Here is a 55,768-nt window from a genome sequence, read left to right as displayed (position 1 = left end):
CCTGTCGAGCACGGCCTGTTCCAGCGATGCGGTGCTGGCGTAGGACAGCCGGGCGAGCAGGCTGGTGTCGAGGCCGAGCGCGATGATTGCGACGCCCGCCAGCACGGCAGCGCCGAGCCCCTGACGAATCCTGTCGCCAACGCCGAGCGAACGCTTCATGGCGGTGAATATCCGGCCGCCGACAAGCAGGGCGACGGCAAGCGAACTTGCAGCACCAGCGGCATAAGCGATCAGCAGGAAGGTCGTCTGCAGATTGGCGCCCTGTAGTGCGGCTCCGGTCAGCACAAGGCCGAGAATCGGACCGGCGCAAGGCGCCCAGAGCAGTCCGGTGGCAACGCCGAGAAGAAGCGCGCTCTTGACTGTCGTGGTGCCGCGCCCGCCGCCGGTGGCGTTCACAAGATTGTTGCCAAGGTCGACGACTGGCCGGGCAAGCGTGCTTGCGAAACGCGGCGAAAGCAGACTGGCACCAAAGAGCGCAAGCAGGACAATGGCGGCAAGGCGGCCATATTCGTTGGCGCGAATGGCCCAGCTACCGCCGACTGCGGCCAGTGTGGCGACCAGTGCAAAGGTGGCGGCCATGCCCGCCAGCATGGGCAGCGTGCTTCTGACGAAGGGCTGTCCGGCGCGGGCGAAGACAAAGGGGAGGATGGGCAGGATACACGGGCTGAGGATCGTCAGCGCGCCTCCGAGATAGGCAATGATCAGAAGTGTCATCATCGTTTCCTTTGAAACCGATTGATCGGGCTCTGGACGGCGATGGAGCCTGAACCAGCAACGGCGGGGATATGGCCGGGCGGACGTATCCCCGATGTGTCGGGTTTGGCGGGGAAATGTACCGAACTATTGCGATGAGGCGCTGACGATACAAAGCGATACAAACTACCGTCCCGGCGTGGGCCGCGGCGAAATGTCTGCTGCCGGTGCGATGCTTTGCTCGGTCGCCGCGATTGTATCAGAATGTATCCTCACGGCCGGAAGCTACATCCGTATTCAAAAACCGGAGACTTGCGACATATGGTCGATACAAGCGCCGCGTCATATCCGCACTGTGATCCATTCGACAGGAGAGACCAATGTCAGAGCAAATCAACCATCACCGCCGCCGTTTCTTCGGCATGACGGCAGTCGCCCTTGCGGCCGTCGAGTTCGGCGTGGCCGGCATGGCCGCCGCCCAGTCGCCCACGACGGCCGCATCGGTGCCAGCTATAAAGCCTGGGACCAACACGTCCTTTGAAGCGCTGAAACAGGTCAAGGCAGGCGTGCTCGATATCGGTTATGCCGAGGCGGGAAAGGCGGATGCCCCGGTCGTATTGCTGCTGCATGGCTGGCCCTATGACATCTATAGTTTCGTCGATGTCGCGCCGCTGCTTGCTTCGGCAGGTTACAGGGTGATCGTGCCTTATCTGCGCGGTTACGGGACGACCCGCTTCCTGGACGATCAGACGCCGCGCAATGGCCAGCCGTCAGCGCTCGCCGCTGATATGATCGCGCTGCTCGATGCGCTCGATATCGAGAAGGCCGTCATTGCCGGCTACGACTGGGGCGGGCGGACCGCCAATATCATGGCGGCGCTCTGGCCCGAGCGCTGCAAGGCGATGGTATCGGTGAGCGGCTACCTGATCGGCAGCCAGGAGGCCAACAAGAAACCGCTTCCGCCCAAAGCCGAACTTGCCTGGTGGTACCAGTTCTATTTTGCCACCGAACGCGGCCGTCTGGGATACGAGACCAACACCCATGATTTCGCAAAGCTCATCTGGCAGACGGCTTCGCCGAAGTGGAACTTCGACGATGCGACATTCGACAGATCGGCCGCCGCCTTCGCCAATCCTGACCACGCCGCGATCGTCATTCACAATTACCGCTGGCGCCTGGGGCTTGCCGAAGGCGAGGCCAAGTATGATGCCTACGAGACGACGCTTGCCACAACGCCCATCATTTCGGTGCCGACCATCACTATGGAGGGCGATGCAAACGGTGCGCCGCATCCGCAGCCTTCCGCTTATGCCGGAAAATTCTCCGGCAAATACGAGCATCGGACGATCGGCGGCGGCATTGGCCACAACCTGCCTCAGGAAGCGCCGCAGGCTTTTGCGCAGGCGGTCATAGACGTCGATCGTTTCTAGGTCGACGATGCCGGTTGCAGCGCCTCGTTGCTCCGGCCAGCGGAATATGCGTAGGTCGCGTCTGTCGCTTCGGTCAGGAACGAAGCGACCGGCGCGGCCGCTTCTATCGATAAGGAACAGGGAAATATGGATCATGTCGATCACATCCTGATCGTCGATGACGATCGCGAAATCCGCGAGCTGGTCTCGGGCTATCTGCAGAAGAACGGCCTGCGCACGAGCGTTGCCGCCGACGGACGGCAGATGCGCAGTTTTGTCGAAGCCAATGCGGTCGACCTGATCGTGCTCGACGTGATGATGCCCGGAGACGACGGGCTGGTGCTCTGCCGCGAACTGCGCGCCGGCCGGCACAAGACGATCCCGATCCTGATGCTGACGGCCCGCACCGACGAGATGGACAGGATCCTCGGGCTGGAAATGGGCGCTGATGATTATCTTCCGAAGCCCTTTGCTGCGCGCGAGCTGCTCGCCCGCATCAAGGCGGTGTTGCGGCGGACGCGGATGCTGCCGCCCAACCTGCAGATCAGCGAGGCCGGACAGTTGCTGACTTTCGGCGACTGGCGGCTTGATACGGTCGCCCGGCACCTTCTCGACAGGGAAGGGACCGCGATTGCGCTGAGCGGCGCCGAATACCGTCTGCTCCGCGTGTTCATCGATCACCCGCAGCGTGTGCTCAATCGCGACCAACTTTTGAGCCTGACACAGGGCCGCGACGCCGATCTCTTCGATCGCTCTATCGATCTCCTGGTCAGCCGCCTGCGTCAGCGGCTGGGCGACGATGCGCGCGAACCGACCTACATCAAGACGGTGCGCAGCGAAGGCTATGTGTTTTCGGTTCCGGTCGAAATATCGGAGCAGCGCCGATGAAGTCGCCGATCCCCTCGCGTTCGGGCCTGATGTGGCCGAGCACGTTGCGGTCGCGGATCTTCCTGATCCTGCTGATCGGACTGGCCTTCGCCTACGGTCTGTCCTTCAGTGTGCTCTATATGGAGCGGTACATGTCGGCCAAGGCGGTGATGCTCGGCACGCTGGAAAATGACGTGGCAACATCGATTGCGGTTCTTGATCGGCTTCCGCCAGGCGAACGCGGCGACCTGCTCGACCGGCTGAGCCGCGGCAATTACCGTTTCGTGCTCGGGCCCGGTCTTCCCGGCGTGCCTGACACGTCAAGCAAGGGGGTAGAAATCTCAGGAAAGATCGAGGAGGCTATCGGGCATCGCTTTCCAATCCGTATCGAACGGATTCCTGGCGATGTGAACCGATTGCAGGCGCATCTGACGCTGAGCGACGGAAGCCCCTTGACGATCGACGTCACGCCGAAGGGCGTCATGCCGATCGCCGCGTGGCTGCCTTATGTCTTCGTCGTCCAGATGGTGCTGCTCATCCTCTGTACCTGGTTTGCGGTTCGCCAGGCGATCCGGCCGCTCGGCGAGCTTGCCGCCGCCGCCGATGCTCTCGATCCGAACAAGGACGGTCCGGCTTTGAGCGAGGCGGGGCCGAGCGAGGTCGCGCATGCGGCAAGGGCGTTCAACGCGATGCGGGACAGGATCGCCCATTATCTCGAAGAGCGCGTCCAGATATTGGCGGCAATCTCGCATGACCTGCAGACGCCGATCACCCGCATGCGGCTGCGTGCAGACATGGCGGAGGAGTCGCCGGAGAAAGACAAGCTGGTGCACGATCTCGGTGAGATCCAGCGCCTCGTTCAGGACGGCATTGCCTATGCACGCAGCGCGCACGGCAATGGCGAGAAGAGCGCCCGCATCGATCTCGCCTCGTTCATCGACAGCATAGCCTACGACTACCAGGATACTGGAAAGGCCGTCACCGTCGTCGGCCTGGTTCAGGGTGCTGCCTTCACCAAGCCGCATGCTCTTCGCCGTATCCTATCGAACTTCATCGACAATGCGCTGAAGTTTGCCGGCGCCGCCGAGATCGGCGTCGAGCGAAGCGTAGAAAACGATATCGTCATCACGATTATGGACCGTGGGCCTGGAATCCCCGACGATATGCTCGAGGCCGCCATGCAGCCATTCTTCCGGCTGGAGCAATCCCGAAACCGGGAGACCGGCGGCACCGGTCTCGGTCTTGCGATCGCCCAGCAGCTGACGGCCAAGATCGGCGGGTCGCTCCGGCTCTATAATCGCGCCGGCGGCGGCCTGGCCGCGGAAGTCACCATCCATTGACGTCGGGGGTCGCCGCAAAATCTCGCCAGGTTTTGTATGCGAAGATGTCCTGGATACCGGATGCTACTTTTTGTGACATTTGGGGCGTTTTCGGAAACATGGCCGATATATCCGTCGGTCAAACCACACTCCGTCAACCCGGCCGCGCCGCGGCCAGTCGCATGCAGCGACGCAACACAAGGAGTGTTCCATGACGAAGATCGACAAGGTTCTCTATACCGGCAGGACCCACACGACGGGCGGGCGCGACGGCGCATCGCACAGCGACGACGGGCATCTGGATATCAAGCTTTCGCCTCCGGGCAGCAACCGCGCCGGGACCAATCCCGAACAGCTTTTCGCCGCCGGCTGGTCTGCCTGCTTCGTCGGCGCGATCGGCATTGCTGCCGGCAAGCTGAAGGTCAAGCTTCCTGCAGATGCCGCCGTCAACGCCGAGGTCGATCTTGGGGCGACCGGCGGCGACTATTTCCTGCAGGCTCGCCTCAAGGTCAGCCTGCCGGGCATCGAAGCGGATCTGGCAAGGGCGCTTGTGGATGAAGCGCACCGGACCTGCCCCTATTCGAAAGCAACCCGCGGCAATATCAATGTCGAATTGAGCATTGCCTGACGGATGGGATCGATCGCCAAAAGAAACATGGCGAGGCCGGTCGGGCCTCGTCGATGGAGGATCCAATGAGACTGATGATCATCTGCTTTCTGGGTGCGGCGATTTTTGCAGCGCGCTGCATCTACGATGTAAGCTCACAGGAGCCGTCGCCGCTTGCCGGCCTCGTGACGGCGGCATCCGCAGCTTTATCCTTACGGGAGCAACCGCCGCTCCAGCTGCTCTTTTAGACTCACCAGGGAGAAAGATAGTGAAACTCTATCAGAACGAAATTTCCTCGGCGACATCTCGAGTCCGCATCGCACTCGCCCTGAAAGGACTGACGGCCGAAGCGCTGCCGGTGACCATCCTCGGCGAAAATGCTGAGAGCCGGCAAGCCGGATATCGCAGCGTCAATCCGCAGGGGCTCGTGCCCGCCTTGCTGACGGATAGCGGCGTCCTCCTCACCCAATCGCTGGCGATCGTCGAATATCTCGATGAGATAAAGCCTGAACCGCCGCTATTGCCTGACACCGCGGAAGGCCGGGCGCAGGCGCGGTCGATCGCGCTTGCGATCGCAGCCGAGATCCACGCGCTGCTGCCGCCGCGGATCGGTCTGCATCTTCGCGCCACGTTCCAGGCTGATGCCGATGCCATCACCGCCTGGGATCGTCATTGGGTCGGCGAGGGAATGGCCGCGGTCGAGACGATGATCGCCGGCCGCAGGCGGGGGACCTTCGCCATCGGGGATCAGCCGAGCATTGCCGACATCTTCCTCTTCCCGCAGGCGATCAGCGCGAGGCGCCTCGGCTTCGATCTCGCCCGATGGCCCAATATCGCCGAGATTGTCGCCAGGCTGGAGGCGATACCGGCTTTCCGGGATAATGCGCCGACACCGAGACGATGATGCAATCGATGAAGAAGCGGCCGCAGGTGGTTGTGACCGCTTCGCTTCTCGTGTTCGGATGAGAGATCGCCCTGACGGTCTTTCGGCCGCTTTTAGCGATCGACCCTTGCCTGCAGATGTGGGGGATAACGATCGCCTGCCACCTTGATCGTGGCGAGCGCGCTTTCGATGCTACGGAGATCTTCAGCCGTCAGTTCGACCTCGGCGGACTGGATGTTTTCCTCGAGGCGGTGCAGCTTGGTGGTACCGGGGATCGGCACGATCCAGGGCTTCTGCGCCAGCAGCCATGCGAGAGCCACTTGCGCGGAGGTTGCCTTCTTGCGGGCGGCGATTTCTCCGAGACGATCGACGAGCACCTGGTCGGCCTTTCGCGCCTCCTGAGAAAAGCGCGGCACGACGTTCCGGAAATCCTTGCTGTCGAAGGTGGTCGTTTCGCTGATCGCGCCAGTGAGGAAGCCCTTGCCGAGCGGGCTGAAGGGCACAAATCCGATGCCGAGTTCTTCAAGCGTCGGCAGGATTTCCTGCTCTGGTTCGCGCCACCACAGCGAATATTCGCTCTGCAACGCCGCCACCGGCTGGACGGCATGGGCGCGGCGGATCGTCTGGGCGCCCGCCTCCGAGAGGCCGAAGTGCCTGACTTTGCCTTCCGCGATCAGCGCCTTGACCGTGCCGGCGACATCCTCGATCGGAACATCGGGGTCGACACGATGCTGGTAGAAGAGATCGATGACATCGGTCTTCAAACGCTTCAGCGCCTGGTCGGCCACCGCGCGGATCTGCGGCCGCTCTGGCCGCCATTGGCATCGAAATTGAAGCCGGATTTCGTGGCGATCACCACCTCCTTGCGGAACGGGGCGAGGGCCTCTCCCAGAAGCTCTTCGTTCTTATAGGGGCCGTAGGCCTCGGCCGTGTCGAAGAAGGTCACGCCGCGTTCAAATGCCCGCCGGATCAGTGCGGTCGCTTCCTGAATATCTGTCGCCGGGCCATAACCGTAACTCAGCCCCATGCAGCCGAGACCGATGGCCGAGACTTGAAGTCCGCTCTTTCCAAGTTCACGCTTCTGCATAGACGTTTCCTTTTCTAACCTTGGTATTGCGTGTCGGTGACATGCTCCATCCAGTCGACGACCTTGCCGTCGAGCTGTTCCTGGATGGCGATATGGGTCATCGCCGTCGTCGGCGATGCACCGTGCCAATGGCGTTCAGCCGGTGCGAACGAGACGACGTCGCCGGCGCGGATCTCCTCGACGGGACCGCCTTCGCGCTGCACGCGACCGAAGCCCGATGTGACGATCAGCGTCTGGCCGAGCGGATGAGTGTGCCAGGCGGTGCGGGCGCCGGGCTCGAAGGTGACGCTGGCGCCCGCCGCTCGTGCGGGGCTGGTCACGGCAAACAGCGGGTCGACACGCACGCTGCCGGTAAACCAATCGGCCGGTCCTTTGGCCGAGGGCTGCGAACCGCTTCGTTTGATCTCCATCTTTGCCTTCCTTTCGATGTCGGGGTGGACATGTCCACTCGAGTAGCAAGGTATTAGCGCGTGTGTTTGCTCGCGATTAGATGGTATAAACGACAAGAACCCATGAGGAAATTTCATCAATGCCGCGCCCTGTCGTCAATGACCTCATCGCCTTCCTAGCCGTCGCGCGCGCTCAAAGCTTCACCAAGGCGGCGGGCAAGCTGGGTGTGTCGCAATCGGCGCTCAGCCACACCATCCGCGGGCTCGAGGAGCGGCTTGGACTGCGATTGCTGACACGCACGACCCGCAGCGTCGCGCCGACAGAGGCCGGCGAACGCCTGCTCGTCTCCATCGGACCGCGGCTCGACGAGATCGAGAGCGAGCTGGCTGCCTTGAGCGCGTTGCGGGAGAAGCCGGCAGGCACCATTCGCATCAATGCCGGCGAGCATGCGGCCGATGCCGTCCTTTGGCCCGCCTTGGAAAAGCTTCTGCCCGATTATCCCGATATCAATGTCGAGATCATCGTCGACTACGGTCTGACTGACATCGTCGCCGAGCGTTACGATGCGGGGGTGCGGCTTGGAGAACAGGTGGCGAAGGACATGATCGCAGTGCGCATCGGCCCCGACATGCGCATGGCCGTGGTCGGCGCTCCCGCCTATTTCGACACCAGGCCGAAGCCGCTGACGCCGCAGGACCTTACGGATCACAATTGCATCAATCTGCGCCTGCCGACCTATGGCAGCGTTTATGCATGGGAGTTCGAGAAGGGCGGGCGCGAGCTCAGGGTTCGGGTCGAAGGACAGTTGGTCTTCAACAATATAGCCCTGCGGCTGAACGCAGTGCTGGCTGGTCTTGGGCTGGCCTATATGCCGGAGGACTTGGTCGAGGCACATCTTGCCGACGGGCGGCTGGTGCGAGTCCTCGAAGATTGGTGCCCACCATTTTCCGGCTACCATCTCTACTATCCGAGCCGCCGGCATACGTCGCCGGCATTCGCCCTCGTCGTCGATGCGCTTCGCTATCGGAGTTAGATCGCCGACCCCAGCCTCGGATCAGCACGTCGGGATCATACGCGCTTGACCATTTGACATTCCTTCGACCGCCACTAATTCACAGTATAAACTGAAGGAAACAATGAATGAATACTGCTGTGCCTGCCATGAAAGCGCGGACCGGAGTGTCCGGTTTGGACACAATTCTGGCAGGGGGCCTTTCGCCGGGGCACGTGTTTCTCCTGGAGGGAAATCCGGGGGCGGGCAAAACAACGATTGCGCTGCAGTTCCTGATCGAGGGTGCGCGGCTCGGCGAGCAGGGGCTCTACATCACCCTTTCGGAAACCGAGAGTGAACTCCGTGCCGGTGCCGCATCGCACGGCATGGTGATCGACGGTAATATCGAGGTGTTCGAGGTCGTACCTCCGGAAAGCCTGCTGGATGCCGACCAGCAGCAGAGCCTGCTTTATTCATCAGATCTGGAACTCGGAGAGACGACAAAGGAGATCTTTGCCGCTTTCGAGCGGATTAAGCCAAGTCGCGTGGTACTCGACAGCCTGTCGGAGATAAGGCTTCTAGCTCAAAGCTCGCTGCGCTACCGCCGCCAGATTCTTGCGCTCAAACATTACTTTGCCCGGCAGGGGGCGACAGTCCTCTTGCTCGATGATCTGACGTCCGACGTGCTTGATAAAACGGTGCATAGCGTCGTGCACGGGGTTATCCATCTTGAGGAGATGGCGCCGAGCTACGGCGCTGAGCGCCGGCGGCTCAGGATCACGAAATACCGTGGGCAAGCCTTCCGCGGCGGTTTCCACGATTTCACCATTCAAACCGGCGGTGTCGTTGTTTTTCCACGTCTCGTCGCCGCCGAACATCGGTCGAGTTATGTCCGCGACGAGTTATCCTCAAATATTCCGGAACTGGACCTCCTATTAGGCGGAGGGTTGGAGAGAGGTTCCAGTACGCTTATCCTCGGTCCATCCGGTACCGGTAAGAGTACTTTCTCATTTCAATTCCTGGTCGCGGCGGTTGCGCGTGGCGAGAGAGCGGCGGCCTTCATCTTCGACGAAGAGCTTGGCCTGCTCTTTACGCGGCTCAAGGCGCTCGGAATAGATCTCGAGACGCTAAGGAGCAGTGGTCTAATTCACATCGAACAGCTCGACGCCGCTGAACTGTCACCAGGTGAATTCGCGCATCGCGTGCGCCAGTGCGTGGACAAGTCGAACGCCAAGACCGTCATCATCGATAGCATCAATGGCTATCAAGCATCCATGCCGGATGAAAATTCGCTGATCCTTCACATGCATGAGTTGCTTCAATATTTGAACAGGCAAGGCGCCAATACCTTCCTTACCGTTGCACAACATGGGCTTGTCGGCGACATGAAGGCGCCTGTCGACGTGACCTATCTTGCGGACACAGTCATACTGCTGCGTTACTTCGAGGCTGCGGGGAGGGTGCGGCGAGCGGTCTCCGTGATCAAGAAAAGAACTGGGCTGCATGAGGATACAATCCGAGAGTACCGTATCGACAGTTCGGGGCTGACGTTCGGGGATCCTCTGGTCGGGTTCCAAGGTGTGCTTCGCGGCGTTCCCGAATTTGTCACTAGCGCAGAGCCGCTCCTGTCGACTGATGGCGGGGATCGCGGCAATTCCTAACTCCGTAAAGCCGAAAGCATTGATCTATACTCCCGCCGGACGCGATGCCCAGGTGGCGGTATCGCTAATCGACGAAGCCGGCCTATCATCGATTGCGGCTGCCGACCTGAATGTCTTTGCCTCTTTACTGAACGATGAGATCGCGCTTGGCGTGCTGACCGAAGAGGCCGTTCGCTGGAGCGATTTGAAGCCGATTGCTGCCTGGGTCTCCGCCCAGCCAAGCTGGTCCGATCTACCGTTCATCGTGCTCACCACGCGCGGCGGCGGGCCTGAACGAAATCCGGCCGCTGCCAGGCTTTCCGAGGTTCTGGGCAACGTCACTTTCCTGGAAAGGCCGTTCCATGCGACCTCCTTCATCAGTATTGCGCGGACCGCGTTAAAAGGGCGCCTGCGCCAATATGAGGCTCAAGCTCAGCTCGAGGCTTTGGGCGAGGGCGAGCGACGGTTGCAGACGGCGCTTGCAGCCGGTCGTCTTGGGGCGTGGGAGCTGGAGCTATCCTCGATGGCCCTGTCTGCCTCGGCCACCTGCAAGGCAGTCTTCGGCCGAAAGCCGGACGATGATGTCACACGCGACGATCTGATCGCAAGCATCCATCCCGACGACCGGGATCTTGTGCTGGCACGCCTGCGCGAGACGATCGATACCGGACGCGACTATTCGATCGAGCACAGGACAATCTGGCCGGATGGTTCACTCCATTGGACGGAGGTCCATGCGCAGCTTTATTCCGACAGATATGGTTCCGCCAGGAAACTCGTCGGGGTCTGTTCCGATACCACCGCCCGCAAGACCATCGAGGAAAATCTGAGACGCCTCAATGAAAACCTCGAAGAGCGTGTGCGGGAACGGACGAGGGAGGTCAACGCCGCTCACCAGACGCTGCTCGAAGAAGTCGCCCAGCGTGAAAAAGCCGAGGAGCAGCTACGTCAATCGCAGAAGATGGAGGCAATCGGTCAGTTGACCGGCGGCGTCGCCCACGATTTCAACAACTTGCTGATGGTCGTTCTTGGAAATCTGGAATTGCTCGGCAAGCACGTTGCCGGAGATGCCAAGGCGACGCGTCTGGTTGAGGGGGCAGTTCAGGGTGCGAGGCGCGGAGCGGCTCTGACGCAACGTCTGCTGGCTTTTGCCAGGCAGCAGGATCTGCAGGTCAAGCCCGTCGATCTGGCCGAGCTGGTCTCCGGCATGAACGACCTGCTGCGGCGCTCGGTCGGATCCTCGATCAGCATCGAAACCAATCTGCCGACAAGCCTGCCGCCGGCCCTGGTTGATGCGAACCAGCTCGAATTGGCGCTGCTCAACCTTGCAGTCAATGCCCGCGATGCTATGCCGGACGGAGGGGCGCTGTCCATCTCGCTACGCGAGGAAAATGTTGCCGGCGATAAGGGTGGTCTCGGCGAAGGGCCTTATCTTGTCTTGGCGGTGGCCGACTGCGGCACCGGCATGGACGCGGAGACCCTGAAGAAGGCAGTCGATCCGTTTTTCTCGACCAAGGAACTCGGAAAGGGCACGGGCCTAGGCTTGTCGATGATCCATGGACTTGCCGTTCAGCTCAATGGCGCACTTCGTCTGACAAGCGAGCTTGGGGTGGGGACGACCGCGGAATTGTGGCTTCCGGCGACGGCCTGGCGAACCGAGGTGCCGGCCGAGTCGGAGGTGGTTGTTGAGCAAGCCGCATCCAAACTGAAGATCCTCCTGGTCGATGACGACGCCTTGATCGCCATGAGTTCGGTCGACATGCTTGAAGATCTCGGCCACGAGGTCGTCGAAGCAAACTCCGGCTCGCAGGCGCTGGAACTGATCAGTAGCGGTCAGCATTTCGACCTTGTCATCACCGACTATTCAATGCCCGGTATGACTGGCGCACAGCTTGCCCAGGCCGCGCGGGATATTTATCCGGCATTGCCGATCGTGCTGGCGACAGGTTACGCCGATCTTCCTGCCGGGACCGATATCGATCTTCCGAGATTGGCAAAACCCTATGATCAGGCTCAACTCGCCAAGGAAATCGCCAAAGCAATGGCAAGCGAAACGGCTCCGCTTCTTAGATCCGGCGGCGACGCAGGTGGTTCAAAGCCTCGGCTATTCAAGGCCGACGATGTCAGCGATGAAATCGGCGATGGCGCCTGTGTCGTCTAGATCGAAGACCGGCAGGGCCGTATCCGTGACGGCATGATCGGCGGCGATAGCGCAGATATGGGGATCGCTCGGCGCCAATGGTTCACGATTTGCAGCTTCCAGGCGGCGGGCCTCGATCTTCGGGATCGGCTCGCGCTTGTAACCTTCGATCAGCACGAGGTCGCAGGGGGCGAGGCGGGCGAGGATCTCCTCGAACTCAGGTTCCGGCGCACCGCGCAGCTCGTGCATGATGGCGTAGCGGGTGCCAGAGACGATGGTAACCTCGTGGGCGCCGGCCTGGCGGTGGCGGTAGCTGTCGGCCCCGACCTTGTCGATGTCGAAATCATGATGGGCATGCTTGATCGTCGAGATCCTATAGCCGCGGCGGGTGAACTCCGTCACCAGTCGGACGGCGAGCCCCGTCTTGCCTGAGTTCTTCCAGCCGGCGATGCCGAAGATTTTCGGTGCGGTCATGCGCGGAGGGCCTCCAGCCAGCGTTCCGCCTCGACGAGATCATCAGGCGTGTTGATGTTGAAGAAGGGATCGAGCAGGCTGGCGCGGGTCGGATGCAGCGGGAACGCCACTTCCGTAACGTCATGCCTTGACAGGAAGTCGCGTACGCGGCGCTTCTCGTCGGCGGCGATCCAGGCTTCGAGATCGGCGGCCAGCGTCACTGGCCAGAGCCCGAAGACCGGATGGCTGCGGCCCTCGGAGGTGGCAATGGCGATCTGCGACGAGTGCTCGATCGCCGCCGCCAGCCGGGCGACGAGATCGGCCGGGAAGAACGGGCAATCCACCGAGACCGTGACGACGTGGGTGATTGAGGGAAGGCCGGCGGCATAAACCATAGCCGCATGGATGCCGGCCATTGGTCCGGCCTTGCCGGGAAAACGGTCGGGAACGACAGGCACTTCCTCGGGGGCGGTTTCGGCATTGACGGCAACGAGCAAGGCCTGTTGCGAGAGGCGGGTCAGCACATGGTGGAGCAGGTTCTCGGCCCCGAGCATTACGCCCGCCTTGTCGCGGCCCATGCGCTGCGAACGTCCGCCGGCCAGCACGACGCCCGCTATATGAGATTTATCCAACGAGAATTCAGCCATTATCCTTCCTCAGCCATCATCTTGCTTCAGACGGGCGCGCGCGGCGCAGATTTCTGCGCGATCGGCGACACACGGCGCTTGGCCTCACGATAGAACGTATAGAGGCCGGAGGCGATGACGATCGCAGCCCCGACGAGCGTCCAGCTGTCAGGCACTTCGGCGAAGAAGAGGAAGCCGAGCAGAGAGGAGAAGATCAGGCTGGTATAGCGGAACGGCGCGACGAAAGAAATTTCGCCGGTGCGCATGGCGAGGATGACCGACTGGTAGCCGACGAGCACCAGTACCGAAGCGAGCGCGAGATGCCCAAGCGCTGCGGCGCTGACCGGTTGCCAGCCGCCGAGCACCGGAATAAGCAGCGCGCCGAAGAAGGAGGCTGATATGGCGGTGATGACGGTTATCATCAGCGAGGGAATCTCGGGACTGATGCTCCGGGTGGCGAGATCGCGGCCAGCCGTCGTCAGCACCGCGGCAACGCAGAGGAGGGCGGCGGCGGTGAATCCCTCAGGGCCGGGGCGGATGATGATCATCACGCCGACGAGGCCGACGAGGATCGCCGACCAGCGCCGCCAACCAACCGGCTCGCCAAAGAAGAGCGCCGCACCGAAGGTGACGACCAACGGCAGCGACTGCAGGATCGCCGAGGCATTGGCGATCGGCATCATGCCGAGCGCGGTGATATAGGTGACGGCGGCGAGCGCCTCGCAGATGATCCTGAAGATGATCATCGGCTCCAGCACGATGCGCCAGGAACGCAGCGCGCCCATTCTCCAGGCAATCAGATAGACGAGCAGGCTGGTGAAGAGGCCGCGCAAGAACATGATTTCGCCGGCGTTCATATAGGCGATCACCGATTTGGACAGGGCGTCGCTTGCGGAAAAGCCGGCCATCGCCAAGCTCATATAGATGGCGCCCTCAGTATTGCGTGACCGCGGCATGAAGAGATTCCCGTTACCTGTGCGCTCCTTTTAGTCGCGAAGATGCATCAAGGGAATCGGATGAATGTCACACAAAGCATAAATCGATGATGCGATGCACAGTAACGCTGACATCAACGCAGGCGTGTGAGTGGAGATCGCCGCAAATCACCGTTTTATAACGTGAATCCCAATACTTCCGACGCCGCAATCAAGGCGCCGATGGGGACGCGCCGTCGCGCTGCCGGTTCGTCCATAGGCGTTTTTCTCTTCCTGCGCGGGAAACGGGTGGCTGCACCGCCTGATGTTTGAGCATCTCAGATCTCGCAACAACGAAGGAGAAACCGATATGACACTTCTGAACGACAAGATCGCCATCATCACCGGCGCAAGCTCCGGCATCGGCCGCGCGGCGGCGAAACTCTTTGCGCGGCAAGGCGCCAAGCTCGTGGTCACCGGCCGGCGACAGGACGCGCTCGATGCCGTCATCGCAGAAATCGAGGCGGAGGGCGGACAGGCCGTCGCCATATCAGGCGATGTCAGCATGGCGGCCTATGCGGCGAGCAAGGCGGGGTTGATCGGTTTCGTGCAGGTGCTCGCCGCTGAACTCGGAGCTCAGAAGATCCGCGTCAACGCACTGCTTCCCGGCGGCACCGACACACCCGCCAGCATTACCAACGCGCCTGATGCCACGCCGGAGGTGCTCGCCTTCGTCGAGGGATTGCATGCGCTGAAACGCATGGCGCAACCCGAAGAGATCGCCAATGCGGCGCTTTTCCTCGCCTCCGACATGTCGAGCTTCGTGACCGGCGCGGCGATGCTGGCTGACGGCGGCGTTTCGATCAGCCGGACTTAAGGCGGACAAGCGAAGGTGCCGTCAGGGTCATCACTGCGGGATGTTCTTTGTTGCGGCGGGCTATGCCGCCGCAACAAAGGCATCGATCAGGCGACCTCGCGTACGTCTTTTGCCGCCTGGCGTTCGAGATAGGCGACCAGATCCTCGATGGTGACGAGGAGGAGGTTGTGGCGTTTGGCAAAAAGGGTGAGTTCGGGCAGGCGCGACATGGTTCCGTCGTCATTGGCGAATTCGCAGATGACGCCGGCCGGGGTCCTTCCGGCGAGGCGGGCGAGATCGACGGCGGCTTCGGTGTGGCCGGGGCGACCGAGCACGCCGCGGGGGTTGGCGCGCAGCGGAAAGATGTGGCCGGGGCGGGCGAATTCGTCAGGCTTTGTGCGATCGTCGACGAGGGCGCTGATGGTCGCGGCGCGGTCCGCCGCAGAGATGCCCGTCGTCGTGCCCTTGAGATAATCGACCGAGACCGTGAAGGCGGTTTTGTGCGATTCCGTATTGTTGGGCACCATCAGCGGAATATCGAGCGCATCGAGGCGCTCGCCTTCCATGGCGATGCAGACGAGGCCACGGGCGTGGGTCATCATGAAGGCGATTGTTTCCGGGGTGACGGCATCGGCCGCGACCACGATATCGCCTTCGTTTTCCCGGTTCTGGTCATCGACGACGACGACCATCTTGCCGCTGGCAATGGCTGATATGGCATCTTCAATTGTTGCGATAGTCATGCTGTCTGGCCTTTCAAGGGTTATGTCAGCGGACTGACATGGTCTGCTCGGCTCAATCCGTGAGCGAGCCTTCTGCCCTTGGGCGAACAAACGTCGGCCGACTCCGGGAGGGAGTGCGACTGCCCGTGTTGTCCTCTTCCATCCGGACTATACCGTCGGCTCCGGCATCTCACCGGATCTGCTGACCTTCCGACAGGAGGTGCCGGAAGCGCTCGCGGGCTCCAGGATTGCTCCTGATACCGCCGGTGGGGAATTACACCCCGCCCTGAGAACATTTCAAAGATAGGATCAAAAACAGGCGGATGGCAAGGTCACACGACCGGGCAAAAATGCAAAGCTGCCCTAACGCCGATGGACACACTGTTCACACGGAGGCGACGACCGTGTCGCCTTCCGCGCTTCGTTGGTGGTTTGATGTTTGTTTCAGGTCGTTGTCTCAAAGCCGCTGCACACTTTTGGGCGAAATGTATCAGGACATGATCAGGCCGCCGTCGACATTGATCGTCTGGCCGGTGATATAGGCGGCATCCTCGCTGGCGAGGAAGGTCACCAGGCCGGCGACGTCTTCGCCGGAGCCGGCCCGTTTCATCGGGATGCCCTCGACCCATTCCTTCATCAACTCGCCGGGGGCGTAGTTGCCGAGCAGCTTGCCCCAGGCCTGGTCGTTATAGGCCCACATGTCGGTCTCGATGATGCCGGGGCAGAAGGCGTTGACGGTGATCTTCTCAGTCGCGACTTCCTTGGCCAGGCTCTGGGTGATGCCGACGACGCCCATTTTCGAGGCGGCATAATGCGGCGTGTAGATAAAGCCGTCACGGGCCTGGCCGGAAGCGGTGTTGATGATGCGGCCGCCGCGCTTGTGCTTGCGCATTCTTGATATCGCCTCCTGGGCGCAGAGGAAGACGCCCTTGGTGTTGACGGCCATGACCTTGTCCCACTCGTTTTCGGTCAGGTCCTCGACGCGGGCAATGGTGATGACGCCGGCGTTCTGGATCGAGACGTCGACCGAGCCGAATTCCTTCTCGGCGGCATCATAGAGGGCGGTGACGCTCGCCTTGTCGGTGACGTCGCCGATGAAGGAGATCGCCTTGCCGCCTTCGGCCCGGATCTGTTCGGCAACGCCGTGAACCAGCTCCTCGTTGGCCGAGACGACGAGATTGGCGCCTTCTTTCGCAAAGCGTTTGGCGATCGCCGCTCCGATGCCGCGGCTACCCCCGGTAATGACGACGGTCTTCTGCTCAAAGCGTTTCATGCTCTTTCCTTGTCCATCGATAAACAGCAAATCTGGATGCGAACTACCATGCGATCATCATTGGGAGCTCAACTGGTTGTCGTGAATTCAGGCAGTCCTAAGCGCTGATGACGACGCCTGAGCTCTCCGTCCGTTCAATCAGCGCGAAGGGCGGGCAGACGACGATATCGCACGCCGTCGTGCCCGTTATTCCCTTCAGCGCCTCGATCTCAGCCAGGGAGGAAGCGAGATCGGTCACTTTCCCGCGGCGGCAATGAGCTTTCCCATCACCAGCAGCAGAAACCGCCGTCAACGAGAAGATCGACGCCGGTCACGAAACTCGCTGCATTCGACAGCAGGAACACCGCCGGACCTACCATCTCGTCCACCGCTGCCATGCGCTGCATCGGCGTCTGCTCTTCGAAGAGCTTGGTCTGGTGGACCATCTCCGGACGGGTGTTCATGGGCGTTGCCGTGTATCCGGGGGAGATGGTGTTGACGCGAATGCCGCGGTCGACCCATTCCATCGCCATAGACTTCGACATATGGATCACGCCCGCCTTGGAGGCGTTATAGTGCGCTTGGCTCAGCCCCCGGTTCACGATCACGCCGGACATGGAGGCGATATTGACGATGGAGCCGCGCCCATTTTTCAGCATGGCGCGAGCCTCTGCCTGGCAGGAAAGAAAGACGCCTTTGAGGTTGATATCCATCAACGTCTGATATTGGTCCTCCTCCATTTCTTCCGCTGCGTTCGCGTTCGCGATGCCCGCCGCGTTGACTGCAAGTGTCAATGGGCCGAGGTCTGCCTCAGTACGTGCTATTGCCTCTCCAAGGGAAGACTTGCTCGTGACATCCGCCGCGATCTGGATCGAGCGGCGGCCGGCGGCGCGAATATGTTCAGCCGTCTTGGCCAGTCCGTCGTCGGTTCGGCGGTCGAGCAGCGCCACGTCGGCGCCGCATTGCGTAAGGCCGATGGCAATGCGCTGACCAATACCGCTGCCGGCTCCGGTAACGATGGCAACCTGGCCGCTGAGATCGAAAAGCTTCGGGGCGTTCAGAGTGATGTCGGACACCGCTCTTCCTTTCTCTGTCTGTTTAGATGGTAGCTAGCTCCATGACCGAAACGTCATTTGCCTGGTCACGATTGAGAATCCCCGCCTGCTTGCCTTGCGCAAGCACGAGAATGCGATTGGAGACTCCGAGAACTTCTTCGAGGTCCGAGCTTACGACGATGACCGCGACGCCCTGTTTGGCAAGATTGACGATGATGTCGTAGATGCCCGCTCTGGCGCCGACGTCGATGCCTCTCGTAGGCTCGTCGAGCACGACGACCTTGGGATCGCGCATGAGCCACTTCGCGATCACGACCTTCTGCTGGTTGCCGCCGGATAGGTCCGAGGCGTGCTGTTCAGCACGGCCCTTTACCCCGAACTTGGCAACTGCTTTTTCTGCAAAGGAGCGCTTGACGCGCGGCGTGATCCAACCGCCGCCGAGTTTGTCAAGATTGGCATAGATAATGTTCTCGCTGATCCGGTGCCCGACGATCAGGCCTTGCTCCTTGCGGTCTTCCGGAACCATCACGATACCCTTGGCGATTGCGTCCGCCGGATCGCGCAGCCTGAGTTCCTCGCCTTCCAGCTTGATCGAACCAGCACTGATTGGGTCTGCTCCCGAAATCGCACGCACCAGTTCGGTGCGGCCGGCGCCGACCAATCCGGCGATCCCCAGAATTTCCCCGGCCCGGACCTCGAAGGTAACGTCACGGAACGAGTTGTCCGGCGAGCTCAGCCCGGACACCTGGAGTACGGGACGATCTGTCGGAACCGGCAGGGTAGGGAACAAGCGGTCAAGCGGGCGCCCGACCATGCTCTCGACAATCGTTCGCACCGGGGTCGCGCTGTCTGAGAATTCCTGCACGCGCTCGCCATCGCGAAGAACGACGATCCGGTCGGTTATTCGCTTGATCTCTTCCATGCGGTGGGAAATGTAGACGATGCCGACACCTTGTGAGCGAAGCTTCCGAACCTGTTCGAAAAGAGCTTCCGTCTCCGCACCGCCAAGGGCGGCTGTCGGCTCATCGAGAATCAGGAGCTTTGCGTTGAGAGCCAGCGCCTTGGCGATCTCGATAAGTTGCTGATTTGCCGTGGAAAGGCCGGCGACCGTCCGCGTTGCGGGGATGTGAAGGTTCAAGCGAGCGAGCTGGTCCTGGGCCCGGCGAACCATCTGAGCGCGGTCGACGACGCCGTTCTTCATCGGCCAACGTCCGATGAAGACGTTTTCCGCGATCGACAGCTGCGGCAGAAGCTGCAGCTCTTGGTGGATCAGGACAACGCCCTTGTCGATCGCTTCCCTTGGTGTGGCCGGGGCATAAGGCTGCCCCAGCCACGTCATTGATCCTTCGGATGGTGTGCGGGACCCGGCGATGATGCCCGATAGCGTTGACTTGCCTGCTCCGTTTTCACCGAGAAGTGCAACTACCTCGCCCGGATAGACGTCCAAGCTGACATTCTTCAGAACCTGGAGCGGCCCATACCATTTGGATATGCCCCTCAGGGAAAGAACTGGATCAGTCACGGCACACCTCCTCTAGACTCGACTTCATTACGGATGGTTGGCGATGAAGCCTGCGACGTTTTCCTTGGTTGTCAGCGTGGCATCCATAAGCTGCACCGGGGGTACCTTTTCTCCGGCGACAAGCTTGGCGGCATTTTCGACCGCATCGCGGCCCATCTTCTGCGTCTGCTGGGTCGCAGTTACGTTGAAGACGCCCTTGCTGAGTGCCTCGAGAGCTGCGGTGTCGCCATCGAAGCCGCCAACCACGATCTTCTGGGAAGGATTGGCGACCTTGATCGCCTGGGCGGCGCCAAGTGCGAGGCCGTCGGCCTGTGCGAACACGATGGAAACGTCAGGATTTGCCTGCAGCATATTCTGCATGATCTGGAAGCCTTCGTCCTGGCTCCAGATGTTCGAGAACTGTTCGGCGACAACCTTGACGTCCGGATATGCCTTGAGAGATTCAGCGCAGCCCTTCGAGCGGTCGACTTCCGGCGTCGTGCCCTTCTGGCCGTGGATGATGACCATCTTCCCTTTGCCGCCGGCTTCCTTCAGAATGTAGTCGCACACGGCCTTGGCAGACGCGACGGAATCCGTTGCAAGGAAGGTATCGCCGGGTGCTCCCTCGGCGTTGCGGTCAACGTTCACGACCGGAATACCAGCGCTCTTGGCGAGTTTGACCGGAACGGTCGCAGCGGCCGCGCCGGCCGGAATGTAGATCAGCGCGTCGATTTTCTGGGTCAGGAGGTCCTGGATCTGGTTGACCTGCGTCGGCCCGTCGCCCTTAGCGTCGACGGTGATGACTTCGATGCCGCGCTTCTTGGCTTCGGCTTCGACCGATTGCTTGATCTGGTTGAAGAAGTTTGCCTGAAGGTTGGCAACGGCCAGGCCGAGCTTCTTCAGTTCCGCCGCGTGTACGGGGCCGAGTGTGAGGCCGAGCAGTGCAGCAGACGCGAGCATGGTGCGCGCTATTTTCATTGTATTTTCCTCCGTTGTTAGATGAAACCCTCGGGTATGTCCTCCCCCTCGGGGTATTGATCCGACCCAAATTCTTGGGGCGGAATTTCTGGTCCGCTGACGCGGCGGACCCCGCTCGTCAGGCGCGACGCCGACGAATGGTCTCGGCGCCGACCGCAAGCACGATGACGATGCCGATGATCACCTGCTGCAGGAACGGCGAGACGTTGAGAAGGTTGAGACCGTTGCGAAGCACACCGATGATAAGAACGCCGATCAGCGTTCCACCGATGCCGCCCGCGCCGCCGGAGAGCGACGTCCCGCCGATGACGACCGCAGCGATGGTGTCCAGTTCATAACCCAGACCACTGGACGGCTGGACGGAATCCAGCCGCGCGGCGAGCACGATTCCTGCGAGCCCCGCAAGGACGGCACTCACGACATAGACGGCTATCGTCACGAGCGGGACGTTGATACCGGCCAGGCGTGCGACTTCCGGATTTCCTCCCACCGCGTAGAGCATGCGACCTTCGGACCGGAAGTGCAGGAAGAGCCACGCGGCAAGAACAACCGCAAGCATGAGAAACACAGTGGCTGTCAACACGCCGAAATGGCGATCGATCGCTAGCATCATGAACCAGTCGGGGAATCCGACGATCTGTTGGCCGTCGGTGATCATATTTGCGACGCCGCGAGCCGCGGACATCATCGCAAGAGTGGCAATAAAGGCTGGAACCCTGAACTGCGTCACCAGAAGTCCGACGATCAGGCCCGAAACGCCCGATGCGACCAGAGCAAAAGCGATCCCGACCGGCAACGGTAGACCGGCGACGTTGGCGGTCCAGCCCATGACCATCATCGCCAGAGCAAGTGCCGAGCCGACGGAAAGATCGATGCCGCCGATCAGGATGACGAACGTCATTCCGACGGCCATGATGCCGAGAACAGTGATCTGATCGAGGATGTTGAGGCCGTTTCGAACCGAAAGAAACGTGTCTGTGCTGAGGCTCAGAAAGACGCACAGTGCGAGCAGTCCCACGAGTGGGCCGGTAGCTCCCTTGAGCTTGCTCAGCCAGGCTCCGGACGACAGCCTGTGTTCATTGATATCGAGCGCCACCATTGCTCCTCCCTATGCGTAGGCTTGTATCCGATATTTGTGCACGGTAGAATAATTATTCATGCCTGCTGGAAAATTCATTAACAACTTGCTATCCGGCTGTCAATAAGCTTTCTCGTGGCGTGTGCTCTCGCGGGCCGCTTAAGGGGCTTGACTAATCGGCCTGTTATGCAAAAATATTGATGACTGAATATTTATGCACGGAGGAATCCATGGACCCTATAGAACTTGAGCGCATCGCCCGCCAGATCCGATTGCGCGATCTCCAGGCGGTCTTTGAAGCGGGCGCCGGCCATATTGGCGGCGAGATGTCGGTCATCGACATTTTGACGGCTCTGTATTTTCGTGTGCTGAATGTCTGGCCGGATCAACCCAGACATCCCGACCGCGACAGGTTCGTTCTTTCAAAGGGGCATACGGCATGCGCGCTGTATGTAACGCTCGCAAAACGCGGCTTTATCCCGGAGGATGAGATTTCCACCTTCTTGCAGCCGCATTCGAGGCTGAACGGCCATCCAAATTGCAACAAGGTTCCTGGCGTCGAAACGAATACCGGGCCGCTTGGCCACGGTCTCCCGGTCGCGGTAGGAATGGCGATAGCGGCCAAGCTCTCGAGCGCCAAATATCACACCTACGTCGTGACCGGCGACGGTGAGATGCAGGAGGGCTCAAACTGGGAAGCGATCATGGCGGCCGCTCAGTTCAAGCTCGATAACTTGACCTTGGTCATCGATCACAACAGGTTCCAGCAGGGCGCCGCTCTGGCCGAAACCAACGATCTCGCCCCGCTTCGTCCGAAGCTTGAAGCGTTCGATTGGGAAGTCAGCGAAATCAACGGCAACAACATGAGCGAAATCGTTCCTGCTCTCGAACACCGGGGGTCAAGACCTCATTGCATCGTTGCGCATACCAACAAGGGCCATGGAATATCGTTCATGCAGGACCGGGTCGACTGGCACCATAAGGTGCCAAGTAAGGAACAATACGAAATCGCATTGGCAGAATTGTCGGAGGCACTGTCATGAACGCGCCAATAAACGCACCCAAGCTCTACGATTGCCGCGACGCATTCGCCACTACGCTTGAGCGGCTGGCAGCCGAAAACGAAACGATCGTTGCCGTCTGCAACGACTCTGTGGGTTCCTCCAAACTCGGCGGCTTCAAGACGAAGTTTGCAGAGCGCCTCGTCAATGTCGGCATCGCTGAGCAGAACATGGTGGGGGTTGCAGCAGGCCTCGCCAATGGCGGACGCATTCCGTTCGTGTGCGCCGCTGCCCCGTTTCTCACGGGACGGTCGCTGGAGCAGATCAAGGCCGATATTTCGTATTCGAATGCCAACGTCAAGCTGGTCGGCATTTCTTCGGGAATGGCGTATGGCGAACTCGGCCCGACCCATCACTCGATCGAGGATTTTGCCTGGACGCGGGTTCTGCCCAATCTTCCGGTCATCGCGCCTTGTGACCGCATCGAAACAGCTGCTGCGGTTGAGTGGGCCGCGGCCTACAACGGGCCTTGTTTTCTGCGTCTGTCTCGCGTTGGTGTCCCGGATCTGCTTCCGGAGGGTCACAAGTTCGAACTCGGCAAGGCAAATCTCCTTCGCCAGGGTTTCGACGTCACCCTTATCGCCAATGGCACTTTGACTCATCGCATCTTGAAGGCTGCCGAAATCCTCGCAGACCGCGGCATCAATGCCAGGGTGCTCAACCTCGCAACGGTTCGTCCGATCGACGAGGAGGCTATCATCGCCGCGGCGAAGGAAACCGGAGCGATCGTCACAGCCGAAGAGCATTCGATCTTTGGCGGGCTCGGTTCCGCGGTAGCCGAAGTGGTGGTCGACAATGCTCCAGTCCCGATGAAACGTCTCGGAGTTCCTGGCGTCTACGCTCCGACCGGTTCGGCAGAGTTCCTGCTCGACGAATTCGGGATGGCGCCGTCCGCAATCGCCGACGCCGCGCAGTCGCTGATCAGGCGCAAGTAACTGGGATCACGTGATCAGCCCCGACGCTTTTTGTCGTCCCGGCTGCCGTCTGATCTGGGGAGGATAGAATGCGGGCAATTCTGGCAATTGACCAGGGCACGACCAATTCAAAGGCAGTTCTCGTTTCCGAAAAGGGAGAAATTGTTGGCAGGGGTTCGGCTCCAGTCGGCATCGCCTATCCGAAACTAGGCTGGGTCGAACAAGACCCACGCCGGCTCTACGCATCCGTCTGCGAGGCGATCGACGCCTGCCTGAAGGCCACCCCCGACGTGGCTGTCGAGGCGGTGGCCATTTCCAATCAGCGCGAGTCAGTCACTGCCTGGGACGCCGAAACGGGAGAAGCACTTGGGCCGGTGGTAAGCTGGCAGTGCCGTCGAACGGCACAGGATTGTGAACGTCTCATTGTCGAAGGCCACCTTGACCGTGTGCAGGCGCTCACAGGCCTGCCATTGGATCCGATGTTCCCGGGTTCGAAATTCCGATGGCTGCTCGACCGCATTCCGGCCGGGCGATCGGTGCGGCTGGGAACGGTCGACAGTTGGCTCGTCCACTGCCTGACCGGCGGGCGCCGGCATGTTTGCGACGCGTCGAATGCCGCCCGGAGCCAGTTGTTCGATCTCCGGGAGCAGAGATGGAGCGAGGAGCTTGGCGAGATTTTCAGCGTGGATATCGCGCTTCTGCCCGAGGTGCTCGACAGCTCTGCCGATTTCGGCCGAACGCAAGGATTGCCTGGGGTGCCGGATGGCACTCCGATAATGGCTGCGATCGGAGACAGCCACGCAGCCCTGTTCGGTCATGGAGCATTCAAGCCGGGTGACGGGAAGGTGACCTTCGGAACCGGCTCTTCGGTAATGACGACGCTGCCGCAATTCATTCCCCCACGCAACGGCGTCACAACCACCGTCGCATGGCGTATCGAGGGAAAGCCGACTTTCGCTTTCGAAGGCAATATTCTCGTTTGCGCCGCCAGTCTCCCCTGGATGGCAGGCATTCTCGGCCTTTCGGACGTGGCGGCCCTTGTCGAACTTGCGGCAGGCGCGGAACCGGGCGGACCGGGCTTCGTGCCAGCATTCGTGGGACTGGGCGCACCCTATTGGAATTCCGACGCCCGTGCCCTGTTCTCCCAGATCAACTTCAATACGACACGTGCGCAAATGGCGCGGTCGGTCACCGACTCCATCGCCTTCCAGGTGCATGACGTGATCGCGGCCATGCGGGCACAGAGCGGCGGCGCGCTTGGCGCGCTCTACGTAGACGGCGGACCGAGCCAGAACCGCTTTCTGATGCAGTGTGTCTCGGACCTCATCGAACATCCGGTGATCCAACGCGAAGCACCCGAGGCGTCGGCTTTGGGGGCTGCTTATCTGGCGGGGCTTTCACTCGGCCTGTGGAGCGATCTCCAGATTATCGCGGAGTTGCCGCGAAACTCGCAAATCATCGAGCCTCGACCCCTGGATCGCGCGGCGCTTCTTGATACCTGGAATGATGCGCTTGTCCGCTCGACGGCCCGCGAAACAAAGGCTAAAGGTGAATAAAAATTCACTCTGGGATTAGCGATGACTCGCCTTAACGAACTCCGCCTGATCTCAAGGGTCGCCCAGATGTACCATATGGAGGGGCGGCGACAGGCGGAGATCGCACAGCACCTTCGCCTCTCCCAGGCGACGGTGTCGCGCATGCTTAAGCGTGCCGAGGCTGAAGATATCGTGCGAACCAGCGTGATCCCTCCCGCCGGCACCTACAGCGAGCTTGAGGGCGCGCTTCGCGAGAAATACGATCTGCCGGAGGCGATCGTCGTTGAGTGCACGGAAGATCGGGACGGAGCGATCATGGCCCGTATCGGAGAGGCAGCGGCTCATCTCTTGGAGGTGACGCTTGCGCCGGGGGAGATCATCGGCGTTTCGAGTTGGAGCCAGACCATTTTCAAGATGGTCGAGAACATTCATCCTCAGAAGAGCGCTCAGGCGAAATACGTCGTCCAGACCCTTGGAGGCATGGGCGATCCTTCAGTGCAGACGCATGCGACGCAGCTTACCACGCGGCTAGCACGCCTGACTGGCGCTGAGCCGAAACTGCTCCCCGTGCAGGGTGTTACGTCATCCAGAGAGGCAAAGCTTCTTATGCAGGCCGACCCGTTCGTCCGCGAGACGATGGACCTGTTCGGCAGCATAACGCTTGCGATTGTCGGGATCGGAGCAGTCGAACCGTCCGAACTTCTCGCCCGGTCCGGCAACATCTTTTCGTCTCGCGAACTGTCTGATCTCGCGGAAGCGGGAGCCGTCGGCGATATCTCTCTTCGCTTCTTCGATAAGAACGGCAAGCCGGTCAAGACGCCCTTGGACGACCGGGTTATCGGCCTTCCACTTGAGGATCTCGAACGAGTGGACCGGGTCATTGCTCTTGCCGGCGGATCCAAAAAGACTGACGCGATAGCAGGCGCGCTCCGCGTGGGGGTCATCGACATGCTTGTTACCGACAAGTTTACCGCGCAGCGATTGATCAACTGACGAGGCAGGCTGTTGCCCACCTCAATGCGCCGTCCCATCCACGATCACATGATCGTATTCCATCGAGCATTTCTCGACCCGGGCCTCGACACGGTAGATCTCCCGCAGCATCTCGGCGGTAACGACGTCGCGGGGAGTGCCGCAGGCGTGCATGCGACCGTTGGCGATGACGAGGACCTTGTCGGCGAAGCGTAGTGCCTGGTTGAGATCGTGAATGGCGATCAGCACGATCATGCCCTTGCTACGCGCTTGGCGGCGCATGAAGTCGAGGACCTCGACCTGGCGGTGAAGATCGAGCGCGCTGGTTGGCTCGTCCATCAGCATGATCTCGGGTTCGCGGACCAGCGCCTGGGCGATCGAGACGAGCTGGCGCTGGCCACCGGAAAGCGCGCCGAGATCGCGGAAGGCGATGGCGGTGATATCCAGTGCCTTCATGATCTCGTCGATGAAGCGCAGATCGCTGTCGCTGACGGCCCAGGACTGTCCCTGCTTGCGGGCAAGCAAGATGGATTCATAGACCGTCAGCACCGCGTTGGCCGAGGTATCCTGCGGCATGTAGCCGATGGCGTTTTTCGCCTTCGACCCTTCGACGACGACATGGCCCGGCCCTTTGAGGAGGCCGGTGATGCGCTTGAAGAGGGTCGACTTGCCGGCAGCGTTCGGGCCGATCACCGCCACAACCTCGCCCGATTTCATCATCGGCGTCGTCACGTCCTCGACGAAGAGCTTGCGACCGTGATAGGCGCCAACCGATTGCAACTGAAGCGCTACCACGACCGGCTCCTGTTTGAGAGGATAAGCGAGAAGAAGAAGGGCACGCCGACCAGGGCGGTGATGATGCCGATCGGAAAGACGACGCCCGGAATGATCGACTTCGAAACAATCGAGGTCAGCGACAGGAGCAGCGAGCCCGACAGGACAGAGCCCGGCAGGAAGAAGCGCTGATCCTCGCCGAGGATCATGCGTGATATATGCGGCCCGACGAGGCCGACGAAACCGATCGTGCCGACGAAGCTGACGGGGACTGCGGCAAGCAGCGAGACCACGAGCATGGTCTCCAGCCGGATGCGGCGGACATTGACGCCGAAGCTTGCGGCTTTGTCCTCGCCGAGGCGGATGGCCGTCAGCGCCCAGGCGTTGCGAGCAAAGAGCGGAAGTGCTGCCAGCAGCACGGCGAGCGTCACCCAGATCTTCGGCCAGGTGGCCTTGGTAAGGCTGCCCATCGTCCAGAAGACGACAGCCGACAGCGCCTGTTCGGAGGCGAGATATTGCAGGAAGGCGAGCAAGGCATTGAAGGTGAAGACCAGCGCGATGCCGAGCAACACCACCGTCTGCACCGAGACGCCGCGGGCCTGCGAGACGAAATGGATGAAGAGCGTGGCGATCAGCGCCATGATGAAGGCATTGACCGGCACCAGCAGGCCGGCTGCAACAGGCAGAAGCGGAACGCTGGTGACGATCGCCAGTGCGGCGCCAAAGCTTGCCGCCGCCGAAATGCCGAGCGTGAAGGGGCTGGCGAGCGGATTGGCGAGGATTGTCTGCATCTGTGCGCCGGCGACGGAGAGCGACGCGCCCACGACGATCGCCATCACCGCAACCGGCATGCGGATGTCCCAAACGACGGCCCGCACCTGATCCGAAACGGAGGAGGGGTCAAGAAGGGCGGACACGACCTCGGAAAGACTATAGCGGGCCGGCCCCCAGGCGAGATCGACGGCAAAGGACAGGCATAGCGCTGTCGTCATGGCGGCAAGGATCAGCAGCTTGCGCCGGGCGAGGGCGTGGTAGCGCTCCCTCCCGGCTTCGGCTTCGATCGATATGGCGGCGATCTCGGCCATTTTGGATTTACTTTCCCGCCTTGGCGTCGACCCAGTAACCCGGCTGGTAGGCGACCGGCAGGAATTTTTCGTGGAATTCCTTGAAGGTGGCATCGGGATGGAGATCAGCAAAGAGGTTCGGATGGAACCATTTGGCCAGTTGCTGGACGGCGACGAACTGGTAGGGGCTGGTATAGAACTGGTGCCAGATCGCATGGACATTGCCGCCGGCAACCGCCCTGGAGCTGGTGAAGGCTGGGTTTTCCACCAGCGTGTTCAGCGCCTTGCGGCTGTCGTCGAAGGTGGCGGCGGCATTGGGACCGACATTCACAAAGTCCTTGGCATTCTTGGTCTGGCTCCAGTTGGAGCCAGTGATGACGATGACGTCAGGATTGGAGGAGACGACCTGCTCGGCATTGATCGAGCCGGTATAGCCCGGCAGGAAATCGGAGCCGAGATTGCGGCCGCCGGCCCAATCGACCATCAGGCCGAAATTGTCGGGACCGAAGGTGCCGCAGCATTCGACCAGGCCTGCGGCGCGGTACATGAAGACATTCGGCTTCGGCGGATTGGCGGCCTTCAGCTTGTCGGTCACGCGGGCCATCTGCTCTTTCCAGAAGCTGGCGACGGCTTCGGCGCGGTCTTCATGGCCGAAGATCTGGCCGAGGATCTTCAAGCTCGGCTCGGTGTTGGCGAGGATATGCTCGCGGAAATCGATGTAGACGATCTTCACGCCGATGCCGTTCAGCATGTCTTCGAGTTTCACCTCGTCGGCGGCCGTCTTGTTGCCGATCGGCAGCAGCAGCACATCGGGATGAAGCTTGACAACCGTCTCGGTCTGCAATGTGCCGTCGGTCAGGTTGCCGAGGAAGGGCAGGTCCTTGCCCTTCGGAAACTTCTCGACATAGGCGTTGAAGCCGTCCTTGTCTGTGGTCCAGAGATCGTTGCGCCAGCCGACGATCTTGGCGAAGGGATCTTCCTTCTCGATCGGCGCGACGGCGTAGAGCATGCGGCCTTCCCCAAGGATCACACGCTCGACCGGCTTGTCGAACGTCACTTCGCGGCCCGCGACATCCTTGACGGTGAAGGATTGCGCCCAGGCCGAAAGCGGCATCAGGCCGGCAATCGCAGCCGCGGAGACTGCGAGCATTTGAACGAAATTCATCTGGAAATTCCCCCGATGTCTGAATAATGTCCGCAGGCATAAGAAATATGACTTTGTGAATCAAGTTATATGTTTTAGAGCCTTTCCAAACTGATCCGATGCCGGGGTGCTTCAGATGAATTCGATGAACACGAACTACTCGATCCGCGACGAAATCCGCGATTTCTGGTCGGAACGGGCGGCGACCTTCGACCAGAGCGTCGGTCATGAAATCTTTTCGGAAGCGGAGCGGAAAGGCTGGCAGCGGCTGATCAGAAAACATCTAGGCGAGGGCGAAGGGCGCGCGGCGCTCGATCTCGCCTGCGGCACCGCCGTCATCTCGCATCTGATGCATGATGTCGGCTTTGCGGTCACCGGCCTCGACTGGTCGGATGCGATGCTGGCGCAGGCGCGTGCCAAGGCGAAGAAGCGCGGCACCGATATCCGTTTCGTTTCCGGCGACGCCGAAAACACCATGGAGCCCAAAGACAGCTACGACGTCATCACCAACCGCCATCTCGTCTGGACGCTGGTGGACCCGGCTTCTGCGTTTAAGGAATGGTTCTCGGTATTGAAGCCGGGCGGCAAGGTGCTGATCCTCGACGGCAATATGGGCAAGGAAACCTGGGTCAAGGGCCTGCAGAAGCTCTGGACGAAGGTGACCGGCAAGCTGCCGGCGAGCCATATGTCGCCGGAGATGATGGCGCGGCACCAGAAGATCCGCTCACGCGTGCATTTCTCCAACCAGATGCCGGCCGAAGCCGTCGTCGATCTTCTGCGCCAAGCCGGTTTTACGGATATTGTCGTCGACCGCAAACTCGCCGATATCCATTGGGCGCAGGCGCGTAAGATGCCGTTCCTGCGGGGGCTGGAGCGGATGGTGCAGGAGCGGTTTGCGATTTGTGCGCGCAAGCCTTGGTGATGGGGATGCGGCTCCCTCTTCTCCCCAGCGGGGAGAAGGTGGCCCGAAGGGTCGGATGAGGGGGCCACTCGGCACAGCGTTGATTGCCCTTCGCTTGCGCTCAGCGCATTCGCGGCTTCGCCGCTCACCCCCTCATCTGCCCTGAAGGGCATCTTCTCCCCGCTGGGGAGAAGGGGAGTCTGCCGCACCGTATCCCGGCCCTTCGCATGGCTCAGGGCGTTCGAAGCTGCAATCGATTCACTGGATCGATTGCTCCCGCTTTGCGGGACCGCTTCTCACCCCCCCGTAACACTCATATGCCTGGCCACCGCCGGACGATTATGCGTTCGGTCGATGATGAAGTCGTGGCCTTTGGGTTTTCGGGTGATGGCTTCGTCGATGGCGGTGCGGAGGAGGGCGTCGTCTTCGGTGGCGCGCAGTGCGGCGCGGAGATCGGCGGCGTCGTTCTGGCCGAGGCACATGTAGAGCGTGCCGGTGCAGGTGAGGCGGACGCGGTTGCAGCTTTCGCAGAAATTATGGGTCATCGGTGTGATGAAGCCAAGGCGGCCGCCGGTTTCTTCGACCTTGACGTAACGCGCCGGGCCGCCGGTCTGGTAATCGATGTCAGCGAGGGTGAACTGGTCTTCGAGATCGGCGCGCAGCTTTGAAAGCGGCAGGTACTGGTCGGTGCGGTCTTCTTCGATCTCGCCCATCGGCATGGTTTCGATGACGGTCAGATCCATGCCGCGGCCATGGGCGAAGCGCAGAAGCTCCGGCATCTCGGCATCGTTGAAATCCTTCAGCGCCACGGCGTTGAGCTTGATCTTCAGCCCGGCTTTCTGAGCCGCGTCGATGCCTTCCATGACCTTGGCGAAATCACCCCAGCGGGTGATCTTGCGGAACTTGTCGGGGTCGAGCGTATCCAGCGAGACGTTGATGCGGCGCACGCCGCAATCATAGAGCTCCTCGGCGTGACGCGAAAGCTGTGAGCCGTTGGTGGTCAGCGTCAATTCGTCGAGGCCGGAGCCGATCTTCTGGCCGAGCTGGCGCACCAGATACATGATGTTCTTGCGCACCAGGGGCTCGCCGCCTGTCAGCCTGATCTTGCTGACACCCTTGGCGATGAAGGCGGAACAGAGCCGGTCGAGCTCTTCCAGCGTCAAGAGATCCTTCTTTGGCAGGAAGGTCATATTCTCCGCCATGCAATAGGTGCAGCGGAAATCGCAGCGGTCGGTGACGGAGACGCGGAGATAGGTGACCGCCCGCCCGAAGGGGTCGATCATCGGATGTGCATCCGCCGCCAGCGGCGCTGCATTGCCTATCGTTCCGACTCTGGTGTTCACCTGTATCTCCGTACTCTCTTCAATGTGGGCATATGCTATTGTCGCGTCAAGGGAAACAGCCCGCGCGAGCATGCCAATTTCAGCTTGCGCTGAAAAAGATCAGCGCCTACTCCTCGCATGAGAAGAGGACAAAATGATGAGCGATATCTGGCCGAGCGAACTTCGCGTTTCGAAAGATAGGCAGCGGCTGGTGGTGACCTTCAACGACGGCCAGAGCTTCGACCTGTCGGCCGAACTCTTGCGCGTGCTGTCGCCCTCCGCCGAGGTGCAGGGCCATGGGCCGGGGCAGAAGGTGACGGTGCCGGGCAAGCGCAATGTCGCGATCATCTCCATGATGCCGACCGGCAATTACGCGGTCCGGATCGGCTTCGACGACATGCACGATACCGGCATCTTCACCTGGACCTATCTGCGCGAGCTCGGCGAACGGGGCGCTGAGCTGTTTTCCGCCTATGAGGACGAGCTCAGGGAAAAGGGCATGAACCGCGATACGGCGGAGAAGCCGCGCTGACGCTCGCGAGCGCGCCGCTATCACTTTCAATAGACCCATAATTCCAGCCATCGGGGGGGCCATATGGCGAAAACGAACGGAAAGAACTGGCTGCGCTCCAAGGGCAGCGCCAGCAGCAACAAGGTGACCTTCCTCGAACTGTTCTTCGACCTGGTCTTCGTCTTTTCGATCTCGCAGCTCTCGCATGCGCTCGCCGCCCACTACACGCCGCTCGGTGCCGCCGAAGCGGCGCTGATGACCTTCGCCGTCTGGTGGGTGTGGATATTCACCGCCTGGGTGACGAACTGGCTCGATCCGGACAAGATGCCGGTGCGCGGGATGCTGGTGGCGCTGATGATGCTCGGGCTGCTGCTGTCTGCCTCCATCCCCGAAGCTTTCGGCGACAAGGGACTGCTGTTTGCCGGCGCCTATGTGGCGATGCAGGTCGGGCGCTCGCTGTTTGCCACCTATGCGATGACGCGCGTCGACCGCGCCAATACGCTGAATTTCATCCGCATCACAAACTGGGTCGCGGTTTCGGGGGGCTTCTGGATTGCCGGCGGGCTGCTTGAGCATGAAGCCCGGCTGACCGCCTGGGCGATTGCGCTGGCGATCGAATATGCGGGGCCGGCCGCGGGCTTTGCCGTGCCGGGGCTCGGGCGCTCGACGGCGCGGGATTGGGACGTTTCCGGCGCGCATATGGCCGAACGCTGCGCGCTCTTCGTCATCATCTGCCTCGGCGAAGCGATCCTTGTTTCCGGCCGCACCTTTTCCGAGCTGCCGATCTCAGGCCTGACCAGTCTTATCTTCGCGACCGCCTTCATCGGAACGGTCGCCATGTGGTGGCTCTACTTCCGCTTCGGTCACGGGCGCGCCGCCCACCGCATCGAGCATGATGAGACGCCGGGAAGCTTGGCGCGGCAGGCCTTCACCTATGGGCATATCCCTATCCTCGCCGGCATCATCGTCCATGCGGTTGCGGTCGAATTCATGTTCTCGCATCCGCATGAAGCAGGTGATCTCGGCATCGCCGCAGCCGTGCTCGGCGGCTCCGGCCTGTTCCTGATCGGCAATCTCTGGTTCAAGGGCGCGACCAGCGGGCGGATGCCGCTCTCGCATCTTGCCGGCTTGGTGTTTTTGATCCTGCTTGCTTTTGTCGCGCCCTTCATCGAGGTCTATCTGATGGGCATTCTGGCGACGCTGGTGCTGATCGTCGTTGCCGCCTGGGAATACCGCTCGCTGACCGGTACGGAGGCGTCGCCGACGCTGCATTAAACTCAGTCCTCGTCGCGCAGATCTTTCAGCAGCACAGTGACGATCCGCTCCATCGAATCGGCGGTCGCCATGCATTGCTCTATCGGCTCGTTCGACAGAACGCGGTCGATGAGGCCCGTCTGGATGGCCATGGCTTCCTCACTCAGCTTTCGGCCCTCTGGTGTCAAATAGAGGCGCAGCACGCGCTTGTCGCGCTCGTCATCGCGGCGAAGGATCAGACCGCGCTTCTCCATCTGCGGGAGCAGCATGCTCATATTGGAGCGGCCGACCAGCAGCTTGCGCGCCAACTCCTGCTGCGAGATGCCTTCGAAACGGTAGAGATTGACCAGGATATCGAGGTGCGGCGGCTTGATGTCGAGATCGGCAAGCGATCGAGCGAGGGATTGTTGCATAAGCTGGCAGGCGCGAGCCACCGCGATCCAGCTGCGAAAACGCGGATGATCCCAGGGAAGGGATTGATTTTTGTTCATCGTTGTACTTTATTGTTCAGTGTTGAACAGTCTTTTGGAATCCCACTATGGCAAACTTTGCGCTTGACGTCACCCGCCTCGGGTTTTCGCTGCTGCAGGCGGTTTCGCCTGACCTGGCAGGCAGAGTAGCGTTCCGGCTGTTCTGCCGGACGCCATCGGCCAAGCCGAAGGGAGCAAAGGCGAGGGCGGCGCATGCAGCGGGCGCGGCCCTACTTGCCGGCGCCGAACGCTTCACCCTCCGGCTCGCCGGCGGGCGCCAAGCGCATGCCTATCGGCTGAACGGCGGGGCGAGGGGCAAACGCAAGCGCTACCTGGTGACACATGGCTGGGGATCGAGCGCGGCCTATATGGCCGAACTCGTCTCGATGCTTTCGGCAACGGGCGCGGAGGTCGTGGCGCTCGATTTTCCCGGCCACGGCCGTTCCGGCGGGCGCTTCCTTCATATGGGGCTTGCGGTCGAGACGATCGCGGCGGCCGAGGCGCGCTTCGGCGCATTCGACGCGGCGATCGGCCATTCCTTCGGCGGTGCGGCACTGATGGTCTCGGCGGCAGGCTTGCTGCCTGGTGTGGCGCCTGTCACCACGGAGAGACTGGTGCTGATCGGTGCGCCGAGCGAGATGGGCTGGCTGTTTACCGATTTCGGCCGGATGGTCAATCTTCGCCCTGCAGCGCAAGCGACACTGGAGAACGAGGTCCATCGCGTCACCGGACGGAGACTTGAGGATTTCGACGCCGGCGAGGCGGCGGGCGTCATCGGCCGGCCGGTGCTCGTCATCCATGCCGAAGATGACAAGGAGGTGTCGTCTCTCCATGCCAGGCGCTATGGCGCGGCGGGGACGGGCGTTCGGCTTCTTTGGGCGAACGGCTTCGGCCACCGGCGCATCATCGGCGCCGCGCCGGTTCTTGCCGCGATCGCGGCTTTTCTCGGCGGCGATCGGGGCGCGGGTGAAGTACCCGACGAAAGCATCAAAAAAGATGCGGAGATCATTCCTTTTTTTGAGCTTCCGGCAAAACGCGCGGCATTGTAGCGTCCTCGCGAAGATCAAGCCGCGGCGGGACGTCTCATGAAAATCATCAGCAGCATCGAAGAGCTCAACACGATCTACGGGGCCGGACTTTCGCCGGCCTCCGTCACCAAGGTGACGAAGCAATTGACCCCGCTCTATCGGGAGATGATCGAGAGCTCGCCGTTTGCAGCGCTTGCGACCGTCGGGCCGGAAGGGCTCGATTGTTCACCGCGCGGCGATCTCGGCGGCGTGGTGCGCGTCGTCGACGATGAGACGCTGCATCTGCCGGATTGGCGCGGCAACAACCGGGTCGATTCGCTGTCCAACATCGTGCGCGATCCGAGACTGGCACTGATGTTCCTGATCCCCGGCTCGAACACGACGATGCGCATCAACGGCCGAGGCGTCGTCTCCAACGATGAGGCGCTGCTTTCAAGCTTCGAGATGGACGGCAAACATCCGCGCACCGTCGTCGTCATTTCGATCGACGAGGTCTACTTCCAATGCGCGCGCGCCGTGATGCGAGCCGAACTCTGGAATGGAGAACACTTCGCCGATCCGGCAAAGCTACCGACGCCCGGGCAGATGCTGAAGGCGGCAACCGGCGATTTCGATCAGGAAACCTACGATCGGGAATGGCCTGGGCGGGCGGCGAAGACGATGTGGTAAAACCGCCGTCATCTGTTGTGACGGCTCAGCTTTTTGACAAACCTCGCCCTTTACTCGACGTCATCCTCGGCCTTGTGCCTCTGCTGCACCGGATGCAGATGCTCGGGACAAGCTCGAGCATGATGAAAGAGGAGTTGGCCGGAGCGTCAGCAGCGTGTCGCCGTCACCGGCGACCGCGTGCGCGCAGCGCGGGAGGCCGTCACGTCTTGTAGATCAGCCAGCTCTTGGTGAAATCCTTCTGCATGCCGTCCTGATAGAGGATGGTGCAGTTGCGGCCGGCATTCTTGGCGCCGTAGAGGGCGATGTCGGTCTTGCTGTAGAGTTCGCCGGCATCCTCGGCATTGGAGGCCATGCAGATGCCGATCGAGACGGTGACCGGGCCGTAATTTACCCGCGTGCGGGAATTCTTGAAGGGGGTTGCCTCCAGCGTGCGGCGGATGCGCTCGGCGATCGCGGCCACCTCTTCAGGCGTGTTGCCGTCGACGATGAGGGCGAATTCCTCGCCGCCGGTGCGGGCGACGAAGATGTCGCGGCGGACATTGCTGCGGATGACGGAGGCGACGGTGGCGAGCACCTTGTCACCGACCGGATGGCCGTAGGTGTCGTTGATCTTCTTGAAATTGTCGATGTCGCAGAGCAGCAGCGCCGTTACCGGCCGCATGCCGGGATTGTTGAAGACAGCGGCGAGGCGGTCATCGAAAGCGCGCCGGTTGGAAAGGCGTGTCAGCGAGTCGGTGTTGGCGATGCGCTTGTATTCGTCGAGTTCCTTACGGACCTGATCCATCTCCTGAGAGCGCTGGATGACGTCCTCGACGGTGCGTTCGCCATGCGCCATGGTATCGCCGGTCGCCTGGCTGAGAAGATCAATGGCGTTTTCGATCAGTTCAACGCTTGCATTGCTCTTGGAGGTGATGCGCTTCTGGGTCTCGCCGAGCAGCCTGGTGTAGCTTTCGAGCGAACTCTGCTCCTGCCGGAGAATGCGCAACAGGCCGTCGAGTTCGCCTGATATGCGCGTATGGGCATCGTCGAAGACACGGGCCGGGCTGTGGGTGAAGTGCTGCGCGCCGAGCGCATCGAGTTCGGCCTGGGTCACCTGGCCGCCGAGGGCCGCGAGCTCGCGGGTAAGGGCCGGATTAGAGCCGATATAGGCCTCGTAGAAGAGTTGGTAATTGCGCGGTATCGGCGCGACGCCCATGGAGCGCATGGCATAGGTGATCTGACCCGCAACGTCGGGGATCTGCACCTTGGGCGCGACAGCCGTATTCATCCGGCGAACTCCTCATATATTCAAAGGCAATATTCTATTTGTTAGCTTAAATTTGTTGGGAAAAGATTAAAGCGATATATACCAAGGATTACATACGACAAATGCCCCATGGGTCAATACTTCGATCAGACCTATGATTCTTCACGGAAAAACGTATCTTTAGCGGGACAGTGCATACTCGTTGAGCGGGAGCGGTGTCTGAAAAACTTACAGTTCTTCTCTTCCGGAGACCGTATTCATCTTGTCGACAGCTGATTTTGGCCGTTCCGTATTGCGGTGCCGGTATTTTGGAGTGATATTTCTTGGCGGCAAACCCGATCGTAGCCTGCAAGCCAGGGCGTGAGATCGTGGAAACCTCCCGTCATATTTCTTTCGCCATCCTCGCATTCACCGTCCTCGCCGCCGGCACCTTGCTGCTGGAGCACACCGGCTTCTTCGCCGGCGCTTTCCGCACGGAGATCCTGGCAAGGGTCGATGCCGGGGATGTGGTGAGCGTGGGCGAGGCGGTGACAGCGCGGAATGTCGCCGCGTCGGATAAGGCGTCGGCGCGGTAGAACGGGCGGCAACGCAGCCTGCCAATCACCCCAAATTCAGTTCCTGGAAGAAATCATTGCCCTTGTCGTCTATGACGATGAAGGCGGGGAAGTCCTCGACTTCGATTTTCCAGACCGCTTCCATGCCGAGTTCGGGATATTCGAATACTTCGACCTTGCGGATACAGTCCTGGGCAAGACGGGCGGCAGGGCCACCGATCGAGCCGAGATAGAAGCCGCCGTGTTTCTTGCAGGCCTCGCGTACGGCGCGCGACCGATTGCCCTTGGCGAGCATCACCATCGAGCCGCCGAAAGACTGGAACTGATCGACGTAACTGTCCATGCGACCGGCCGTCGTCGGGCCGAAGGAGCCGGAGGCGTAGCCGACAGGCGTCTTGGCGGGGCCGGCATAATAGACCGGGTGGTTTTTCAGGTAATCGGGCATGCCTTCGCCCTTTTCCAGCCGCTCGCGGATCTTGGCGTGCGCTAGGTCGCGGGCGACGATGATGGTGCCGGTCAAGGAGAGGCGCGTCTTGACGGGATGCCTGGAGAGTTCGGCGAGAATCTCGGCCATCGGCCGGTTGAGGTCAATGCGCACCGTCGATTCCGACAGTTTCGCCTCGTCGATCTCGGGCATGTATTTCGACGGATCGGTTTCGAGCTGCTCGACGAAGATGCCATCTCGGGTGATCCGGCCCTTGGCCTGACGGTCGGCGGAACAGGAGACGCCGAGGCCGATCGGCAGCGAGGCGCCGTGGCGAGGCAGGCGGATGACACGGACGTCATGACAGAAATATTTGCCGCCGAACTGGGCGCCGACGCCCATCTGCTGGGTCAGCTTGTGGATTTCCTTCTCCATCTCGATGTCGCGGAAGGCGTGGCCGCTCTCGGAACCTTCGGTCGGCAGCTCGTCGAGATAGCGGGTGGAGGCGAGCTTGACGGTCTTCAGGTTCATCTCGGCCGAGGTGCCGCCGATGACGATCGCCAGATGGTAGGGAGGACAGGCTGCCGTCCCTAACGTCAGGATCTTCTCCTTAAGGAAGTCGATCATCCGGTCATGGGTCAAAAGCGAGGGCGTGCCCTGGTAAAGGAAGGTCTTGTTAGCCGAGCCGCCGCCCTTGGCGACGAAGAGGAATTCGTAGGCGTCGGTGCCTTCCTCGTAGATGTCGATCTGGGCCGGCAGATTGTTTCTGGTGTTCTTTTCCTCGAACATTTTGACCGGCGCGAGCTGCGAGTAACGCAGGTTCTTCTTCTCATAGGCATCCATGACGCCGCGAGCCAGCGCCGCACTATCCTCGCCCTCGGTCCAGACCCTGCGGCCTTTCTTGCCCATGATGATCGCCGTGCCGGTGTCCTGGCACATGGGCAGCACGCCGCCGGCGGCGATGTTGGCGTTCTTCAAGAGATCGTAGGCGACGAAACGGTCGTTGTCGGTCGACTCGGGATCGTCGAGGATCGAGGCGAGCTGTTTCAGATGGCCGGGGCGCAGCAAGTGGTTGATGTCGGCAAAGGCGGTTTCCGCCAGCAGGCGGATGCCTTCCGGCTCGACGGTCAGGATCTCCTGGCCCTTGAACGTATCGACCGAGACATGGTCGCCGCTGAGCTTGCGATAGGGGGTGGTATCCTTGCCGAGGGGGAAGAGATCGTCAGCCATCGAAGTGACCTTTCTGGTGGGGCATCGCTAGATTGGAACCGGTCTAAATCCGCTGCGGGGCAAAAGCAATCAGGACCACGCGCGGCGGATGAGGCGAACCGTCGAAATCGGTCCGACAAAAAGACGACTTCAAGTTGCCTTCTGTTGGAGGCCAGTACATATTCCCGGCAGCGTTAACCTGCCGGGGCTTCCAATGACAAATGCAAAGCCAACTGCTGTCGACGACCTTCTCGTTTTTTTCGAAGACAATTGGATCCGTGGGAATCTGCTGCGCCTCTCCAGCGATCCCGAGGGAGCGGACATGTATGTTCGCTTCGTCAATGGCGTGCGTATCGACGCCAAACATGGGCCTGACCACGAAACGATCATAAGGGGCGAATACGGAACCTTCAGACTGAAACCTGACGGTCATTTCGAGTACGAGCTGGACTACACGCTCGACGTCGTGAAAAATTTAACGAAATACGATCAGCTCATCGAGAAGTTGAGCTTCAAGATGTCCGATGGCTCAGGGGGCACGGACCTCGGCGTGCTGACCCTTGCGATCGACGGCGTCAACGAAGGCGAAAAATACCACGAAATCCTGGATTTCGACGATTTGGGCGTCACATCGAGGGCCGATAATTTCTCTCTGCCTGATTATCGCAACTTTGCGCTCTCGGTGAATGGAAGCCACGAGGTGACGCTTCTGAACGGGTATGTCTATGATACCATCCCGGGTGTCGACGCCATCACCGAGGACGGTTTCAGCGATACCGTTCTATCGCCAGGTTCTGCGCCCGTAAGCTTGAAAATGCTCGATGGCGGGGAATTCACCTTTCAGAGCGTTTCGATTGCCGAATTGTCGGCAGCGCCCTTTCACCTGACGCTCACCGCGCTGAACGACGGCCAGATCGTCTATCAGCAGGAGCTCGAGGTCACCGGCCCCACTCTCGAAGTCAATCTCGAAGACATCGAAGAAATCCGTTTCGACTTCATGGGCAATTCCGTCGTGATGGACAATTTTTCGCTGTTTGCCTTGCTATAGGCTGGAGGGAGTCGAGGCGTTGCGGCATCCCCTTCTCCCCGCGAGCGGGGTCCGAAGGACGGGTCGAGACCTGTGGCTCGACCCCGGTTGGTGGCGGCAGCCGGATGAGGGGCTGTGGCCTATGCGACCTTCCTACTTCGGCCCGATCATCGTTTCCGGGCGCACGATCTCGTCGTACTCTTCCGAGGTCACCAAGCCGCTGGCGAGGGCCTCTTCCTTTAGCGTCGTGCCGTTCTTATGCGCTGTTTTGGCGATCTTGGCGGCTGCGTCGTAGCCGATCTTTGGGGCGAGGGCGGTCACCAGCATCAGCGAGCGTTCGAGGCCGGCCTTGATATTGTCCTCGCGCGCCTCGATGCCGACGACGCAATTGTCGGTGAAGGAGACGGCGGCGTCGGCGAGCAGTTGCACCGACTGCAGGAAATTATAGGCCATCATCGGATTGTAGACGTTGAGTTCGAAATGGCCCTGGCTGTCGGCGAAGGTCAGAGCCGCGTTGTTGCCGAAGATATGGACGCAGACCTGCGTCAGTGCCTCGCACTGGGTCGGATTGACCTTGCCGGGCATGATCGAGGAGCCGGGCTCGTTTTCCGGCAGCGCCAGTTCGCCGAGGCCGGCGCGCGGGCCGGAACCGAGCAGGCGGATGTCGTTGGCGATCTTGAAGAGGGCGGCGGCTGCCGCGTTGATGGCGCCGTGGGAAAAGACCATGCTGTCATGCGAGGCGAGCGCCTCGAACTTGTTCGGCGCAGTGACGAAAGGCATGCCTGTGATGGCGGCGATCTCTTCGGCGACCTTTTCGGCAAAACCCACCGGCGCGTTGAGGCCGGTGCCGACGGCAGTACCACCCTGGGCGAGCTCGCAAAGGCCGGGCAGGGTCATTTCGATGCGCTTGATGGCGGAGCCGACCTGGGCGGCATAACCCGAAAACTCCTGGCCGAGCGTCAGCGGCGTCGCATCCTGGGTGTGGGTGCGGCCGATCTTGATGATGTGGCTGAATTCGGTGACCTTCATGTCGAGGGCGGCATGCAGGTGCTTCAGGGCCGGCAGCAGGTGATGGGCGATCTGCTCGGCACAGGCGATGTGCATGGCCGTCGGATAGGTGTCGTTCGACGATTGGCTCATGTTGACGTGATCGTTCGGATGCACCGGCTTCTTGGAACCCATGACGCCGCCGAGCATTTCTATGGCACGATTGGAGATCACCTCGTTGGCATTCATGTTCGACTGCGTGCCTGAACCGGTCTGCCAGACGACCAGCGGAAAGTGGTCGTTCAGCTTGCCGTCGACCACCTCCTGGGCGGCGTCGACGATCGCTTTGCCGAGAGCAGGATCGAGCTGGTCGAGCGCCATGTTGGCGCGGGCGGCGGCCTGCTTGACGATGCCGAGCGCGCGCACGATCGACAGCGGCTGCTTTTCCCAGCCGATCTTGAAATTGCCGAGCGAACGCTCGGCCTGGGCGCCCCAGTATCGGTCGGCGGCGACGTCGATCGGGCCAAAAGTATCGGTTTCGGTGCGGGTTGCGGTCATCGGCCTTGCCTTCCCTTTACATGCTGTTTTCGGGCATTTGCGAAAGATGAGGTCTTATAGGTTGGAAAGTCCGACAAGAAAACTGGACGCCGCGCGAAATATTGAAATCGGCAGTCATGTTTGCGCTGGCTTTTCGGCGTGCCTTTTAGGCCACTTTGGAAATTTTATGCGTCCGGGCGTTTTCGCCGGACTGGTCTGGCGGCGAAAATTCGGTAAAAAATTAACTAATAATTTCATAATTTTGTGTGAACTGCTGGGCGGCGCCGTGCAGGATCTCCGTCACACAAAATTGAGTCCGCCGGCGCTGGCGGCGCAGGCCGGTTTCTGATCAATGAGGCCCCTACGCTGCTTGAGTTTCGCGGGATTTGAGCTTGAGCCTTGCGCTCGTGACAAGAACAGCATGACCGGACTGGAAGATATATGACGTTCGTTTTGAAAAGCGCGGTATCCGCATTGGCACTTTCCTGCGGCGTGGCAATGATGAGTGCCGCACCCGCGCATGCTTATACACTGATGGATATGCTGCGCGGCGACAGACAGCGGACGCAGAGCACCATCTTCATGGATCAGATGCCGCCCGGCCGTGTGGGCTCGCGCGGCGGCGTCGGTGGCTCGCTCGGCGGGCTCGATCCGGAAGCGCCGCTGCCGAAGGTGAGCGGTCCGCGTTATTATACCTACAAAACCGAGACGCTGCAGTTCGTCGATACCGGCAGGTTTGCCGATCCCGTCGTCACCGGCGCGGTCGCCGATGTTTCGGGCAGCGGTGATGCCAGCGCCGAGCCGGCCGTGCAGCGCCGTTTCCTGGCGCAGGCCAAGGTGCGCGCCAATACCGACGTCGCAAAGGCGCTTGAAGCCTACTACGGCGACAGCCGCAATCCGCTCGTCTGGGTCGAGGGCAACCAGATCAACGACCGCGCCAAGTCGGCGATGCTGGTACTTGCCGATGCGTCCTTCGTTGGCCTCGACCCGGCGGATTACGCCGTCCAGACGCCTGATATCGACCCGGCCAATCCCGATCCCGCCTTCCGCGACCGGGCGTTGACACAGTTCGAGCTCGATCTCTCCGCCAAGGTGCTCGCCTTCGTGCAGGACACGGTGCGCGGCCGCATCGATCCGAACAAGATCTCCGGCTATCACGACTTCCAGCGCAAGGTGGTCAATCTGGCCCCGGTGCTGAAACTTGCCCGCATGAGCCCCAATGTCGGCGCCTACATCGCCAGCCGCTCGCCTGATAGTCCGCAATTCCAGGCGCTGAAGGCGGAGCTTGCCAAGCTTCGCGCCGCCGACGGCGGCAATGAGGAGCGAATCGTCGTTTCGCTCGACAGGCTGCTGAGGCCTGGCGACAGCTCGCCGGAGATCGCCAATATCGTGAAGGCGATCGGCAGGCACGGTTCCGAAACGCTGAAGACCGATCATGCGGCAACGCTTGCTGCTTACGCCGGCAGCATCGACTATTCGCCCGACATCGTTTCGCTGGTGGAGGATTTCCAGAAAGAGCGCGGGCTGAAGCCCGATGGCGTCATCGGCCAGGCGACCGTGCGCGCCATGACCGGCGGCGATACCAATGCGTCGAAGATCGACAAGCTCGTCGTCGCCATGGAGCAGGCGCGCTGGCTGCCGGAGGATCTCGGTTCCCGCTACGTCATGATCAACCAGCCGGCCTACATGGTCTACTACCACAATGACGGCAAGGAACAGCTGTCGATGCGCGTGGTGGTCGGCGGCAAGAACAACCAGACCTATTTCTTCGACGACGAAATCGAGACGGTCGAGTTCAACCCTTTCTGGGGCGTGCCGCAGTCGATCATCATCAACGAGATGCTGCCGAAGCTGCGCTCGGATCCGAACTATCTCGACCAGCTCGGTTATGAGGTCGAGGTGAACGGCCACGCCGTCGCCTCGTCGAGCGTCGACTGGTACGGCTCGACCAACAATGTTTCGGTGCGCCAGCCGCCAAGCAGCGACAATGCGCTCGGCGAACTGAAGATCCTGTTCCCGAACAGCCACGCGATCTACATGCACGACACGCCGTCGAAGAGTTTCTTCAAGCGCGACATGCGGGCGCTGAGCCACGGTTGCGTGCGCCTTGCCGATCCGCGGGCGATGGCGGCCGCCGTGCTCGGCACGACGGTCGACGACGTCGCCAAGCAGATCGCCAGCGGGCAGAACCATGCGGCCCGCGTGCCGGAGAAGATCCCGGTCTACGTGTCCTACTTCACCGCCTGGCCGAACAAAGACGGCGTGGTGGAATATTTCGACGACGTCTACGGCCGCGACGCTTATGTCGACAAGGCTTTCGACGCGACGAGTAAGGCGCGTGGGGCGCAGATCTGACGCTAGTTTGAATGGTTTTGGCGGGCGGTCTTCGGGCCGCTCGTTTTGTTTTTTTGGCCATGAGCACAGAAACAAAGTAGAGAGGACGTACCGTGTGACACCCCCCTCTGCCCTGCCGGGCATCTCCCCCACAAGTGGGGAGATCGGCAAGCGGCACGACCTTCCGGCCCATCTTCCGCTTTGCGGGCTGCGACGATGACTGTTTGGGGAAGCCGGCGCGCCTATCCAATCTCCCCACCTGTGGGGGAGATGCCCGGCAGGGCAGAGGGGGTGCCACGCCGCTCGCCAGCAGAAAGAGGGACGGCTCCGTCTCAGACGGCAACCTTCTCCGCATATTCCCGCAACAGCGTTTCCACCAACTCCGGTGTCAACTCATCGAAATGGGTGATGATAACATCCGGATCGAGGCTTGAAACCGGCACGTCGGAATAACCGAAAGGCACAGCGATCGACGGTACGCCGGCGTTTCTCGCCACGGCGATATCGTTGACGCTGTCGCCGATCATCACGGTGCGGGTGATGTCGCCGCCGGCGCGTTCGATGGTGCCGGTGAGGTGGCGGGCGTCGGGCTTGCGGTATTCGAAGCTGTCGCCGCCGGTGATGGCGTCGAAATACCGGGTAAGCTCGAGCTTGCCGAGCAGGCCGAGTGCCAGGCTCTCCATCTTGTTGGTGCAGACGGCGAGGCGGTAATTCTGAGATTTCAGCCGGTCCATGGCGGCGACCAGGCCGGGATAGGGTTCGGTATGGCCGGGCATGTTGCCGGCATAGTGGGCAACGAAACGCTCGACCAGCGGCGGCAGGGCGTCGCTTTCGAGCGGATGGCCGCGCAGCCGGCAGGCGCGCTCGATCATGACGCGTGCGCCCTGGCCGACGAGATGGGTGAGGTCGTCATAGCTGACCGGTTGGAGGTCAAGGGCCGCGATCGTATGGTTCAGGCTCTCGACCAGGTCCACGTGGGTATCGAGAAGGGTGCCGTCGAGATCGAAGACGACGAGCGCCGGGCGAGCGGGAACAGGGGTCAAGGGCATGTCTCTTTGAGCGATGGTCGTCTTGAGGAGCGATGGATCGTCCTAGGGAACGATCGATCGTCCCTGAGGTAGGCGATCGTGCGGCGGAAAGCAACGTCCGGCGATGGTCGGGAAGGCTGCAGGCCTCTGTTTCGGCTTTTCATTTTCGGTGATGATTTTGACTTTCGTTTGCCAGGCGAGCCGTGTAAACAGCACATCCAACGCAATATCAGGAGCTGGCGGCGCATGGATGCCCGCGAAATGAAGATCAAGGCCGCCGAGGCCGCACTCGCCCATGTCGAAAGCGGGATGCGTCTCGGGATCGGCACCGGCAGCACGGCGGAAGAGTTCGTTCGCCTGCTGGCGGAGAAAGTCGCGGGCGGCTTCAGGGTCGAAGGCGTTCCGACCTCCGAACGAACCGCGCGGCTCTGCGTCGAACTCGGCGTGCCGTTGAAGTCGCTCGACGAACTGCCGGCACTCGACCTGACGATCGATGGCGCCGACGAGGTCGATCAGGCGCTCAGGCTGATCAAGGGCGGCGGCGGCGCGCTGTTGCGCGAAAAGATCGTCGCGGCCGCCTCCGAGCGAATGATCGTCATTGCCGACGAGAGCAAGCTGGTGGAAACGCTTGGCGCCTTCGCGCTGCCGATCGAGGTCAATCCGTTCGGGCTCGTCTCGACGCGGATCGCGATCGAAAAGGTCGCAGCCCGGCTCGGTCTTTCCGGTGAACTCGACCTGCGCCAGTCGGGTGACGGAGAGTTTACGACGGATGGCGGCCATCACATCATCGATGCATCTTTTGGCCGCATTCCTGATGCAGAGGCGCTTTCGAGCGAGCTGAATTCCATACCCGGCGTCGTTGAACACGGGCTCTTCATCAATATGGCGGCACTTGCGATCATTGCCGGTCCTGCGGGTGCGCGCACGCTGCAGGCAAACAGATAACAGGAGCATATACTCATGATGAACATTGCAGGTCTTGGCCGTCTCGCCGCTACGACCGTCGTTCTTTCCGGGCTTGCCTTCGGCTCCGCCGTCAAGGCGCAGGAAGTCTCCGAGGAGCAGCTGAAGGCGTCTCGCGCGGCGATCAACGCCATCGGCGCCACCGCCCAGTTCGACAACATCCTGCCCGGTCTCGCCGAGCGTCTGAAGGCCGGCCTGATCCAGGATTCGCCAAACTACCAGGACATCATTTCGTCGACTGTCGACGCGCAGGCGCTGGCGCTGGCGCCGCGCCGCGGCGATCTGGAGAAGGAGGCGGCACTCACCTATGCCAAGACCTTCACCGTCGACGAGCTGAAGGCGATCGCCGACTTCTATAATTCCGACGTCGGCAAGAAGCTGCTGCGCGATGGCCCGGTCGCCTCGCGCGAGACGGCGAAGGCTGCCGACATCTGGGCGCAGGGCATTTCCCGCGATCTGGAAAAGCAGAGCAACGCCGAGCTTTCCAAGGTCATCAAGGCGCCGCCACCGGCAACCGACAGCCCGACCGCTCCGGCGCCGGCACCGGCTGCCCAGCAGTAAGGCCTGCCCCCTCAAATTTGCGAAAGCCCGGCATCGTCCGGGCTTTTTTGATATGATGCGGCAAATGCCGTTGGCGAGGCTTCAGGTGACTGCAGACATGTCCGATCATGATAAGGCCGTCCGAGTGCGGATATCCGGCAAGGTCCAGGGTGTCGGTTTTCGCATATGGACGCGCGACGAGGCGGTGCGGCTCGGTTTGACGGGCTGGGTTCGCAATGAAGAGGACGGGGCGGTCGTCGCAGTGATCGCAGGACCCGACACCGCCGTCACGACAATGATCGAGCGTTTCAGGCGCGGGCCTTTGGGGGCGTCGGTTTCGGGCGTCGAGACGGAAACGGCCCAGCTTGAGAAGAAACCGTCGAATTTCCGCATTGCCCGCTGACAGCAGCAATGGCTAGACAGATTCAATTGCCAACGCATATGCGCCGCAACTCAGCCCCTACGGGTTCGGGTTCTTTGCAAGTTGCCACACACCCTCCTCATCCGGCTCCACGCGCTTGTTGCCGCGATAGAAGATCGGCAGTCTCGTCTTCTTGTCGATCGAAAAGCGGCTCGGCGTGTATTTTTCATGCTCGTGGCCCTGAATGGCGAGGCCGAGTGCTTCCTTGAATTTGCCAGCCTTGCACAGGTTGGTGAAGAGAGTTTGATCCATCTTTTGCTCCGCCATTCGTTTCCATCCCACGGATTGCTGCCAGCCTCGGCCGACCGGGTCAACCGTAAACGGTGACTGGTCAACCGAAGACGGTGACTGGTCAACCGAAGACGGTAACTGGTCAACCGCACTGGTGACCGGGGTCAGCCGTTTACAATGAAGATTCGGCGATGGGAACCGGATGACGCGGGAGCGGGCTTTTGTTTTCATGACAATCGCCCCTATATCAGGAACATCCTTCCTGCGATTCCCTTCTGGAGCTCCCCATGTCTTCCTACGACTACGACCTCTTCGTCATCGGCGGCGGTTCCGGAGGCGTGCGCGGCGCCCGTGTCGCCGCATCGCTCGGCAAGAAGGTGGCGATCGCCGAGGAATACCGCTACGGCGGCACCTGCGTCATCCGCGGCTGCGTGCCGAAGAAGCTCTTCGTTTATGCCTCGCAGTTCCACGAGCATTTCGAGGATGCGGCAGGTTTCGGGTGGACGGTCGGCGAAAGCAGCTTCGACTGGAAGAAGCTGGTGGCGGCGAAGGATGTCGAAATCGCCCGGCTTGAAGGTCTCTACAAGAAGGGGCTCGCCGGCGCCAATGCCGAGATCCTGGAAACGCGCGCAGAGCTCGTCGATGCTCATACGGTCCGGCTGCTGAAGAGCGGACAGACGGTGACGGCAAAGACGATCGTCATCGCTACCGGCGGACGCCCGAACCCGCATGCGGCCCTTCCCGGTCACGAGTTCTGCATCTCCTCCAACGAGGCCTTTCATCTGGAAGAGCTGCCGAAATCGATCGTGATATCAGGCGGCGGCTATATCGCCGTCGAATTCGCCAATATTTTCCATGGCCTCGGCGTCGAGACGACGCTGATCTATCGCGGCGCCGAGATCCTGTCGCGCTTCGACGAGGACCTGAGACGCGGGCTGCACGAGGCGATGGTCGCCAAGGGTATCCGCATCCTCTGCCACGACACGCTGCAGAAGGTTTCGAAGGGCGAGGGCGGGCTCATTCTGGAGACGCTGAACAACGGCACGCTGCAAGCCGGCGTGGTCATGCTGGCGCTTGGGCGCGATCCGAACACGCAAGGCCTCGGCCTCGAGGCGGCCGGCGTCGCCGTCGACGAGCGCGGCGCCGTTATCGTCGACGAATATTCCCGCACCAATGTCGAAAACATCTACGCGCTCGGCGATGTCACCAATCGGGTACAGCTGACGCCGGTGGCGATCCACGAGGCGATGTGTTTCATCGAGACCGAGTACAAGAACAATCCGACCCGGCCGGACTACGAGCTGATCCCGACCGCCGTCTTCTCGCAGCCTGAGATCGGCACTGTCGGCCTTTCGGAAGAGGAGGCGGGCAAGCGTTATTCCGAACTCGAGGTCTACCGCGCCCAGTTCCGGCCGCTGAAGGCCACGCTTTCCGGCCGCGCCGAGCGGATGATCATGAAGCTGATCGTCGATGCGGCGAGCCGCAAGGTGGTGGGCGCCCATATTCTCGGCCACGATGCCGGCGAGATGGCGCAGCTGCTCGGCATCACGCTGAAGGCCGGCTGCACCAAGGACGATTTCGACAGGACAATGGCGCTGCACCCGACGGCCGCCGAAGAGCTCGTCACCATGTATGCGCCGAGCTATCGGATCTGCGACGGCAAGCGGCTTTGAGCCGTGACGGGCTTTTGCTCTGCATGTCGTTGACCCGGAACCGCTGCACAAAGGACGCTCTAACTTTTTGAACGACGCATCGTGCTTTCCGAAGATCGATTTCGATTTTCGGGCCGATGCGCTAGCTGGTGATGCGCGGCGAGCGGATGACCTTGAGGAAAAGCGCCTTCATCGCACCAGCGATACCTTCGGTCGGCGACACCTCGAAATAGAAGCCGGGCGAGGCGCATGCCTGCATCTTCGTTGGGATCTCGCTCTGGAAGGGACTGATCCATTTGTTGTACCAATCGTTGCTCGGCAGCGGCAGGTAGGTGGTGTAGAGCACGGCAATCTTGACGCCGCGATCCTTCAGCGGCTTGCAGAAAGAGATGTCGATCGGTTCCTGACAGCGGCCGCCGGTCGTCTTCTTGGTGCATGAGGACGGCTTGTAGCTATCGCCGACGCCATCGGAAACGAAGAACAGGATCTTTTCGGGACTGATATTCGACGTGCCGTCGCCAGCCGGATCAATGATGGTATTCATCTGCGTCAGGGCGCTATCGAAGCTCGTGAGCTGGTCCTGGTTGTAGTTCTGGTAGGGAATGGTCATCAGGTCGACGGTGTCGGTGTAATTCTTCACCTTCGTCAGGTCGGAGGTGAGGCTGGAGATCGTCGTCAACTTGGCATCCTCGGCCTTGGTGCCGAAAGTATAGACGCCCATGCGGAACTGGTCGCTGCTGACGCGTTCGGTCTTGGCCGTATCGGTCAGCGCCTGGGTTGCCTGGCGCACCACGTCGATGCGCATGGCGACGCCGAGGCTCTTGGCGATGGTGTAATTGTTGGTGCTCTGATCCATCTGATGGCAGGCGAAGGCGCAGCCTGTTTTGGCCTGCAGCTTGGAAACATCGGTCGCGGTTGCGCCGACGCCCATGGAAGGCGTGTTGTCGAGTAGGATGTAGAAATCCATGAAGGCGGCGGTTTGATATTCGGCCGTCGCCGCACCCGAGATCGTGATCGAGTCCCGGCCGAGGATGCGCATGAAGGTGGTGGGCACGGTCGCGCTGAAGGAAACCTGCGAATTCAACTTATTGGCGGTCTTGGTGACATCGATGCCAAGGTCGATATGAACGTCGGTCAGCTCCCCGGACATTTGAGACATGAAAATATTGCGGGCGTCGTCCTTGCCGAGCGAGATCGTGCCGTTGCCGCTCATGGTCATGGCGGCTGCGACGGCGCCGGATTTCTCCGCGATCGAACCGACGGCAGCGGCATCGGCAGCGGCGTAAAGCTGTGTCCTCAGGCTGAGCGCGTGGGCGAAATCCACCGCCATGCCGGCCGCACCGAAGAGCGGCACTACCAGCAGTGCCGTCATGATACCGAAATTGCCCGAGCGGTCCGATATGAAACCGGGCGGAAGGATTGCCATGCCATGTCCCCGAAGTTGAAACTCTCTCCGGTTCTACATTGAAAGTCTAAAATATGGGAAAATCGACATGGTATATGCAGGTTTAACTAGAGAGCGGCGAGCGGCGGCGGCGAGGCGACAAGCAGTCGCCGAATGGTCTTTGCAAGCTGGGTCTAAAGGTCTATAAGCCGCCGCATATTGAGGGCATCCTGAGGTATGGATGTGAGAACAGGTGAGTGAGATGGCAGACAATTGGACCCCGAGCAGCTGGCGGCAAAAACCGATCCTGCAGGTTCCCGAATATCCCGACGCAGCCGCTTTGGCGGCAACGGAAGCCACGCTTGCCAGCTATCCGCCGCTTGTCTTTGCAGGCGAGGCGCGGCGCCTGAAGAAGCATCTCGCCAATGTCGCCGAAGGCAACGGCTTCTTGCTGCAGGGTGGCGACTGTGCCGAGAGCTTCGCCGAGCACGGCGCCGACAATATCCGCGACTTCTTCCGCGCCTTCCTGCAGATGGCTGTGGTGCTGACCTTCGGCGCGCAGCTGCCGGTCGTCAAGGTCGGCCGTATTGCCGGCCAGTTCGCCAAGCCGCGTTCGTCGAATGTCGAGAAGCAGGGCGACGTGACGCTGCCGGCCTATCGCGGCGACATCATCAACGGCATCGAGTTCACCGAGGAGTCGCGCATTCCGAACCCGGAGCGCCAGGCCATGGCTTATCGCCAGTCGGCCGCGACGCTGAACCTGCTGCGCGCCTTTGCGATGGGCGGCTACGCCAACCTCGAAAACGTGCACCAGTGGATGCTCGGCTTCGTCAAGGACAGCCCGCAGGGCGAGCGCTACCGCAAGCTTGCCGACCGCATCAGCGAAACCATGGATTTCATGAAGGCGATCGGCATTACCTCGGAAAACCAGCCGGCGCTCCGCGAAACCGATTTCTTCACCAGCCATGAGGCGCTGCTGCTCGGTTACGAAGAGGCGCTGACCCGCGTCGATTCCACCTCGGGCGACTGGTATGCAACGTCGGGCCACATGATCTGGATCGGCGACCGCACGCGCCAGGCCGACCATGCGCATGTCGAATATTGCCGCGGCATCAAGAACCCGATCGGCTTGAAATGCGGCCCGTCGCTGCAGGCCGACGACCTGCTGCAACTGATCGACATCCTGAATCCTGCCAACGAGGCCGGACGCCTGACGCTGATCTGCCGCTTCGGTCACGAGAAGGTCGCCGACAGCCTGCCGAAGCTCATTCGCGCCGTCGAGCGCGAGGGCCGCAAGGTCGTCTGGTCCTGCGATCCGATGCACGGCAACACGATCACGCTCAACAACTACAAGACCCGTCCCTTCGAGCGGATCCTGTCGGAAGTCGAAAGCTTCTTCCAGATCCACCGCGCCGAAGGCTCGCATCCGGGAGGCATCCATATCGAGATGACCGGCAAGGACGTGACCGAGTGCACCGGCGGCGCCCGCGCGGTCTCCGCAGAAGACCTGCAGGACCGCTATCACACCCATTGCGATCCGCGCCTCAACGCCGACCAGGCGCTTGAGCTCGCCTTCCTGCTTGCCGAGCGCATGAAGGGCGGCCGCGACGAAAAGCGGATGGTCGCCAACGGCTGAGATCAGCCCCGAAACAGATGATGAATAGCCCGGTTCGCCGGGCTTTTTATTGACAGGCCTCGCTCTTTGCTCGACGTCATCCTCGGCCTTGTTGTGCCGAGGATCTGCTGCGCCGGCTGCAGATGCTCGGGACAAGCCCGAGCATGACGAAAGAGGAGTTGACCGACTTGTTAGCAGCCCGGCGAACCGCCGGGCTTTTGTTATCCTCTGCACCCGTACCAGACGCTCAGATGCTGGCCTGGATGCTGTGCAAATTGGCGTAGACACCGTCTTGCGCCGTGAGTTCGTCATGAGTGCCCTGTTCGACGATGCCATCAGCCGTCAGGACCAGGATGCGGTCGGCATGGCGGACGGTCGACAGACGATGGGCGATGACCAGGGTGGTTCGGCCGTTTGCCAGGCTGAGCAGCGCTTGCTGCACTGCCCGTTCGCTCTCGTTGTCGAGCGCGCTAGTTGCTTCGTCGAAGATCAGGATCTCAGGATTCTTGAGGAAGGCGCGGGCGATGGTGATGCGCTGGCGCTGGCCGCCCGAAAGCTTGACGCCGCGTTGGCCGATATCGGTGTCATATCCATGGGGCAGGGCGATGATGAAGTCGTGCGCATTGGCGGCGCGCGCGGCCGCTTCCAGCTCGGCATCGCTGGCGTCGGGCCGGCCGTAGCGCAGGTTTTCCGCCACCGTGCCGGCGAAGAGGTAGACATCCTGCTGCACCACTCCGACATGGCGGCGGAGCGAAGCCAGCGTCACGTCGCGGATATCGGTGCCATCGATACGGATCGCGCCAGCCTCGACATCGTAGAAGCGCGGTATCAGCGAGCAAAGCGTGCTCTTGCCGACCCCCGAGGGGCCGACCAGGGCGACGAACTCCCCGGGAGCGATGGTGAGCGACAGCTGCTCGAGCACCCGCGGACCATCGACCTCGTAGCCGAAGGCGACGTTGGAAAAACTGATCTCGCCCCTTGGTGCCGGCATCGGCCGCGCGGCCGGCCGATCGGTGATATCGGGGGCGATCTCCAGGATCTTCATGGCCCTGACGAAGCCGGTATAACCCTCCTGCCAGAGGCGCACGAAATTCGCCAGCCGCTGCACCGGATCGACCAGCACGGCGACGCAGAGCAGGAAGGTCAGCATATCAGGCACGGTCAGTTCCGCCGCCAGGATGCGCAGGCCGCCGACGATGATCACCAATATGGTAACCAGCTGGGCGAAGGTTTCGGTGCCGACCGAAAACCAGGCTTCGCTGCGGTAGCCCTCGGCGCGGCTTTGCAGGAAGCGTCGGTTCTGCTCGGCGAAGCGTTCCCTCTCCAGCGCCTCGTTGGCAAAGGACTGGACGACGCGGATGCCCGCAAGAGCGTCCTCGACGCGCTCGTTGACGGCGGCGATCTGCCGTTTGCTGGCTTCGAGCGCGCGGTTCATGCGCCGGTTGAAATAGAGCGCATAGGCGACCGCCGCCGGCGTGAGCAGCAGGATGAGAGCCGCCAATGGCGGATCGATGAAGAACAATACCAGCATGGCGCCGCCGTATTTGAGTACGGCGATGGAAAGATCCTCGGGGCCATGATGAAAGAGCTCGCCCAGCCACAGGCTGTCGTTGGTGATGCGGCTCATCAGCTGGCCGGTGCGCTGGCGGTCGTAGAAGCTGAACGAGAGCTTCTGGCAGTGCTCGAAGAGTTCCTGCCGCACCGTCGCTTCGATGCGGGCGCCCATCACGTGGCCGCGATAATCGACAAAGAAGATGGCGACGATCTGGACGGCCAGAACGGCCAGCATGACGCCGCCCATTGCAAGGATTTGGGCGAAGGCCTGCGGCGCATCGGGGAGAGCCAGAAGCCGGCTCGTGACGATGTTGGCGCAGAGCGGCAAGGCGACCGCCGTGCCGGCGACGAGGATGGCGCACAGCAGATCCGCCAGCAGCAAAGGCAGATGCGGGCGATAGTAGGAGAGGAATTTGCGCATACGCAACCAGCGCCGCTCACTGTCGGCGGAAGTCGGATGATCGCGGAGGAGGTTTACGAAGGAGTTATGGCGTCGCGAGTTTTTCCTCGCGCGGGAGAAGCGAATGTTCATGAAGCTGAATGTCCTTGTGGAGGATGTTTCCTTTCTGTTTGGACAGGTTCGCTCTCATGTCAGTCTCCTGAGGTTGATTTGAGCCGCCAGTATCGCCGACAAGCGCCGCCGATTCAATGCTGGGATGAGATGAGGTTGGCGGCTGTTGTCGTTGCGCAACAGATACTCCAACCGACCGTCCATGCATAAGGCCGGTGATTTCAAGATTTCTGATGATTTCGTTGAACGGAATGGATTTGACGCCGGCGGCGATCGGCGGCAACGTTCGGTCATAAACGGGAGAGCGATCATGACCGAACGGCATACAGGCGGCTGCCTTTGCGGCGCCGTGCGATTTTCAACGATGGTGAAGCCAGGACCTGTTGTCGGCTGCCATTGCTCGCAGTGCCGCCGGCAGACGGGGTTTTATTACGCCGCGGCCAACGTGGCCCGCGAGGCTCTTTCGGTTGATGGCAGCGAGGCAGTCCACTGGTACCGGTCAAGCGAAGAGGCACAGCGCGGCTTCTGCTCGAATTGCGGCTCCGCGCTGTTCTGGCAGGCGGACGGATCGGCAGAGGTTTCGGTCATGGCCGGCGCCTTCGACACGCCGAGCGGCCTTGCCTTCGGCCATCATATCTACTGCGCCGACAAGGGCGACTTCTATGAGATATCCGATGGCCTGCCGCAATACGCCGTAAATCCGGTTTAGCCTTTGGCGGCAAGTTCGGCGCTGAGGCGGGCCACGTCCTCGCGTAGCGCCGTCAGCTCGGTCAGCACGCTCATATCGATCTTCTGGTGCAGGGAGAGCACCTCAAGCTCGGCCTTGAGATTGACCTCATAATCCTTGGCGGCCTCGAAGCGGTCGCGCTCTGCCTGCCGGTTCTGGGACATCATGATGATCGGCGCCTGGATGGCGGCGATCATCGACAGGATCAGATTCAGAAAAATGAAGGGGTATGGGTCGAAGGGATGCGCCACCAGACCGATAGTGTTCATCAGTGTCCAGACGGCGAGAAAGGCGAGGAAGGCGAGTATGAACGACCAGGAGCCGCCGACGCGGGCGATGCCATCGGCGATACGCTCGCCGAAGGATGACTCGGCGGATAAGGCGGCATTGACGTCGGTCGAGATGACCTTGCGTTGGTGCGCTTTCGCCAGCACGCGCTTTTCGACGTCGCCGAGTTCGTCGGCCGGTTTGTCGAAATGATGGTGCACGAAGTCCGAAAGATTAGACATTGCCTGTTTCCGATGCCAGTTATCTCAGTCGCTTTGCGGGGCCAGTATTCCGTTCCGCCGGTAAATTGCAATGCGTATCGGCGCCGCGCGGCGCCATGCGCAATCGTTCATAAAAATTTCGTCACCGCCAGGCGCCGCTTTTGGCGCCAACATGTTGCGGTCGCGAAAGGTGCAGGCTAAATAAATGACATGACACAGGAAAACGCCCTTTCTGATATTTTCCGCATCGCCATCGGCCAGCTCAACCCGACGGTCGGCGATGTCGCCGGCAATCTCGCCAAGGCGCGCGAGGCGCGCATTGACGCGGGCCGGGAGGGCGCGCATCTGCTCGTCCTGACCGAGCTTTTCATCTCCGGCTATCCGCCCGAAGATCTGGTGCTGAAGCCCGCCTTCATCCGCGCCTGCTGGAAGGCGGTCGAGACTCTCGCGGCCGATACCGCCGATGGCGGGCCGGGCGTCATCATCGGCTTTCCCCGGCAGGACGAGACCGGGCGCTACAATTCGGTCGCCGTGCTCGACGCCGGCAAGGTGATCGCGGTGCGCGACAAGATCGACCTGCCGAATTACGGCGAGTTCGACGAGAAGCGCGTCTTCGACCAGGGCGCTATGCCGGGGCCGGTGAATTTCCGCGGCGTGCGCATCGGCATTCCGATCTGCGAGGATATCTGGGGCGATCTCGGCGTCTGCGAGACGCTGGCCGAAAGCGGGGCCGAAATCTTGCTGTCGCCGAACGGTTCGCCCTATTATCGCGGCAAGGTCGATATCCGCCATCAGGTGGTGCTGAAACAGGTGATTGAAACCGGCCTGCCGCTGATCTATGCCGCCCAGCTCGGCGGCCAGGACGAACTCGTCTTCGACGGCGCGAGCTTCGGCTTCAATGCCGACAAGTCGCTCGCCTTCCAGATGAGCCAGTTCGAAACGGCGCTGGCAGTGACGACATGGAAGCGCGGCGACAGCGGCTGGCACTGCGCCGAAGGACCCCTGGCGCATATTCCAGAGCGCGAGGAAGCCGATTACCGCGCCTGCCTGCTCGGCTTCCGCGATTACGTCAACAAGAACGGTTTCAAAACTGTGGTGCTCGGCCTTTCCGGCGGCATCGATTCTGCGATCTGCGCGGCAATCGCTGTCGATGCGCTCGGCGAGGAGCGGGTGCGCACCGTCATGCTGCCCTATCGATACACGTCCGAGGATTCGCTGAAGGATGCGGCCGATTGCGCCAAGGCGCTCGGCTGCCG

56 protein-coding genes, 1 pseudogene and 1 riboswitch (2 of these 58 only partly in view) are annotated in these 55,768 nt (G+C 61.2%); of the genes and pseudogenes, 30 read left to right on the top strand and 27 right to left on the bottom strand.

The annotated features are described in order from the left end of the window. On the bottom strand, positions 1-714 hold the 5' portion of the coding sequence (locus RWK44_RS07185; protein WP_316028669.1) for a cytochrome c biogenesis protein DipZ. Its footprint begins 1,062 nt before the window's first position; 714 of the gene's 1,776 nt are visible here — the first part of the coding sequence; the start codon lies at positions 712-714; its stop codon lies beyond the left edge, outside the window. Positions 715-1,073: 359 nt separating this feature from the next. On the opposite strand from RWK44_RS07185, the gene RWK44_RS07180 reads away from it, so the two are divergent. From RWK44_RS07180 to maiA, 6 genes are all read left to right on the top strand, one after another. Further along, positions 1,074-2,123 carry an alpha/beta fold hydrolase gene (locus RWK44_RS07180; RefSeq protein ID WP_025394839.1) on the top strand — a complete coding sequence of 350 codons (1,050 nt, stop codon included), beginning with the start codon at positions 1,074-1,076 and terminating at the stop codon, positions 2,121-2,123. 126 nt (positions 2,124-2,249) lie between these two features. Beyond that, positions 2,250-2,990, top strand: a complete 741-nt coding sequence (locus tag RWK44_RS07175; RefSeq protein WP_316028607.1) for a response regulator — start codon at positions 2,250-2,252, stop codon at positions 2,988-2,990. Continuing rightward, positions 2,987-4,309, top strand: coding sequence for a sensor histidine kinase (locus RWK44_RS07170; RefSeq protein ID WP_222415890.1), 1,323 nt, complete (start codon positions 2,987-2,989; stop codon positions 4,307-4,309). The genes RWK44_RS07175 and RWK44_RS07170 overlap by 4 nt, the downstream gene beginning before the upstream one ends. 190 nt (positions 4,310-4,499) lie before the next feature. Then, the gene (locus tag RWK44_RS07165) at positions 4,500-4,916 is read left to right on the top strand and encodes an organic hydroperoxide resistance protein (RefSeq protein WP_168266266.1); all 417 of its coding nucleotides are present in this window, start codon (positions 4,500-4,502) and stop codon (positions 4,914-4,916) included. 65 nt (positions 4,917-4,981) lie between these two features. Beyond that, positions 4,982-5,143, top strand: coding sequence for a hypothetical protein (locus RWK44_RS07160; RefSeq protein ID WP_316028606.1), 162 nt, complete (start codon positions 4,982-4,984; stop codon positions 5,141-5,143). Between the two features lie 20 nt (positions 5,144-5,163). Beyond that, a complete protein-coding gene (gene maiA, locus RWK44_RS07155) occupies positions 5,164-5,799 on the top strand; it encodes a maleylacetoacetate isomerase (protein ID WP_316028605.1) in 636 nt (211 codons plus the stop codon). Between the two features lie 92 nt (positions 5,800-5,891). On the opposite strand, the pseudogene RWK44_RS07150 reads toward maiA, so the two are convergent. Continuing rightward, positions 5,892-6,865 (bottom strand): annotated as a pseudogene (locus RWK44_RS07150) (aldo/keto reductase). Positions 6,866-6,879: 14 nt separating this feature from the next. Beyond that, positions 6,880-7,275 carry a (R)-mandelonitrile lyase gene (locus tag RWK44_RS07145; RefSeq protein ID WP_316028604.1) on the bottom strand — a complete coding sequence of 132 codons (396 nt, stop codon included), beginning with the start codon at positions 7,273-7,275 and terminating at the stop codon, positions 6,880-6,882. 119 nt (positions 7,276-7,394) lie between these two features. On the opposite strand from RWK44_RS07145, the gene RWK44_RS07140 reads away from it, so the two are divergent. The 3 genes from RWK44_RS07140 (at position 7,395) to RWK44_RS07130 (ending at position 12,047) form a co-directional block, all read left to right on the top strand. After that, a complete protein-coding gene (locus RWK44_RS07140; protein WP_316028603.1) occupies positions 7,395-8,288 on the top strand; it encodes a LysR family transcriptional regulator in 894 nt (297 codons plus the stop codon). A gap of 107 nt (positions 8,289-8,395) precedes the next feature. Beyond that, on the top strand, positions 8,396-9,907 hold the full coding sequence (locus RWK44_RS07135; protein WP_316028602.1) for an ATPase domain-containing protein: 1,512 nt from the start codon (positions 8,396-8,398) through the stop codon (positions 9,905-9,907). After that, positions 9,882-12,047, top strand: a complete 2,166-nt coding sequence (locus tag RWK44_RS07130; protein ID WP_316028668.1) for a response regulator — start codon at positions 9,882-9,884, stop codon at positions 12,045-12,047. Before RWK44_RS07135 ends, RWK44_RS07130 begins: the two co-directional genes overlap by 26 nt. On the opposite strand, the gene mobB is transcribed toward RWK44_RS07130, so the two are convergent. From mobB to RWK44_RS07115, 3 genes are read right to left on the bottom strand one after another with little or no spacing between them, the layout of a single operon-like run. Next, on the bottom strand, positions 11,991-12,500 hold the full coding sequence (gene mobB / locus RWK44_RS07125) for a molybdopterin-guanine dinucleotide biosynthesis protein B (RefSeq protein WP_316028601.1): 510 nt from the start codon (positions 12,498-12,500) through the stop codon (positions 11,991-11,993). The two genes, RWK44_RS07130 and mobB, sit on opposite strands and share 57 nt — an antisense overlap. Then, positions 12,497-13,126: a molybdenum cofactor guanylyltransferase MobA gene (gene mobA / locus RWK44_RS07120; protein ID WP_316028600.1), complete on the bottom strand. Its 630-nt coding sequence runs from the start codon at positions 13,124-13,126 to the stop codon at positions 12,497-12,499. The genes mobB and mobA overlap by 4 nt, the downstream gene beginning before the upstream one ends. A 26-nt stretch (positions 13,127-13,152) precedes the next feature. Continuing rightward, a complete protein-coding gene (locus tag RWK44_RS07115) occupies positions 13,153-14,061 on the bottom strand; it encodes a DMT family transporter (RefSeq protein ID WP_316028599.1) in 909 nt (302 codons plus the stop codon). A gap of 328 nt (positions 14,062-14,389) precedes the next feature. Between RWK44_RS07115 and RWK44_RS07110 the strand changes: the two genes are divergently transcribed. Next, entirely contained in the window at positions 14,390-14,896 is a 507-nt protein-coding gene (locus tag RWK44_RS07110; RefSeq protein ID WP_316028598.1) for an SDR family oxidoreductase, read from the top strand. 86 nt (positions 14,897-14,982) lie between these two features. On the opposite strand, the gene ribB is transcribed toward RWK44_RS07110, so the two are convergent. From ribB to RWK44_RS07075, 7 genes are all read right to left on the bottom strand, one after another. After that, complete coding sequence (ribB, locus tag RWK44_RS07105; protein ID WP_316028597.1) at positions 14,983-15,618, bottom strand: 3,4-dihydroxy-2-butanone-4-phosphate synthase; 636 nt, start codon at positions 15,616-15,618, stop codon at positions 14,983-14,985. 126 nt (positions 15,619-15,744) lie between these two features. Continuing rightward, positions 15,745-15,895: riboswitch (FMN riboswitch) on the bottom strand. Between the two features lie 192 nt (positions 15,896-16,087). Continuing rightward, positions 16,088-16,870, bottom strand: a complete 783-nt coding sequence (locus RWK44_RS07100) for a glucose 1-dehydrogenase (RefSeq protein WP_077978351.1) — start codon at positions 16,868-16,870, stop codon at positions 16,088-16,090. A gap of 97 nt (positions 16,871-16,967) precedes the next feature. Continuing rightward, complete coding sequence (locus RWK44_RS07095) at positions 16,968-17,108, bottom strand: hypothetical protein (RefSeq protein ID WP_165940254.1); 141 nt, start codon at positions 17,106-17,108, stop codon at positions 16,968-16,970. A 28-nt stretch (positions 17,109-17,136) separates the two neighbouring features. Continuing rightward, positions 17,137-17,925, bottom strand: coding sequence for an SDR family oxidoreductase (locus RWK44_RS07090; RefSeq protein ID WP_131664997.1), 789 nt, complete (start codon positions 17,923-17,925; stop codon positions 17,137-17,139). A gap of 22 nt (positions 17,926-17,947) precedes the next feature. After that, entirely contained in the window at positions 17,948-19,426 is a 1,479-nt protein-coding gene (locus RWK44_RS07085; protein WP_131642396.1) for a sugar ABC transporter ATP-binding protein, read from the bottom strand. Positions 19,427-19,453: 27 nt separating this feature from the next. Continuing rightward, positions 19,454-20,383 (bottom strand): sugar ABC transporter substrate-binding protein, encoded by a 930-nt coding sequence (locus RWK44_RS07080; RefSeq protein ID WP_020050236.1) that lies wholly within the window; start codon positions 20,381-20,383, stop codon positions 19,454-19,456. A 118-nt stretch (positions 20,384-20,501) separates the two neighbouring features. Continuing rightward, a complete protein-coding gene (locus RWK44_RS07075; protein ID WP_168323753.1) occupies positions 20,502-21,482 on the bottom strand; it encodes an ABC transporter permease in 981 nt (326 codons plus the stop codon). Positions 21,483-21,691: 209 nt separating this feature from the next. Between RWK44_RS07075 and RWK44_RS07070 the strand changes: the two genes are divergently transcribed. The 4 genes from RWK44_RS07070 (at position 21,692) to RWK44_RS07055 (ending at position 25,964) form a co-directional block, all read left to right on the top strand. Then, positions 21,692-22,504, top strand: coding sequence for a transketolase (locus RWK44_RS07070; RefSeq protein WP_316028596.1), 813 nt, complete (start codon positions 21,692-21,694; stop codon positions 22,502-22,504). Further along, positions 22,501-23,457 carry a transketolase family protein gene (locus RWK44_RS07065; RefSeq protein WP_221943685.1) on the top strand — a complete coding sequence of 319 codons (957 nt, stop codon included), beginning with the start codon at positions 22,501-22,503 and terminating at the stop codon, positions 23,455-23,457. The genes RWK44_RS07070 and RWK44_RS07065 overlap by 4 nt, the downstream gene beginning before the upstream one ends. 68 nt (positions 23,458-23,525) lie before the next feature. Beyond that, positions 23,526-24,992 carry an FGGY-family carbohydrate kinase gene (locus RWK44_RS07060; protein WP_221943683.1) on the top strand — a complete coding sequence of 489 codons (1,467 nt, stop codon included), beginning with the start codon at positions 23,526-23,528 and terminating at the stop codon, positions 24,990-24,992. 21 nt (positions 24,993-25,013) lie between these two features. Further along, on the top strand, positions 25,014-25,964 hold the full coding sequence (locus tag RWK44_RS07055) for a sugar-binding transcriptional regulator (protein ID WP_020050231.1): 951 nt from the start codon (positions 25,014-25,016) through the stop codon (positions 25,962-25,964). 21 nt (positions 25,965-25,985) lie between these two features. On the opposite strand, the gene RWK44_RS07050 is transcribed toward RWK44_RS07055, so the two are convergent. Genes RWK44_RS07050 through RWK44_RS07040 form a run of 3 tightly spaced genes read right to left on the bottom strand, consistent with a single transcriptional unit; the run spans position 25,986 to position 28,946 of the window. Next, entirely contained in the window at positions 25,986-26,738 is a 753-nt protein-coding gene (locus RWK44_RS07050) for an ABC transporter ATP-binding protein (RefSeq protein WP_221943681.1), read from the bottom strand. After that, entirely contained in the window at positions 26,732-27,802 is a 1,071-nt protein-coding gene (locus RWK44_RS07045; RefSeq protein WP_316028595.1) for a FecCD family ABC transporter permease, read from the bottom strand. Before RWK44_RS07045 ends, RWK44_RS07050 begins: the two co-directional genes overlap by 7 nt. Before the next feature lie 7 nt (positions 27,803-27,809). Beyond that, the gene (locus RWK44_RS07040) at positions 27,810-28,946 is read right to left on the bottom strand and encodes an ABC transporter substrate-binding protein (protein WP_316028594.1); all 1,137 of its coding nucleotides are present in this window, start codon (positions 28,944-28,946) and stop codon (positions 27,810-27,812) included. Positions 28,947-29,061: 115 nt separating this feature from the next. Between RWK44_RS07040 and RWK44_RS07035 the strand changes: the two genes are divergently transcribed. After that, positions 29,062-29,847 (top strand): class I SAM-dependent methyltransferase, encoded by a 786-nt coding sequence (locus RWK44_RS07035; protein ID WP_316028593.1) that lies wholly within the window; start codon positions 29,062-29,064, stop codon positions 29,845-29,847. A gap of 275 nt (positions 29,848-30,122) precedes the next feature. Here RWK44_RS07035 and moaA read toward each other — a convergent pair whose 3' ends face one another. Continuing rightward, on the bottom strand, positions 30,123-31,169 hold the full coding sequence (moaA, locus tag RWK44_RS07030; protein ID WP_168284414.1) for a GTP 3',8-cyclase MoaA: 1,047 nt from the start codon (positions 31,167-31,169) through the stop codon (positions 30,123-30,125). A 136-nt stretch (positions 31,170-31,305) separates the two neighbouring features. On the opposite strand from moaA, the gene RWK44_RS07025 reads away from it, so the two are divergent. After that, positions 31,306-31,680 carry a gamma-butyrobetaine hydroxylase-like domain-containing protein gene (locus RWK44_RS07025; RefSeq protein WP_168284413.1) on the top strand — a complete coding sequence of 125 codons (375 nt, stop codon included), beginning with the start codon at positions 31,306-31,308 and terminating at the stop codon, positions 31,678-31,680. A gap of 63 nt (positions 31,681-31,743) precedes the next feature. Then, positions 31,744-32,934 (top strand): low temperature requirement protein A, encoded by a 1,191-nt coding sequence (locus tag RWK44_RS07020; protein ID WP_168284412.1) that lies wholly within the window; start codon positions 31,744-31,746, stop codon positions 32,932-32,934. Positions 32,935-32,936: 2 nt separating this feature from the next. Here RWK44_RS07020 and RWK44_RS07015 read toward each other — a convergent pair whose 3' ends face one another. Then, positions 32,937-33,404, bottom strand: a complete 468-nt coding sequence (locus RWK44_RS07015; RefSeq protein WP_077978337.1) for a MarR family winged helix-turn-helix transcriptional regulator — start codon at positions 33,402-33,404, stop codon at positions 32,937-32,939. A gap of 47 nt (positions 33,405-33,451) precedes the next feature. On the opposite strand from RWK44_RS07015, the gene RWK44_RS07010 reads away from it, so the two are divergent. Together RWK44_RS07010 and RWK44_RS07005 are read left to right on the top strand one after the other, a co-directional pair. Then, positions 33,452-34,432 (top strand): alpha/beta hydrolase, encoded by a 981-nt coding sequence (locus RWK44_RS07010; RefSeq protein WP_168284410.1) that lies wholly within the window; start codon positions 33,452-33,454, stop codon positions 34,430-34,432. A gap of 36 nt (positions 34,433-34,468) precedes the next feature. After that, positions 34,469-35,080 (top strand): pyridoxamine 5'-phosphate oxidase family protein, encoded by a 612-nt coding sequence (locus RWK44_RS07005; protein ID WP_168284409.1) that lies wholly within the window; start codon positions 34,469-34,471, stop codon positions 35,078-35,080. Between the two features lie 199 nt (positions 35,081-35,279). Here the strand turns inward: RWK44_RS07005 and RWK44_RS07000 are convergent, their stop codons facing one another. Continuing rightward, entirely contained in the window at positions 35,280-36,347 is a 1,068-nt protein-coding gene (locus tag RWK44_RS07000) for a GGDEF domain-containing protein (RefSeq protein ID WP_131642404.1), read from the bottom strand. 347 nt (positions 36,348-36,694) lie between these two features. Between RWK44_RS07000 and RWK44_RS06995 the strand changes: the two genes are divergently transcribed. After that, complete coding sequence (locus RWK44_RS06995) at positions 36,695-36,901, top strand: hypothetical protein (RefSeq protein ID WP_077979208.1); 207 nt, start codon at positions 36,695-36,697, stop codon at positions 36,899-36,901. A 25-nt stretch (positions 36,902-36,926) separates the two neighbouring features. Here the strand turns inward: RWK44_RS06995 and RWK44_RS06990 are convergent, their stop codons facing one another. Next, positions 36,927-38,534, bottom strand: a complete 1,608-nt coding sequence (locus RWK44_RS06990; protein ID WP_168284408.1) for a fumarate hydratase — start codon at positions 38,532-38,534, stop codon at positions 36,927-36,929. Positions 38,535-38,727: 193 nt separating this feature from the next. Here RWK44_RS06990 and RWK44_RS06985 point away from each other — a divergent pair, with 193 nt between their 5' ends. Beyond that, positions 38,728-39,561 (top strand): VCBS domain-containing protein, encoded by an 834-nt coding sequence (locus RWK44_RS06985; protein WP_131642406.1) that lies wholly within the window; start codon positions 38,728-38,730, stop codon positions 39,559-39,561. Positions 39,562-39,693: 132 nt separating this feature from the next. Here RWK44_RS06985 and fumC read toward each other — a convergent pair whose 3' ends face one another. Continuing rightward, a complete protein-coding gene (fumC, locus tag RWK44_RS06980; protein WP_168284406.1) occupies positions 39,694-41,085 on the bottom strand; it encodes a class II fumarate hydratase in 1,392 nt (463 codons plus the stop codon). A gap of 61 nt (positions 41,086-41,146) precedes the next feature. Here fumC and RWK44_RS06975 point away from each other — a divergent pair, with 61 nt between their 5' ends. After that, a complete protein-coding gene (locus RWK44_RS06975; protein WP_155248891.1) occupies positions 41,147-41,413 on the top strand; it encodes a hypothetical protein in 267 nt (88 codons plus the stop codon). A gap of 92 nt (positions 41,414-41,505) precedes the next feature. After that, entirely contained in the window at positions 41,506-43,419 is a 1,914-nt protein-coding gene (locus tag RWK44_RS06970; RefSeq protein WP_168284405.1) for a L,D-transpeptidase family protein, read from the top strand. A gap of 311 nt (positions 43,420-43,730) precedes the next feature. On the opposite strand, the gene RWK44_RS06965 is transcribed toward RWK44_RS06970, so the two are convergent. Beyond that, on the bottom strand, positions 43,731-44,447 hold the full coding sequence (locus RWK44_RS06965) for an HAD family hydrolase (RefSeq protein ID WP_206116902.1): 717 nt from the start codon (positions 44,445-44,447) through the stop codon (positions 43,731-43,733). Positions 44,448-44,672: 225 nt separating this feature from the next. Between RWK44_RS06965 and rpiA the strand changes: the two genes are divergently transcribed. From rpiA to RWK44_RS06950, 3 genes are all read left to right on the top strand, one after another. Next, positions 44,673-45,371: a ribose-5-phosphate isomerase RpiA gene (gene rpiA / locus RWK44_RS06960; protein ID WP_003540249.1), complete on the top strand. Its 699-nt coding sequence runs from the start codon at positions 44,673-44,675 to the stop codon at positions 45,369-45,371. A gap of 15 nt (positions 45,372-45,386) precedes the next feature. Further along, entirely contained in the window at positions 45,387-45,950 is a 564-nt protein-coding gene (locus tag RWK44_RS06955) for a DUF2059 domain-containing protein (RefSeq protein ID WP_168284403.1), read from the top strand. 97 nt (positions 45,951-46,047) lie between these two features. Further along, entirely contained in the window at positions 46,048-46,332 is a 285-nt protein-coding gene (locus RWK44_RS06950) for an acylphosphatase (protein ID WP_168284402.1), read from the top strand. 57 nt (positions 46,333-46,389) lie between these two features. On the opposite strand, the gene RWK44_RS06945 is transcribed toward RWK44_RS06950, so the two are convergent. Next, positions 46,390-46,602, bottom strand: a complete 213-nt coding sequence (locus RWK44_RS06945; RefSeq protein ID WP_168269751.1) for a hypothetical protein — start codon at positions 46,600-46,602, stop codon at positions 46,390-46,392. A gap of 266 nt (positions 46,603-46,868) precedes the next feature. On the opposite strand from RWK44_RS06945, the gene gor reads away from it, so the two are divergent. Continuing rightward, complete coding sequence (gene gor, locus RWK44_RS06940; protein ID WP_168284401.1) at positions 46,869-48,254, top strand: glutathione-disulfide reductase; 1,386 nt, start codon at positions 46,869-46,871, stop codon at positions 48,252-48,254. A 121-nt stretch (positions 48,255-48,375) separates the two neighbouring features. On the opposite strand, the gene RWK44_RS06935 is transcribed toward gor, so the two are convergent. Then, positions 48,376-49,659, bottom strand: coding sequence for a pilus assembly protein TadG-related protein (locus tag RWK44_RS06935; RefSeq protein WP_168284400.1), 1,284 nt, complete (start codon positions 49,657-49,659; stop codon positions 48,376-48,378). Positions 49,660-49,879: 220 nt separating this feature from the next. On the opposite strand from RWK44_RS06935, the gene RWK44_RS06930 reads away from it, so the two are divergent. Then, positions 49,880-51,253 (top strand): class II 3-deoxy-7-phosphoheptulonate synthase, encoded by a 1,374-nt coding sequence (locus RWK44_RS06930; RefSeq protein ID WP_003540243.1) that lies wholly within the window; start codon positions 49,880-49,882, stop codon positions 51,251-51,253. Between the two features lie 226 nt (positions 51,254-51,479). Here RWK44_RS06930 and RWK44_RS06925 read toward each other — a convergent pair whose 3' ends face one another. Continuing rightward, positions 51,480-53,318: an ABC transporter ATP-binding protein gene (locus RWK44_RS06925; RefSeq protein WP_316028592.1), complete on the bottom strand. Its 1,839-nt coding sequence runs from the start codon at positions 53,316-53,318 to the stop codon at positions 51,480-51,482. Next, entirely contained in the window at positions 53,272-53,622 is a 351-nt protein-coding gene (locus RWK44_RS06920; protein ID WP_168284387.1) for a hypothetical protein, read from the bottom strand. Before RWK44_RS06920 ends, RWK44_RS06925 begins: the two co-directional genes overlap by 47 nt. Here RWK44_RS06920 and RWK44_RS06915 point away from each other — a divergent pair. Beyond that, positions 53,608-54,006, top strand: coding sequence for a GFA family protein (locus RWK44_RS06915; RefSeq protein WP_168284398.1), 399 nt, complete (start codon positions 53,608-53,610; stop codon positions 54,004-54,006). The genes RWK44_RS06920 and RWK44_RS06915 overlap by 15 nt on opposite strands. Here the strand turns inward: RWK44_RS06915 and RWK44_RS06910 are convergent. Then, a complete protein-coding gene (locus RWK44_RS06910) occupies positions 54,003-54,533 on the bottom strand; it encodes a DUF1003 domain-containing protein (protein WP_077978325.1) in 531 nt (176 codons plus the stop codon). The two genes, RWK44_RS06915 and RWK44_RS06910, sit on opposite strands and share 4 nt — an antisense overlap. A gap of 189 nt (positions 54,534-54,722) precedes the next feature. On the opposite strand from RWK44_RS06910, the gene RWK44_RS06905 reads away from it, so the two are divergent. Then, on the top strand, positions 54,723-55,768 hold the 5' portion of the coding sequence (locus tag RWK44_RS06905) for an NAD+ synthase (protein ID WP_222019836.1). Its footprint extends 634 nt past the window's final position; the window shows 1,046 of its 1,680 coding nt (coding positions 1-1,046); its start codon is at positions 54,723-54,725; its stop codon lies off the right edge, out of view.

The organism is Rhizobium sp. 25PS6 (assembly GCF_032464655.1).
Classification (GTDB): Bacteria; Pseudomonadota; Alphaproteobacteria; order Rhizobiales; family Rhizobiaceae; genus Rhizobium; species Rhizobium laguerreae.
This window is presented reverse-complemented; position numbering and strand designations above follow the sequence as displayed.

Bases quoted from the DNA above. Each gene is read 5' to 3' on its own strand.
- RWK44_RS07180 (WP_025394839.1), top strand. From the start codon at position 1,074: ATGTCAGAGCAAATCAACCATCACCGCCGCCGTTTCTTCGGCATGACG.
- RWK44_RS07175 (WP_316028607.1), top strand. From the start codon at position 2,250: ATGGATCATGTCGATCACATCCTGATCGTCGATGACGATCGCGAAATC.
- RWK44_RS07170 (WP_222415890.1), top strand. From the start codon at position 2,987: ATGAAGTCGCCGATCCCCTCGCGTTCGGGCCTGATGTGGCCGAGCACG.
- RWK44_RS07165 (WP_168266266.1), top strand. From the start codon at position 4,500: ATGACGAAGATCGACAAGGTTCTCTATACCGGCAGGACCCACACGACG.
- RWK44_RS07160 (WP_316028606.1), top strand. From the start codon at position 4,982: ATGAGACTGATGATCATCTGCTTTCTGGGTGCGGCGATTTTTGCAGCG.
- RWK44_RS07145 (WP_316028604.1), bottom strand. From the start codon at position 7,275: ATGGAGATCAAACGAAGCGGTTCGCAGCCCTCGGCCAAAGGACCGGCC.
- RWK44_RS07140 (WP_316028603.1), top strand. From the start codon at position 7,395: ATGCCGCGCCCTGTCGTCAATGACCTCATCGCCTTCCTAGCCGTCGCG.
- RWK44_RS07135 (WP_316028602.1), top strand. From the start codon at position 8,396: ATGAATACTGCTGTGCCTGCCATGAAAGCGCGGACCGGAGTGTCCGGT.
- RWK44_RS07130 (WP_316028668.1), top strand. From the start codon at position 9,882: ATGGCGGGGATCGCGGCAATTCCTAACTCCGTAAAGCCGAAAGCATTG.
- mobB (WP_316028601.1), bottom strand. From the start codon at position 12,500: ATGACCGCACCGAAAATCTTCGGCATCGCCGGCTGGAAGAACTCAGGC.
- mobA (WP_316028600.1), bottom strand. From the start codon at position 13,126: ATGGCTGAATTCTCGTTGGATAAATCTCATATAGCGGGCGTCGTGCTG.
- RWK44_RS07115 (WP_316028599.1), bottom strand. From the start codon at position 14,061: ATGCCGCGGTCACGCAATACTGAGGGCGCCATCTATATGAGCTTGGCG.
- RWK44_RS07110 (WP_316028598.1), top strand. From the start codon at position 14,390: ATGACACTTCTGAACGACAAGATCGCCATCATCACCGGCGCAAGCTCC.
- ribB (WP_316028597.1), bottom strand. From the start codon at position 15,618: ATGACTATCGCAACAATTGAAGATGCCATATCAGCCATTGCCAGCGGC.
- RWK44_RS07100 (WP_077978351.1), bottom strand. From the start codon at position 16,870: ATGAAACGCTTTGAGCAGAAGACCGTCGTCATTACCGGGGGTAGCCGC.
- RWK44_RS07080 (WP_020050236.1), bottom strand. From the start codon at position 20,383: ATGAAAATAGCGCGCACCATGCTCGCGTCTGCTGCACTGCTCGGCCTC.
- RWK44_RS07075 (WP_168323753.1), bottom strand. From the start codon at position 21,482: ATGGTGGCGCTCGATATCAATGAACACAGGCTGTCGTCCGGAGCCTGG.
- RWK44_RS07070 (WP_316028596.1), top strand. From the start codon at position 21,692: ATGGACCCTATAGAACTTGAGCGCATCGCCCGCCAGATCCGATTGCGC.
- RWK44_RS07065 (WP_221943685.1), top strand. From the start codon at position 22,501: ATGAACGCGCCAATAAACGCACCCAAGCTCTACGATTGCCGCGACGCA.
- RWK44_RS07060 (WP_221943683.1), top strand. From the start codon at position 23,526: ATGCGGGCAATTCTGGCAATTGACCAGGGCACGACCAATTCAAAGGCA.
- RWK44_RS07055 (WP_020050231.1), top strand. From the start codon at position 25,014: ATGACTCGCCTTAACGAACTCCGCCTGATCTCAAGGGTCGCCCAGATG.
- RWK44_RS07045 (WP_316028595.1), bottom strand. From the start codon at position 27,802: ATGGCCGAGATCGCCGCCATATCGATCGAAGCCGAAGCCGGGAGGGAG.
- RWK44_RS07040 (WP_316028594.1), bottom strand. From the start codon at position 28,946: ATGAATTTCGTTCAAATGCTCGCAGTCTCCGCGGCTGCGATTGCCGGC.
- RWK44_RS07035 (WP_316028593.1), top strand. From the start codon at position 29,062: ATGAATTCGATGAACACGAACTACTCGATCCGCGACGAAATCCGCGAT.
- RWK44_RS07025 (WP_168284413.1), top strand. From the start codon at position 31,306: ATGAGCGATATCTGGCCGAGCGAACTTCGCGTTTCGAAAGATAGGCAG.
- RWK44_RS07020 (WP_168284412.1), top strand. From the start codon at position 31,744: ATGGCGAAAACGAACGGAAAGAACTGGCTGCGCTCCAAGGGCAGCGCC.
- RWK44_RS07015 (WP_077978337.1), bottom strand. From the start codon at position 33,404: ATGAACAAAAATCAATCCCTTCCCTGGGATCATCCGCGTTTTCGCAGC.
- RWK44_RS07010 (WP_168284410.1), top strand. From the start codon at position 33,452: ATGGCAAACTTTGCGCTTGACGTCACCCGCCTCGGGTTTTCGCTGCTG.
- RWK44_RS07005 (WP_168284409.1), top strand. From the start codon at position 34,469: ATGAAAATCATCAGCAGCATCGAAGAGCTCAACACGATCTACGGGGCC.
- RWK44_RS07000 (WP_131642404.1), bottom strand. From the start codon at position 36,347: ATGAATACGGCTGTCGCGCCCAAGGTGCAGATCCCCGACGTTGCGGGT.
- RWK44_RS06990 (WP_168284408.1), bottom strand. From the start codon at position 38,534: ATGGCTGACGATCTCTTCCCCCTCGGCAAGGATACCACCCCCTATCGC.
- RWK44_RS06985 (WP_131642406.1), top strand. From the start codon at position 38,728: ATGACAAATGCAAAGCCAACTGCTGTCGACGACCTTCTCGTTTTTTTC.
- fumC (WP_168284406.1), bottom strand. From the start codon at position 41,085: ATGACCGCAACCCGCACCGAAACCGATACTTTTGGCCCGATCGACGTC.
- RWK44_RS06970 (WP_168284405.1), top strand. From the start codon at position 41,506: ATGACGTTCGTTTTGAAAAGCGCGGTATCCGCATTGGCACTTTCCTGC.
- RWK44_RS06965 (WP_206116902.1), bottom strand. From the start codon at position 44,447: ATGCCCTTGACCCCTGTTCCCGCTCGCCCGGCGCTCGTCGTCTTCGAT.
- rpiA (WP_003540249.1), top strand. From the start codon at position 44,673: ATGGATGCCCGCGAAATGAAGATCAAGGCCGCCGAGGCCGCACTCGCC.
- RWK44_RS06955 (WP_168284403.1), top strand. From the start codon at position 45,387: ATGATGAACATTGCAGGTCTTGGCCGTCTCGCCGCTACGACCGTCGTT.
- RWK44_RS06950 (WP_168284402.1), top strand. From the start codon at position 46,048: ATGTCCGATCATGATAAGGCCGTCCGAGTGCGGATATCCGGCAAGGTC.
- RWK44_RS06945 (WP_168269751.1), bottom strand. From the start codon at position 46,602: ATGGATCAAACTCTCTTCACCAACCTGTGCAAGGCTGGCAAATTCAAG.
- gor (WP_168284401.1), top strand. From the start codon at position 46,869: ATGTCTTCCTACGACTACGACCTCTTCGTCATCGGCGGCGGTTCCGGA.
- RWK44_RS06935 (WP_168284400.1), bottom strand. From the start codon at position 49,659: ATGGCAATCCTTCCGCCCGGTTTCATATCGGACCGCTCGGGCAATTTC.
- RWK44_RS06930 (WP_003540243.1), top strand. From the start codon at position 49,880: ATGGCAGACAATTGGACCCCGAGCAGCTGGCGGCAAAAACCGATCCTG.
- RWK44_RS06925 (WP_316028592.1), bottom strand. From the start codon at position 53,318: ATGAACATTCGCTTCTCCCGCGCGAGGAAAAACTCGCGACGCCATAAC.
- RWK44_RS06915 (WP_168284398.1), top strand. From the start codon at position 53,608: ATGACCGAACGGCATACAGGCGGCTGCCTTTGCGGCGCCGTGCGATTT.
- RWK44_RS06920 (WP_168284387.1), bottom strand. From the start codon at position 53,622: ATGCCGTTCGGTCATGATCGCTCTCCCGTTTATGACCGAACGTTGCCG.
- RWK44_RS06910 (WP_077978325.1), bottom strand. From the start codon at position 54,533: ATGTCTAATCTTTCGGACTTCGTGCACCATCATTTCGACAAACCGGCC.